51 protein-coding genes and 3 tRNA genes (1 of these 54 running past the window's edge) are annotated in these 57,671 nt (G+C 29.5%); 30 read left to right on the top strand and 24 right to left on the bottom strand.

The window, feature by feature from the left end:
• Positions 1 to 683, top strand: the 3' portion of a protein-coding gene (locus tag ACY2RW_RS04755; RefSeq protein ID WP_490121557.1) for a TerC family protein. The gene continues 109 nt to the left of window position 1, outside the view; only the last 683 of its 792 coding nucleotides appear in the window; its start codon lies beyond the left edge, outside the window; it ends in the stop codon at positions 681 to 683.
• 346 nt (positions 684 to 1,029) lie between these two features.
• Here the strand turns inward: ACY2RW_RS04755 and ACY2RW_RS04750 are convergent, their stop codons facing one another.
• The 8 genes from ACY2RW_RS04750 to ACY2RW_RS04715 form a co-directional block, all read right to left on the bottom strand.
• Positions 1,030 to 1,398 (bottom strand): glyoxalase, encoded by a 369-nt coding sequence (locus tag ACY2RW_RS04750; RefSeq protein ID WP_490121556.1) that lies wholly within the window; start codon positions 1,396 to 1,398, stop codon positions 1,030 to 1,032.
• Positions 1,391 to 1,870: a hypothetical protein gene (locus tag ACY2RW_RS04745; protein WP_490121555.1), complete on the bottom strand. Its 480-nt coding sequence runs from the start codon at positions 1,868 to 1,870 to the stop codon at positions 1,391 to 1,393. The genes ACY2RW_RS04750 and ACY2RW_RS04745 overlap by 8 nt, the downstream gene beginning before the upstream one ends.
• 99 nt (positions 1,871 to 1,969) lie before the next feature.
• Positions 1,970 to 3,160, bottom strand: a complete 1,191-nt coding sequence (gene fabV, locus ACY2RW_RS04740) for an enoyl-ACP reductase FabV (protein WP_490121554.1) — start codon at positions 3,158 to 3,160, stop codon at positions 1,970 to 1,972.
• A gap of 20 nt (positions 3,161 to 3,180) precedes the next feature.
• Positions 3,181 to 3,912, bottom strand: a complete 732-nt coding sequence (locus ACY2RW_RS04735) for a hypothetical protein (RefSeq protein WP_490121553.1) — start codon at positions 3,910 to 3,912, stop codon at positions 3,181 to 3,183.
• The gene (locus tag ACY2RW_RS04730; protein ID WP_490121552.1) at positions 3,884 to 5,752 is read right to left on the bottom strand and encodes a hypothetical protein; all 1,869 of its coding nucleotides are present in this window, start codon (positions 5,750 to 5,752) and stop codon (positions 3,884 to 3,886) included. Before ACY2RW_RS04730 ends, ACY2RW_RS04735 begins: the two co-directional genes overlap by 29 nt.
• Positions 5,746 to 6,693, bottom strand: coding sequence for a phosphoribosylaminoimidazolesuccinocarboxamide synthase (locus ACY2RW_RS04725; RefSeq protein ID WP_490121551.1), 948 nt, complete (start codon positions 6,691 to 6,693; stop codon positions 5,746 to 5,748). The genes ACY2RW_RS04730 and ACY2RW_RS04725 overlap by 7 nt, the downstream gene beginning before the upstream one ends.
• A 43-nt stretch (positions 6,694 to 6,736) precedes the next feature.
• On the bottom strand, positions 6,737 to 7,357 hold the full coding sequence (locus ACY2RW_RS04720; RefSeq protein WP_490121550.1) for a hypothetical protein: 621 nt from the start codon (positions 7,355 to 7,357) through the stop codon (positions 6,737 to 6,739).
• A complete protein-coding gene (locus ACY2RW_RS04715) occupies positions 7,354 to 8,307 on the bottom strand; it encodes a PhoH family protein (protein WP_490121549.1) in 954 nt (317 codons plus the stop codon). The genes ACY2RW_RS04720 and ACY2RW_RS04715 overlap by 4 nt, the downstream gene beginning before the upstream one ends.
• A 129-nt stretch (positions 8,308 to 8,436) precedes the next feature.
• Here ACY2RW_RS04715 and ACY2RW_RS04710 point away from each other — a divergent pair, with 129 nt between their 5' ends.
• The 5 genes from ACY2RW_RS04710 to gldG all read left to right on the top strand — a co-directional run bounded on the left by ACY2RW_RS04710 (position 8,437) and on the right by gldG (position 12,701).
• On the top strand, positions 8,437 to 9,297 hold the full coding sequence (locus ACY2RW_RS04710) for an SAM hydrolase/SAM-dependent halogenase family protein (RefSeq protein WP_490121548.1): 861 nt from the start codon (positions 8,437 to 8,439) through the stop codon (positions 9,295 to 9,297).
• Positions 9,298 to 9,303: 6 nt separating this feature from the next.
• On the top strand, positions 9,304 to 9,600 hold the full coding sequence (locus ACY2RW_RS04705; RefSeq protein ID WP_490121547.1) for a putative quinol monooxygenase: 297 nt from the start codon (positions 9,304 to 9,306) through the stop codon (positions 9,598 to 9,600).
• A 266-nt stretch (positions 9,601 to 9,866) separates the two neighbouring features.
• Positions 9,867 to 10,175: a GIY-YIG nuclease family protein gene (locus tag ACY2RW_RS04700; protein WP_490121546.1), complete on the top strand. Its 309-nt coding sequence runs from the start codon at positions 9,867 to 9,869 to the stop codon at positions 10,173 to 10,175.
• Positions 10,176 to 10,351: 176 nt separating this feature from the next.
• The gene (gene gldF, locus ACY2RW_RS04695; protein WP_490121545.1) at positions 10,352 to 11,068 is read left to right on the top strand and encodes a gliding motility-associated ABC transporter permease subunit GldF; all 717 of its coding nucleotides are present in this window, start codon (positions 10,352 to 10,354) and stop codon (positions 11,066 to 11,068) included.
• Positions 11,061 to 12,701 carry a gliding motility-associated ABC transporter substrate-binding protein GldG gene (gene gldG, locus ACY2RW_RS04690; protein ID WP_490121544.1) on the top strand — a complete coding sequence of 547 codons (1,641 nt, stop codon included), beginning with the start codon at positions 11,061 to 11,063 and terminating at the stop codon, positions 12,699 to 12,701. The genes gldF and gldG overlap by 8 nt, the downstream gene beginning before the upstream one ends.
• 117 nt (positions 12,702 to 12,818) lie before the next feature.
• On the opposite strand, the gene ACY2RW_RS04685 is transcribed toward gldG, so the two are convergent.
• Positions 12,819 to 13,583, bottom strand: a complete 765-nt coding sequence (locus ACY2RW_RS04685; RefSeq protein WP_490121543.1) for an NAD(P)-binding domain-containing protein — start codon at positions 13,581 to 13,583, stop codon at positions 12,819 to 12,821.
• A 3-nt stretch (positions 13,584 to 13,586) separates the two neighbouring features.
• The gene (locus ACY2RW_RS04680; protein WP_490121542.1) at positions 13,587 to 14,252 is read right to left on the bottom strand and encodes an MIP/aquaporin family protein; all 666 of its coding nucleotides are present in this window, start codon (positions 14,250 to 14,252) and stop codon (positions 13,587 to 13,589) included.
• 112 nt (positions 14,253 to 14,364) lie between these two features.
• Here ACY2RW_RS04680 and ACY2RW_RS04675 point away from each other — a divergent pair, with 112 nt between their 5' ends.
• Positions 14,365 to 15,213, top strand: a complete 849-nt coding sequence (locus ACY2RW_RS04675) for a DUF2911 domain-containing protein (RefSeq protein ID WP_490121541.1) — start codon at positions 14,365 to 14,367, stop codon at positions 15,211 to 15,213.
• 160 nt (positions 15,214 to 15,373) lie between these two features.
• On the opposite strand, the gene ACY2RW_RS04670 is transcribed toward ACY2RW_RS04675, so the two are convergent.
• Together ACY2RW_RS04670 and ACY2RW_RS04665 are read right to left on the bottom strand one after the other, a co-directional pair.
• Complete coding sequence (locus ACY2RW_RS04670) at positions 15,374 to 15,685, bottom strand: monooxygenase (RefSeq protein WP_490121540.1); 312 nt, start codon at positions 15,683 to 15,685, stop codon at positions 15,374 to 15,376.
• 16 nt (positions 15,686 to 15,701) lie between these two features.
• Entirely contained in the window at positions 15,702 to 16,079 is a 378-nt protein-coding gene (locus ACY2RW_RS04665) for a hypothetical protein (RefSeq protein WP_490121539.1), read from the bottom strand.
• Positions 16,080 to 16,190: 111 nt separating this feature from the next.
• Between ACY2RW_RS04665 and ACY2RW_RS04660 the strand changes: the two genes are divergently transcribed.
• Positions 16,191 to 16,544 (top strand): winged helix-turn-helix transcriptional regulator, encoded by a 354-nt coding sequence (locus ACY2RW_RS04660; protein WP_490121538.1) that lies wholly within the window; start codon positions 16,191 to 16,193, stop codon positions 16,542 to 16,544.
• Positions 16,545 to 16,678: 134 nt separating this feature from the next.
• Here ACY2RW_RS04660 and ACY2RW_RS04655 read toward each other — a convergent pair whose 3' ends face one another.
• The 4 genes from ACY2RW_RS04655 to ACY2RW_RS04640 form a co-directional block, all read right to left on the bottom strand.
• Positions 16,679 to 17,647 carry a Gfo/Idh/MocA family protein gene (locus ACY2RW_RS04655; RefSeq protein WP_490121537.1) on the bottom strand — a complete coding sequence of 323 codons (969 nt, stop codon included), beginning with the start codon at positions 17,645 to 17,647 and terminating at the stop codon, positions 16,679 to 16,681.
• A 1-nt stretch (position 17,648) separates the two neighbouring features.
• Positions 17,649 to 18,830, bottom strand: a complete 1,182-nt coding sequence (locus tag ACY2RW_RS04650) for a hypothetical protein (protein ID WP_490121536.1) — start codon at positions 18,828 to 18,830, stop codon at positions 17,649 to 17,651.
• Between the two features lie 6 nt (positions 18,831 to 18,836).
• The gene (locus tag ACY2RW_RS04645; protein WP_490121535.1) at positions 18,837 to 20,561 is read right to left on the bottom strand and encodes a sodium:solute symporter family protein; all 1,725 of its coding nucleotides are present in this window, start codon (positions 20,559 to 20,561) and stop codon (positions 18,837 to 18,839) included.
• Positions 20,562 to 20,916: 355 nt separating this feature from the next.
• Positions 20,917 to 23,433: a PIG-L family deacetylase gene (locus ACY2RW_RS04640; RefSeq protein WP_490121534.1), complete on the bottom strand. Its 2,517-nt coding sequence runs from the start codon at positions 23,431 to 23,433 to the stop codon at positions 20,917 to 20,919.
• 275 nt (positions 23,434 to 23,708) lie between these two features.
• On the opposite strand from ACY2RW_RS04640, the gene dnaN reads away from it, so the two are divergent.
• The 5 genes from dnaN (at position 23,709) to ACY2RW_RS04615 (ending at position 29,211) form a co-directional block, all read left to right on the top strand.
• The gene (gene dnaN / locus ACY2RW_RS04635; protein ID WP_490121533.1) at positions 23,709 to 24,827 is read left to right on the top strand and encodes a DNA polymerase III subunit beta; all 1,119 of its coding nucleotides are present in this window, start codon (positions 23,709 to 23,711) and stop codon (positions 24,825 to 24,827) included.
• A gap of 245 nt (positions 24,828 to 25,072) precedes the next feature.
• On the top strand, positions 25,073 to 25,672 hold the full coding sequence (locus tag ACY2RW_RS04630; protein WP_490121532.1) for an acyl carrier protein phosphodiesterase: 600 nt from the start codon (positions 25,073 to 25,075) through the stop codon (positions 25,670 to 25,672).
• Between the two features lie 92 nt (positions 25,673 to 25,764).
• Positions 25,765 to 27,444, top strand: coding sequence for a gamma-glutamyltransferase (gene ggt, locus ACY2RW_RS04625; protein WP_490121531.1), 1,680 nt, complete (start codon positions 25,765 to 25,767; stop codon positions 27,442 to 27,444).
• A gap of 162 nt (positions 27,445 to 27,606) precedes the next feature.
• The gene (locus ACY2RW_RS04620) at positions 27,607 to 28,026 is read left to right on the top strand and encodes a VOC family protein (RefSeq protein WP_490121530.1); all 420 of its coding nucleotides are present in this window, start codon (positions 27,607 to 27,609) and stop codon (positions 28,024 to 28,026) included.
• Positions 28,027 to 28,332: 306 nt separating this feature from the next.
• A complete protein-coding gene (locus tag ACY2RW_RS04615; protein WP_490121529.1) occupies positions 28,333 to 29,211 on the top strand; it encodes an RluA family pseudouridine synthase in 879 nt (292 codons plus the stop codon).
• A gap of 90 nt (positions 29,212 to 29,301) precedes the next feature.
• Here ACY2RW_RS04615 and pdxR read toward each other — a convergent pair whose 3' ends face one another.
• Positions 29,302 to 30,780: a MocR-like pyridoxine biosynthesis transcription factor PdxR gene (gene pdxR, locus ACY2RW_RS04610; RefSeq protein ID WP_490121528.1), complete on the bottom strand. Its 1,479-nt coding sequence runs from the start codon at positions 30,778 to 30,780 to the stop codon at positions 29,302 to 29,304.
• 84 nt (positions 30,781 to 30,864) lie between these two features.
• Here pdxR and ACY2RW_RS04605 point away from each other — a divergent pair, with 84 nt between their 5' ends.
• The 12 genes from ACY2RW_RS04605 (at position 30,865) to ACY2RW_RS04550 (ending at position 42,272) form a co-directional block, all read left to right on the top strand.
• Complete coding sequence (locus ACY2RW_RS04605) at positions 30,865 to 31,368, top strand: GNAT family N-acetyltransferase (protein WP_490121527.1); 504 nt, start codon at positions 30,865 to 30,867, stop codon at positions 31,366 to 31,368.
• A complete protein-coding gene (locus tag ACY2RW_RS04600; RefSeq protein ID WP_490121526.1) occupies positions 31,365 to 31,883 on the top strand; it encodes a DinB family protein in 519 nt (172 codons plus the stop codon). The genes ACY2RW_RS04605 and ACY2RW_RS04600 overlap by 4 nt, the downstream gene beginning before the upstream one ends.
• Positions 31,883 to 32,173, top strand: coding sequence for a DUF1272 domain-containing protein (locus ACY2RW_RS04595; protein ID WP_490121525.1), 291 nt, complete (start codon positions 31,883 to 31,885; stop codon positions 32,171 to 32,173). The genes ACY2RW_RS04600 and ACY2RW_RS04595 overlap by 1 nt, the downstream gene beginning before the upstream one ends.
• A 2-nt stretch (positions 32,174 to 32,175) precedes the next feature.
• Positions 32,176 to 32,694, top strand: a complete 519-nt coding sequence (locus tag ACY2RW_RS04590; protein ID WP_490121524.1) for a GNAT family N-acetyltransferase — start codon at positions 32,176 to 32,178, stop codon at positions 32,692 to 32,694.
• Positions 32,694 to 33,353, top strand: a complete 660-nt coding sequence (locus tag ACY2RW_RS04585; RefSeq protein WP_490121523.1) for a pyridoxamine 5'-phosphate oxidase family protein — start codon at positions 32,694 to 32,696, stop codon at positions 33,351 to 33,353. The genes ACY2RW_RS04590 and ACY2RW_RS04585 overlap by 1 nt, the downstream gene beginning before the upstream one ends.
• Before the next feature lie 51 nt (positions 33,354 to 33,404).
• Entirely contained in the window at positions 33,405 to 34,682 is a 1,278-nt protein-coding gene (locus ACY2RW_RS04580; protein ID WP_490121522.1) for a hypothetical protein, read from the top strand.
• Positions 34,683 to 35,765 carry an AI-2E family transporter gene (locus ACY2RW_RS04575; protein WP_490121521.1) on the top strand — a complete coding sequence of 361 codons (1,083 nt, stop codon included), beginning with the start codon at positions 34,683 to 34,685 and terminating at the stop codon, positions 35,763 to 35,765.
• Positions 35,766 to 35,772: 7 nt separating this feature from the next.
• Positions 35,773 to 36,945 carry a class I SAM-dependent methyltransferase gene (locus ACY2RW_RS04570; protein WP_490121520.1) on the top strand — a complete coding sequence of 391 codons (1,173 nt, stop codon included), beginning with the start codon at positions 35,773 to 35,775 and terminating at the stop codon, positions 36,943 to 36,945.
• A 174-nt stretch (positions 36,946 to 37,119) separates the two neighbouring features.
• Positions 37,120 to 37,917, top strand: a complete 798-nt coding sequence (fdhD, locus tag ACY2RW_RS04565; RefSeq protein ID WP_490121519.1) for a formate dehydrogenase accessory sulfurtransferase FdhD — start codon at positions 37,120 to 37,122, stop codon at positions 37,915 to 37,917.
• Between the two features lies 1 nt (position 37,918).
• On the top strand, positions 37,919 to 40,210 hold the full coding sequence (locus tag ACY2RW_RS04560) for an FdhF/YdeP family oxidoreductase (protein WP_490121518.1): 2,292 nt from the start codon (positions 37,919 to 37,921) through the stop codon (positions 40,208 to 40,210).
• A gap of 2 nt (positions 40,211 to 40,212) precedes the next feature.
• A complete protein-coding gene (locus ACY2RW_RS04555; protein ID WP_490121517.1) occupies positions 40,213 to 41,754 on the top strand; it encodes a hypothetical protein in 1,542 nt (513 codons plus the stop codon).
• 254 nt (positions 41,755 to 42,008) lie between these two features.
• Entirely contained in the window at positions 42,009 to 42,272 is a 264-nt protein-coding gene (locus ACY2RW_RS04550) for a hypothetical protein (RefSeq protein ID WP_490121516.1), read from the top strand.
• A 261-nt stretch (positions 42,273 to 42,533) separates the two neighbouring features.
• On the opposite strand, the gene ACY2RW_RS04545 is transcribed toward ACY2RW_RS04550, so the two are convergent.
• The 4 genes from ACY2RW_RS04545 to ACY2RW_RS04530 form a co-directional block, all read right to left on the bottom strand.
• Positions 42,534 to 42,607, bottom strand: a tRNA-Arg gene (locus tag ACY2RW_RS04545).
• Between the two features lie 29 nt (positions 42,608 to 42,636).
• Positions 42,637 to 42,711, bottom strand: a tRNA-Pro gene (locus ACY2RW_RS04540).
• A gap of 16 nt (positions 42,712 to 42,727) precedes the next feature.
• Positions 42,728 to 42,810: transfer RNA gene (locus ACY2RW_RS04535), tRNA-Ser, on the bottom strand.
• 104 nt (positions 42,811 to 42,914) lie between these two features.
• Positions 42,915 to 44,978, bottom strand: coding sequence for an HD family phosphohydrolase (locus tag ACY2RW_RS04530; RefSeq protein ID WP_490121515.1), 2,064 nt, complete (start codon positions 44,976 to 44,978; stop codon positions 42,915 to 42,917).
• A 133-nt stretch (positions 44,979 to 45,111) separates the two neighbouring features.
• Between ACY2RW_RS04530 and ACY2RW_RS04525 the strand changes: the two genes are divergently transcribed.
• Together ACY2RW_RS04525 and ACY2RW_RS04520 are read left to right on the top strand one after the other, a co-directional pair.
• Positions 45,112 to 46,287, top strand: a complete 1,176-nt coding sequence (locus tag ACY2RW_RS04525; RefSeq protein ID WP_490121514.1) for an acetyl-CoA C-acyltransferase — start codon at positions 45,112 to 45,114, stop codon at positions 46,285 to 46,287.
• Positions 46,288 to 46,320: 33 nt separating this feature from the next.
• Entirely contained in the window at positions 46,321 to 47,091 is a 771-nt protein-coding gene (locus ACY2RW_RS04520) for a C40 family peptidase (RefSeq protein WP_490121513.1), read from the top strand.
• Between the two features lie 62 nt (positions 47,092 to 47,153).
• Here ACY2RW_RS04520 and ACY2RW_RS04515 read toward each other — a convergent pair whose 3' ends face one another.
• Positions 47,154 to 48,401 carry a tetratricopeptide repeat protein gene (locus ACY2RW_RS04515; protein ID WP_490121512.1) on the bottom strand — a complete coding sequence of 416 codons (1,248 nt, stop codon included), beginning with the start codon at positions 48,399 to 48,401 and terminating at the stop codon, positions 47,154 to 47,156.
• A 17-nt stretch (positions 48,402 to 48,418) separates the two neighbouring features.
• A complete protein-coding gene (gyrA, locus tag ACY2RW_RS04510; protein ID WP_490121511.1) occupies positions 48,419 to 50,923 on the bottom strand; it encodes a DNA gyrase subunit A in 2,505 nt (834 codons plus the stop codon).
• Between the two features lie 273 nt (positions 50,924 to 51,196).
• Between gyrA and ACY2RW_RS04505 the strand changes: the two genes are divergently transcribed.
• Both ACY2RW_RS04505 and ACY2RW_RS04500 read left to right on the top strand, forming a co-directional pair.
• Positions 51,197 to 53,770: an ATP-dependent Clp protease ATP-binding subunit gene (locus ACY2RW_RS04505; RefSeq protein ID WP_490121510.1), complete on the top strand. Its 2,574-nt coding sequence runs from the start codon at positions 51,197 to 51,199 to the stop codon at positions 53,768 to 53,770.
• A 181-nt stretch (positions 53,771 to 53,951) separates the two neighbouring features.
• Positions 53,952 to 54,692, top strand: a complete 741-nt coding sequence (locus ACY2RW_RS04500; RefSeq protein WP_490121509.1) for a hypothetical protein — start codon at positions 53,952 to 53,954, stop codon at positions 54,690 to 54,692.
• Between the two features lie 145 nt (positions 54,693 to 54,837).
• Here the strand turns inward: ACY2RW_RS04500 and hutH are convergent, their stop codons facing one another.
• Positions 54,838 to 56,346, bottom strand: a complete 1,509-nt coding sequence (hutH, locus tag ACY2RW_RS04495; protein WP_490121724.1) for a histidine ammonia-lyase — start codon at positions 56,344 to 56,346, stop codon at positions 54,838 to 54,840.
• 115 nt (positions 56,347 to 56,461) lie between these two features.
• Here hutH and ACY2RW_RS04490 point away from each other — a divergent pair, with 115 nt between their 5' ends.
• Positions 56,462 to 57,487 carry a TlpA family protein disulfide reductase gene (locus tag ACY2RW_RS04490; protein WP_490121508.1) on the top strand — a complete coding sequence of 342 codons (1,026 nt, stop codon included), beginning with the start codon at positions 56,462 to 56,464 and terminating at the stop codon, positions 57,485 to 57,487.
• Positions 57,488 to 57,671: the final 184 nt, after the last annotated feature.

Genomic DNA, 57,671 nt, shown 5'->3' with positions numbered 1-57,671 from the left:
AACAAAAAAGAGTTCGAAAAGTTGGTATTTTAGTTGCTATTGCTTTAAGAATTGGATTGCTTTTTCTCTTAGTATCTATTATTGATTACTTTCAAGAGCCTTTTTCGTTTTTAACTGGCGAAATTGATGATGTTGTTAAATTTGCCTTTAATGGTCATAGCATAATTGTACTTTTAGGTGGTGGATTTATTATTTACACAGCCATCAAAGAAATTTGGCACATGATTGCAACACCCAATTTAGAAAATTCTGAAATGGTCGATACCAAAAGAAACAAATCTGCAAACGCTGCAATTGTTAGTATTGTAATTATGAATCTGGTTTTTTCTTTCGATTCTATCTTAGCAGCAATTGGTTTGACTAGTGAGATAGAAAACTCTACAACTGCATTTATTATTATGGCAATTGCCATTGTTGCAAGTGGTTTGTTAATGTTATTTTTAGCAGATAAAGTATCTTCTTTCTTAGCAAAAAATAGAATGTATGAGGTTTTAGGACTCTTTATTTTATTTATTGTGGGAATTATGCTAATCACAGAAGGTGGACATTTAGCACACATTAAACTTTTTGGAGAAGAAATTGTACCAATGAGTAAAACTACATTCTATTTTGTAATTGCTATTTTAGTTATTATTGATATTGTACAAGGTAGGTACCAGAAAAAATTACTTGCTCAAAAATAGTTTTCAAAATTTATAAAAGGAGGCTGTTTAAAAAGCAGTTAAGTATGTCAAACTGAGCTTGTCGAAGTTTTGTAATTCATTGATTATCAATTGTATTTAGACAAATCCTGTCTTGAGCGAAGATGAAATGATCAATATGACAAGTAGTTAATTTTTTGACTTTTCAGACAGCCTCTTTTTTTTTAACACTTTTTGTTTAATTTTTTTAACATTTTATTAAACAATTATATCTTATCTTTGTATTGTTATAAAAGTGAACTTCTAATTTATTAGATAGGCATATTTAATTTCATAAAAAGAAGTTTTGGTTGATTGTTAAAACCGCTACTAAAAAAGTAGCGGTTTTTTATATTTCTAAAATACTGTCTTGCAATCTTTGTTTTAAAATCTGCACAATTCTTCTATTTAATTCTGAAGTATTTTTATGATGATAGTCCAATTCATCCACAGAAAAATGGCCAATAATAATACCTAACAATACACTTTTAAAGTTGATATCTTTAGTTAATGATGCATTAATTACCTTTTTTTGTTTCTCACCAGACAAACCTTTAAAATCTATTTTTCTTTTTTGCACGTAGTTTTTAAACATAGAAATTACCAAAAGATGCTGCATCTTGATTATAGGACGAATTACTTCGTTTTGAAACTGCTCCAATTTAGAGGTACCTTCATTTACTAAATTGGCTAGAATTGGTCTTTCTTTTTTAATCATCTAATAATTCATTTAACTCTAACAAATAGTCGTATTGTAAATCTTCATGCAATTTTTCGATAGCTTTTTTAATCATTCTAACCTGTGTCTCAAATACATTTTGTAGCCTTGTACTTCTCTTAATTGATGGTTTGAACGCTTTTAATTTTTTACAAAAATAAAGAAGCAATTCTGTTTCTGTTTCTTTCTTTTTTGAGTAACGAATGTACTTTTTAGTAAGTGTTAAAATTTTTCTAACACTCTTTCTAATGTAATAAAAACTGTTTGTATTAATATCATTAAAAAGTAAATCTATTTGTTCTTTTATAGATTGAATGTATCCTTCTTCATTATGAGATTCAAATAACAAATACGTTAATAATTCTTTATTTTCTTTCTTAAATTTAGACAAATGCAAACACAACTCTTTTAATTCATTAGCAGATTTATGAGAAAGTTCGTCTTTTAATTGTTTTACGGTTACTGCTTTCATCTATTTATTTTTTTACAAGATAAAAAAGAAAACCTCACAGATTTTTTAATTTGTGAGGTTTTTATTTAGATTCTTGCCTGCGCAAGAATGAGAATTTAATTATTTTTCACTTGGTATTTCTACCATTTCATTAACATCTGCATCATAATCTACACCTTCTACTTTAAAGCCAAAAAGATTGTAAAAATCATTACTATAGCCTTCTAAGTCTCCTATTTCTGCAACATTTTCTGTAGTTGCTTGCTCCCAAAGTTGTGCAACTTCTGCTTGTACATCTTCATACATTTCCCAATCATCAATTCTAATTCTTCCTTTTTCATCCAAAGGAATGTCACCATCAATATACAAACGCTCACTATATAAACGCTGAATTTGCTCTATACAACCTTCGTGAATTTCTTTGGCTTTCATCACTTTAAACAATAAAGAAATGTATAAAGGAATTACAGGAATTGCAGAACTGGCTTGTGTAACCAATGCTTTATTTACAGATACATAAGCTTTACCATCAATCGATTTTAAATCGTCTGTAATTTTAAAAGCAGTCGCTTCTAAATGATCTTTTGCAGCACCAATAGTTCCATTTCTATAAACTGGTTTTGTAACTTCTGGGCCAATATAAGAATAAGCTACTGTTGTTGCTCCTTGTGATAAAACACCTGCTTCTTTTAGGGCATCCATCCACATTTTCCAATCTTCTCCACCCATTACTGTAACTGTATTTTCGATATCATCTCCTTCTGCAGGATTGATAGAAACCTCAGAAACTTTTCCTGTGTGAAAATCTACTGTTTTATCAGAAAACACTTGTCCAATTGGTTTTAAAACAGATTTGTAACGTTTTCCTGTTTCTGGATGTGTTCTTACTGGTGATGCTAAACTATAAATAACCAAGTCTACTTGCCCTAAATCTTCTTTTATTAAGTTGATAGTTTGCTCTTTTATTTCGTTTGAAAAAGCATCTCCATTAATGCTTTTTGCATACAAACCTGCTGCATGAGCGTGCTTTTCAAAAGCGGCTGTATTGTAAAACCCTGGTGATGCTGGTCTGCCTTCTGTTGCAGGTTTGTCAAAGAAAACACCAATTGTTGCTGCATCTGAGCCAAAAGCACTTGTAATTCTAGATGCTAATCCAAACCCAGTTGATGAACCTAACACTAATACTTTTTTTGCGCCATCAATTTTTTCTTTCGATTTTACATATTCTATTTGATTGATTACGTTTTGCTCACAACCTACTGGATGTGCAGTTAAACAAATAAATCCTCTTGTTCTTGGTTCTATTTTCATTGTTGTTTGTTTTATTACTATTAAATTGGAAAAGAGATCCCAATTCCAAATCTTACACCACTCCATTCTGTTTTCACAGACTTTTTATCTTTATTTTCTAAATGAAAATCTTTATTTGTATCTAAAAGTAAATTATTTCCAAAAACTAAATCATACCCTAAATTTAATCTTATTTTCAAAATGGAAACAGGATATTCGTACAAAAGTCTTACTCCAGCTCCAATATCAACTGAAGAAAACCCTATACTTTCTTTATTTACAGTTGTTAATATTTGAGAAAAGCTTTCTAATTTTAATGATGAAAAGGTTAAAAAACCTCTAAAACCTGAATAAAATTCACCTTTTGCATTTTCTTTACTTAACTTTATTTGATATTCTCCACCTAAAGTTATTCCTTGTAAACTTTGTGTAAATCTTATAATTCCTGAATAATCAGAATATGATATTTTTCCTCCTGTGCTATTGTAAGAAACAAAAAATTCTGTATTAATTGAATTTAATTTATAACCTGTTAAAAAACCAATATTACTTGGAAAATTATCATTAACAGTTAGAGCAACTTCTGTTACATCTTTCAATAATTCGTCTTGAAATTGTTTTAAAGGTGAGTGCAAAAAAGTATTATAATTAATCTCAACAAAAATAATTCCTTTATCTTGAGCTTTTAGTGTTAATGCATTTGAACTAAAAAAAACAATTAATAACCAAAAGCGAATGTTAATTTTAAAAAACATAATTTGTATAGTTGCCATTTATTAAATAAAATAATTTATCTCCTTTAAGAAAAAAATAATTCTCGGTATTACGATATATATTTAGATCTAAAAAATCTGTTAAAAATGCTCCTTGATTATTGAAAACTGAAAGACCTGCACTAGAAGCACTTGATTGTTTATTTATTAGTAAAACATTATTTGATTTATTGTCATATTTGACCCAGAAAACATCTTTTTTATTATTCATCAAGGTTTTCTGCCTAGTTAAAATATCATATAGAACAACTTTATCATTTTCTGTATAGTAGACTAGCTTCGTATTATCAGATGAAAAGTCCATATTAATAATCTTTTCACTTTCATTTAAATCCATCAAAAAATCTGGCTTGCCATTTATAATGGAATATAATTTACCTCCATAGCTAATAAATTTACCGTCATCCGAAATTCCATGGATATAATTATTCACTCCAGTTTTATGAATTATATTTTTACTATTAATATCATAAAATTCAATGAAATACCCTGAATCATATTTTAAAACAGCAATGACGTCTGTTCTATTATAGAACTTTTGAAATTTATCAAAACCTGTAAAATCTGTTAAACTATTCTTTTCAATGATAGATAAAGAATTAACATCTAATTCAATGGATGCTTCATAATAATTAACAATTAGGCTTTGAGAAACTTCATCTAAAAACAATTTACCAGAGCCTGTATAATCTGATGGATTCTCATAGCTTATCTCTCTTAAAAGTTCTAACTCTGAAGAAAATTCATGTATATAGATTTTTCGATTATTATGATTATTATCTTGACTTAACGTAAAATATGTATCTGATTTATTTGAATAAACCATATCTTTAAAACCACTATGTGATACAGTATTATTTATATGTTCTTGCCCAAAAACTTTTCCCAACTTTAAATGAAACTGACGACCTCTGCTTGTGTTGTAATCAAAAACTAAAATATAGGTACCAGTAAAAGCTAACCTTTCGTTAATTATAAATTCTCCATCTTTAGTTGGATCCGCGTTTGTTTTAGGAATTAAATTCCTTATGCCATTGGAAGCTCCAAAAAAATTCATTCCCCCAGCATTTTTATAAACTGGGTGTTTTTTCCATGAAAGTTTAGTTTTGTTATCATTAACATAATTTAATTCAACTTCTAAATCTTCAATTTCATATGTGAGCTTTTGTCCCAAATTTTCGTGGTATCTATTCTTTAAATAAATAGAATATTCAACATTCCCGTGGACTGAATAAATATCGTTAAAAACTCCTTTAGAAATTTCTTCTTTGGTAAGTCTAGTTCCACCTCCACCATTATGATCCCTTATATAGGCCTCTTTAAAATTTAAATTGTTTGGAATATCCCAACTAACAAAAATAGTTCCATCTTTAATTTCAATTTTTTTTATGTCTATTGGGTCTGTTAATGTTTTGTCTACAATAAAATCATAAACGTCTTCTCTTACAAAACCCTCGGAATTATTTTTATCAGCTAAACTCCCAGAACCTGTAAAATAGTAATATTTTGTAATAAGTTGATGAGCTCCTTCACTCAATTCGTCTGTATTTATAAGGATTTCTCCTTGGAGATATTTAGTAGATAATACTAATTTACCGTCAATAAAAAATTCTATCAAAAATAATCGTTCATTTTTTTTTGAACTTTCATTATAATAAACTTTAGTAGGTTCTCTTAACACAGTACCATCACTAAAGTTTGAAAGAGATAAATTATATGAATCGTTACTATATGGTTCTATATAACTAAATGAGTCTTCACTAAATTCAAAATTGCAACTAATGAAAACTAAAGTAACTAAAAAAAGGAAATATTTTAAATCTAAATTTTTATTCAACATTTTAAAAATGGTTTTACATTCTCTTCAATTCTTTCTAAAACATTCTCTGTTGATGCTTTTACAAAAGTTTCTCCAGTAATTTGTTCATATAACTCTATGTATCTATTCGAAATTTCTACAATTTTTTTATCAGACATTTCTGGTATTTGTTGCCCATCTTTTCCTTGAAAACCATTTTCTATCAACCATTGGCGCACAAATTCTTTAGATAATTGTTTTTGTGTTTCTCCTTTTTCTTGTCTTTCTGCATACCCATCAGCATAAAAATAACGAGAAGAATCTGGTGTGTGAATTTCATCAATCAATACAATTTTGCCATCTTTTGTTTTACCAAATTCGTATTTGGTATCTACTAAAATCAAGCCTCTTTTTGCAGCAATTTCTGTTCCTCTTTGAAATAATGCTCTTGTATATTTTTCTAAAACAATATAATCTTCTTTAGAAACAATTCCTTTGGATAAAATATCTTCACGAGAAATGTCTTCATCATGTTCGCCATTATCTGCTTTGGTTGATGGTGTAATTAGCGGTTCAGGAAATTTATCGTTTTCTTTTAATCCTTCTGCCATTTTTACTCCACAAAGTAATCTTTTTCCTAATTTGTATTCACGAGCTGCATGTCCTGAAAGATATCCACGAATAACCATTTCTACTTTAAAAGGTTCGCATAAATGACCAATGGCTACATTTTCATCTGGAGTTGACAACAACCAATTAGGAACAATATCAGCTGTATCATTCATCATTTTTGTGGCAATCTGATTTAAAATCTGTCCTTTAAACGGAATTTGACGTGGCAAAATCACATCAAATGCAGAGAGTCTGTCTGTGGCAATCATTACTAAAAGTTCGTCATTAATATTGTAAACTTCTCTTACTTTGCCTTTATAAACAGATTTTTGTTTGGGAAACTGAAAATTAGTTTCGTTAATTGTATTCATTTTTTTAGTTGTTGTTGTGGCTGCAAAAATAAACTATCCAAAGTTATTTCTTTTTCTTTTTTAGCACTTTTATTTGCTTTAAATTATCTACAATTGGTGTAGCTGTAATTACTTTTTCACCTGGTATAAAATAAAAGAAATATGCAGAATTTTGCCCAATCTTTCTAACATCTAATCTGCTGTTATCTTTAAAAATTAGAGTGTGATTTGGAGTAATCTCATTTTCTGTAAGCTTGTGTTTCATGCCAAATCCATAACCAGTTCTCATTGATACAAACAATAAAAAAAATAAGAACATCATACCAGGAATTAGATTTTTTTTCTCTTCTAAATCTGCATAACGTTTGTCCCATTTTTCTATATTATATAGTTTTTGATACCATTTTTTAACTCTCAATTTTTTATAGATTTTTGGGGCTCCTTTTGTCAAATAAAAATAAAGTAACGCAAACATTATACCTAGTGCAACAGCAAGAACCCAATTATTGGTTAATAAACTAATTGGAGAAATTAATGCATCTAAAATTGTGGTATAGTTTAAATAAGAAACTCCAAAAATTCCATAAAATATAGCATCACTTACAATTCCTAAAATAATCAAATATAAATAGCCAATGTAGAAATAATCTTGAAGTCCTAATTTTTCTTTTTCTATTTTTATCATTCAGTTTCTATACTTTTATAAGCAGTTATAATTTTCTTCACCAATCTATGTCTTACCACATCTTTATCATCTAAATAAACTTGTGCTATACCATCAATATCTTTTAATGCTAATAAAGATTCTTTTAAACCAGAAACTTGTTTTCTTGGCAAATCTATTTGACCAGGATCACCAGTAATAATAAATTTAGCATTTTTACCCATTCTTGTTAAAAACATTTTCATTTGGTTATGGGTTGTATTTTGTGCCTCGTCTAAAATTACAAATGCATTGTCTAAAGTTCTACCACGCATAAACGCTAAAGGTGCAATTTGTATAACGCCTTTTTCTAGGTGAGATTCTAGCCTTTCATGCGGAATCATATCTCGCAAAGCATCGTACAAAGGTTGCATATATGGGTCTAGTTTTTCTTTTAAATCTCCAGGAAGAAAGCCTAAATTTTCACCAGATTCTACAGCTGGTCTTGTTAAAATAATTCTTCTAACCTCTTTTTCTTTCAGTGCTTTTACTGCCAAAGCAACTGCTGTATAAGTTTTCCCAGTTCCTGCAGGTCCTACAGCAAAAAGCATGTCATTTTTACTCATTAGTGTGACCATTTTACGCTGATTTTCTGTCTGCGCTTTCACTAATTTCCCACTAACCCCATGTACTAAAACATCTTTTGCATTTTTTGTAGATTTGGTTTGCTCTTCATTTCCTGTTGATGTTAAAATACGCTCAATACTATTCTCATCCAACTTGTTGTAACGATTATAGTATTTTATCAATCTATCTAAACGAGTTTCAAATTCGTCTAAAATATCTGGTTCTCCGTAAATTTTGAGTTTAGATCCACGAGCAACAATTTTAATTTTTGGAAAGTATCTTTTTAATTGCTCAATTGTACTGTTGTGTTCGCCAAAAAAATCTTTAGGACTGATTTCTGTAAGCTCTATAATGCGTTCGTTCAAATGATAATATTTTGTTTATGGTTATCGTTATTTATTCAACTAAAAATAGTAATTTAAAATACTAAAATGATTAGATTTGCGTAAACTAATTAACAACTTTTACACAATTCAATTAACAGCATAAAATTAATGTCTCTAATTACATTAACTACAGATTTTGGAACCAAAGACCACTTTGTTGGTGCTGTTAAAGGAGCAATCTACTCAGAACTTTCTGATGCTAAAATTGTTGATATTACGCATGAAATATCGCCATTTAATATTACAGAAACTGCTTATATTTTAAAAAATTCTTACAAAAGCTTTCCTGATGGAACCATACATATTGTTGGTGTAGACTCTGAGTTAAGTAGAGATAATAAACATATTGCCTTAGAATTAGACAACCATTTTTTTGTTTGTCCTGATAATGGATTAATCTCAATGATTGCTTCAGAAATTAAGCCTACTAAAATTGTAGAAATTAATATTCATGATAGAATTGAAAGTAGTTTTCCTGTGTTGGATGTTTTTGTTCAAGTAGCTTGTTTTATTGCTAGAGGAGGAAATTTAACTGTAATTGGTAAAGAAATACAAGAATATAAAAAGCTTATAGAAATTCAACCACAGGTAAATCAAGCACAAAATCAGATTATTGGAGGTGTTTTATATATTGATAATTATGGAAATGTAATTAGTAATATTAGCAAAAAAATGTTCCAAGACATTGGTAAAGGTCGTCGTTTTAAAGCTAGTGCAAGACGTTATTCCTTTTCTAAAATATTTACAAAATATAATGAAGTTACTGGAGATAGTGCACATGATAGCATACAATATGATGGAAGTAAATTAGCCATTTTTAATTCTGCAGGGTTTCTAGAAATTGCCATTTACAGAAGTAATTTAGGCACTGTTGGTGGTGCTTCTACACTTTTAGGATTAAATTATAGAGATCCTATTATTATTGAGTTTTACAATGATTCTAAACCAGAATTTACTCCATTAACCTAAAAAAATATGTTTGTACGAATTGTAAAAATGAGTTTTCATCAAAAACACATTACAGCATTTTTAACAATGTTTGAAGATAAAAAATCTTTGATAAGAGCTTCTAAAGGATGTGAATTGTTAGAATTGTATCAAGATAAAAATAATTCTGGCATCTTTTTTACCTATTCTTATTGGAATACAGAAGAAGATTTAGAAAATTACAGAAACTCTGAGTTGTTTAAAACCACTTGGAAACAAACTAAAACGTATTTTAACGATAAACCATTAGCTTGGAGTGTGGATAAAAGAGTGAGTTTACAATAAAGTTAGAAATTAGGAGTTTAAAAAATATCCTTTTGAGAAAAAAGAAACAAGAAATAAGAAATAAGAATATTATACTCAAAATCCAAATTCTATAATGTAAATTAGTTTTAATAATAAGTCTTCGACAAGCTCAGACTGACAGTTGTTAATAAATTGGCTTTAGAGAGTAAAACAAGAAATTTAATATTAGAAATATTATTATAAAAACGAATAACAATTAAAAATCAGAATGTCACACTGAGCTTGTCGAAGTGTAAAATTAAATTATGAAGAGATATTACGTTTATATTTTACTTTGTTCAGACAACTCTTTTTATACAGGAATGACAAATGATTTAGAGAGAAGAATGACAGAACATAAATCTGGAAAAAGTAAAGATTCATATACTTTTACAAGATTGCCAGTGGAATTAAAATGGTATTTAGAGTGTTATGACCCAAGAGATGCAATTCAGTATGAAAAGAAAATTAAAGGTTGGTCTAGAAGAAAGAAAAAAGCTTTAATTAATGAAAATTGGGATAATTTAGTTGAATTTTCTAAAAATTATACTCAAAATCCAAATTCTAGAATGTAAATTAGTTTTAATAGTAAGTCTTCGACAAGCTCAGACTGACTGTTATAAGATAAATTGGCTTTAGAGAGTAAAACAAGAAATTTAGTATTAGAAATATTATTATAAAAACGAATAACAATTAAAAATCAGAATGTCACACTGAGCTTGTCGAAGTGTAAATTTAAATAAGAAAAAAAGTGTTCCCAATCCTAAAAAAAGAATTCAACTCATTTTTTGCAAGTCCAATTGCCTATTTGGTTATTGGAGTTTTCTTGTTGATAAATGGTTTATTTCTCTGGATTTTTAAAGACGATTTTAACATCTTAAATGCTGGTTTTGCAGATTTAAATCCGTTTTTCTTTTTAGCTCCTTGGGTATTTTTATTTTTGATTCCTGCAATTACTATGAAATCTTTTTCAGACGAGTTTAACAACGGAACCATAGAACTCTTAAAAACAAAACCCATTTCTGATTGGCAAATTGTCTTAGGTAAATTTTGGGCATCACTCCTATTGGTTGTTGTGGCTTTAATTCCTACTTTAACTTATGTATATACAGTTTACAGCTTAGGAAATCCTGTTGGAAATATCGATTTTGGCAGTACAATTGGCTCTTATATTGGCTTGTTATTTTTAGCAGCAACTTACACTGCTGTGGGTTTGTTTACATCAACATTATCTAAAAATCAGATAGTTGCTTTTATTTTTGCAGTGTTTATCACGTTTTTTTTATATTATGGATTTGACGCCATTTCCAACTCTTTAGGAAATGATTTATTCATCAAAAAAATCGGAATTAACGAGCATTTTAAAAGTATTTCTAGAGGCGTTATAGATACAAGAGATATTATTTATTTTTTGAGTGTTACTGGTTTCTTTTTATTCATTACTAAAATGCGTTTAGACAATGAATAAGAAGATAAAAAATACCGCATTTTTACTAGTTGGATTGATTGTTTTAAACTTTATCAATCAATCTTTTTACAAACGTTTCGATTTAACTTCAGACAAACGCTACACACTTTCTGAAACCACAAAAAACATCATTTCAAAAATAGATAATACACTTTTTATTACTGTGTATTTAGAAGGCGATTTTCCATCAGAATTTAAAAGATTGCAAGCAGAAACTCGTCAATATTTAGAAGAGTTAGCTGCAGAAAATCCGAATATCATAATCAATTTTGAAAATCCAGACAATCAACGTGAAATGTTGATTAAAAGAGGGATGATTCCAAGCCAATTAACAGTAGAAGAAGAAGGTAAACTCTCTGAAGCTATTATTTTTCCTTGGGCAGAACTTACTTACGGAAAGAAATCCACTACTGTTTCTTTATTACCCAACGCAATTGTAGCATCACAAGACGAGCAATTGCAAAAAGCCATTGAAAATTTAGAATATAGTTTTTCGAATGCAATTAATTCCATCACACAGAAAAAACAGCAGAAAGTTGCAGTTATCACTGGAAATGGAGAGTTAGAAGATATTTATCAATATAGTTTTTTAAGTGAAGTTGCCAAAAAATACAGAATGGCTAAATTTACGTTAGATTCTGTAGCTACAAATCCAAAGCAAACCTTAAAAGATTTAACGTCTTTAGATTTGGCTATTATTGCAAAACCAACTGAAAAATTTACAGAAAAAGAAAAATTTGTGTTAGACCAATTTATTACAAATGGTGGTAAAACACTTTGGATGATAGACAATGTGCAAGCAGATCAAGACAGCTTATTTAATGGCGGAAAAATGTTGGCTTATCCAAGAGATTTGAACTTGACAGACTTATTATTTACTTACGGAGTAAGAATTAACACCACTTTAATTAAAGATTTATATGCTGCTAAAATTCCTTTAGCAACAGGAAAAGTTGGCAATCAAACACAGTTTAAAAATCTGGAATGGTTTTATCATCCTTTAGTTGGTGGAAATCCAAATCATCCAATTACAAAAAATGTTGCTCCTGTTCGTTTACAATTTGCAAATCAAATAGATACCTTAAAAAACAACATCAAAAAAACACCATTATTAGTAAGTTCTTTATTAACCCAAAAAGTAGGAACCCCAAATTTTATTGAGCTACAATCTATTGCTGATGAAGTGATGGAAACAGATTACAAAAGTGGGAATCAATTATTTGCAGTTTTGTTAGAGGGCGATTTTAATTCGGCTTATAAAAATCGAGTAAAACCTTTTGAAACATCACTTTTTAAAGAAAATGCAAACAACAATAAAATGGTAATTATTGCTGATGGTGATGTTGGAAAAAACCAACTTTTAAAAGGAAAACCACACGATTTAGCAAGAGACAAATGGACCAATCAAACCTTTGGAAATAAAGACTTTTTATTAAATACTGTAGATTATTTATTAGACGATTCTGGTTTGATTAAACTAAGAAATAAAACTTTACAAATTAGAATGTTAGACAAGCAAAAGGCATTTAAAGAACGTACTTTTTGGCAGTTTTTGAATGTGATTTTGCCACTACTTATTTTGTTTGTTTTTGGGTTTGTTTTTAATTATTTGAGAAAGAGGAAGTATAGTTAGCAGTATGCAGTATGCAGTATGCAGTATGCAAAAATGAGATTTTCTTATGAATGTCATTTCGACTTTATGGAGAAATCTCAACTTTAACTTGGAACTTGGAATTTTGAACTCTAAACCCTAATTCCTCAACAAATCATCGTAAATAAAAGAGTAGCTTAAAACTCTTTGCACTTTATCCGAAGAAATAATTTTCCATTCAAAAACTTTTTCTTGTTTAAAAACAGGAGCTTCAAAACCTTTACTTTCTCTAGCTTTTATATAAAATTGCTCTCTTGTTGGATGATGATTTGCACAAGCATTAAAGGTTTCATTCCAACAATTTTGATTGATAATTTCGTGAATAATCTCGATACAATCTTCTTGATGAATCATATTTACAAACCCTTCTGGTTGTGGAATTTCACGCTCGTTTTTAAACCAATTTGCAGGATATCTTTCGCCTCCAAATAAACCTGCAAAACGAATAATCGTAGTTTCGAAAAAAGTATTTTCTCTAAATAAATTTTCAATTTCAACCAAAGGATGATTTTGCACAACTTCATCTTCTTCTGTCATCACTTTATTAATTCTTGGATACACAGAAGTAGAGCTTATAAAAATCACCTTTTGAATTGATGAATTTTGAATTTGAGCAATCAAATTTTCAAAACCATCAATATCTTTTGAGGTTATTGCAACAATTAAAATATCGGATTCTAAAAAAACATCATATTCTTCAAACTCAGCAATATTTACAATATGAGTGTCTATACCTAAACTTTCTAAAGATGCTATTTTCTCATCAGAAGTTGTAGAGCCTTTTACAGTGTAACCATCCTGTAAAAAAGAAATTGCTAAGGGTTTTCCTAACCATCCACATCCTAAAACACTTATTTTATGCATCTTTTAGCAATTTGGGGTATTACAACAATTATCATCTTTTACCAATTTACAAGACACTACAGCTAACAAAGCACCTAAAATTGGCGCAATTAAATACAACCATAATCCTTGAACATTTCCAGAAACAATATTTGGTGCTAAAGAACGTGCAGGATTCATAGATGCATTTGTAATTGGACCTGCAAACATGGCTTCTAACAACACAACTGCTCCAATTGCAATTCCTGCAACAACCCCAATTTCTTTACTTCCTGTAGATACATTAATGATGACAACCATCAAGAAAAAAGTTAATAATAATTCTATAACAAATGCTCTCCAAACATCTACAGTAGGGATTGTAGCTCCTAAAAACTCACTTGCTGGAAACAAAAACCACAAAATTAAACTGGCAGCAAATGCACCTAAAATTTGAGCAATAATGTATTTTGGCACTTCTTTCCAAGCAAACTTTTTTGCATAGGCAAAGGCAATTGTTACAGCTGGATTAAAATGTGCTCCAGAAGTTTCGCCAAAGGCGTAAATCATAGCCATAACTATCAATCCCCAAGTAATTGCAATACCAACATGTGTTACACTTCCGCCTGTAACTTCGTTTACAGTCATGGCTCCTGTTCCACAGAAAATCATTGAAAATGTTCCGATAAATTCGGAGATATATTTCTTCATATTTATTATAGTTAATGCAAAGATACAATCCCTTATTTTAAGTTTTTGTTAACGTTTCTCGTTTTTTGAAATTGTAATTTTGAAAGTATTAATAAATAAACAACCAGTAATTATGAAAAAAATAATAGTATCGCTATTTGTTGCAGCAATTTCTTTCTCTGCAAATGCACAAATTAAAACCCCTGCACCAAGTCCGTTTCAAAAAATTGAGCAAAAAGTAGGTTTAACTGATGTTACTTTAGAATACTCAAGACCAAGTATGAAAGGAAGAAAAATATTTGGCGGTTTAGAAGATTATGGAAAAGTTTGGAGAACTGGAGCCAATTCAAATACAAAATTAACTTTTTCTACAGATTTTATGGTAGATGGAAAAAAGTTAAAAAAAGGTACTTATGCATTGTATTCTATTCCTGGAGAAAAAACTTGGGATATCATTTTATATAATGATGCAACAAATTGGGGAACTCCAAGGAAGTGGGATGATTCTAAAGTAGCTGCAAAAGTTACTGTTACTCCTTTTAAAATGCCAATGCCAATAGAAACATTTACTATTTCTTTTGATGATTTAACTAACGATTCTGCAGTTATTGGAATTATGTGGGAAAATGTTTATGTAGGATTAAAATTTGAAACACCTACTGATAAAATGGTTTCTAATAATATTGAAAAAGTAATGAATGGGCCTACAGCAAATGATATGTATGGTGCAGCAGTTTACTACTTACAAGCTGGTAAAGACATTAAAAAAGCACAACAATGGATAGACAAAGCAGTTGCTATGACTTCTGATAAGCCCCGTTTTTGGTATTTACGTCAGCAATCTTTAATCCATGCGAAAGCAGGAAATAAAAAAGGAGCAATTGCAGCAGCAAAAGAGTCTTTAAAATATGCAGAAATTGCTAAAAATGCAGGATACATAAAAATGAATAAAGCTTCTTTAAAAGAATGGGGAGCTATGTAAATTGATTTAATTTTCAGTTTAAAATATACTAAAAACTCAAGTTTTCGCTTGAGTTTTTTTATTACAAGAAGAAAAGAATTAAAAAAAAATTTTTGAAAAAGAAAAAAGTTTCGAAGAAACAAAAAATATTCTCCGAAACTTAAAAACTGTTTACAGTTTATTAACCTATTGGGGCTTTATCTATTTTACTTAAATCTTCAAAGATGTCAAAAATATGATCTGTAATATCTGTTATTCCAATAGCATTTAATCTTTTAATATGCATTTCTCTATACTTTTTCAAATATTCAATATTCTTAAACAAATAGGTAGAACCAAAATGGTTGGTTCCTTCTTCATAGGTCCATATTTTCCAAACAACACCTTCTTCTTTAGCAATACTCTCTGCTAATTGTTTGTTTCCCTCCATAAATTCTTCTGTAACTGGACCATCATATTTTAAATGTAAATCCCAAATTTTTTGTGTACTCATTATTTTAAATTTTTAATTATTGATTTCTTTTTAAAGTAATAAAAGATAGAATGGTTAGTAAAGCAAAAAATGCAGGATCAGACCATCCAAAGCCATAAAAAATACCTTGATAAATGGCAAAAAGCGTTATAACAACTCCTAATATGTTTGTCCATAATAAACCTGTTAAAATTTTCTTTGCATAAATACTTTTTTCTTCTACATCTCTAAATAATAAACTAATAATTGCAATACCTCCTAAAAATATAGTAGTATGTTGAGATAGAAAAACCGAATATCTATCATTTAATTCTAATCCATAATTTGGCCATAATAATTCAGGAATAAAAAATAAACCTAACCCAAAAACTGCATAAATTACTCCGTGAATTGTTAAAAATGTTTTAGTACTCATAATATGTTTTTTTTTATTTTACGATACAAATTTAAAAATAATAGTTTACTTTTGATACTTATTAACAAAAAGATACTAGTTTCATTTAAGAAACTATTAAACTTTACAGAAATGGAAATACAAAAGGAAGAACTATCTAAAGAGTGCATTGGACAGTTATTAGCCATAAGAGATACAATGGAGTTGCTATCTGGAAAATGGAAAATACAAATAATTGGCACATTGCTTCGTGGAGGAACCATGAGATTTATGGAATTAAAAAGAAGCTTAAATGGAATTGCTCCAAAAAAATTATCTAATGATTTGCAAGAATTAGAAGTAAATAAACTAATTACACGTACAGTTAAAGACACCAAACCTATTACTGTTGAATATTCTTTAACAAAACACGGAAAAACTCTAGATAATTTAATTGGCGAAATAATATATTGGGGTCAAAATCATAGAACAGAAATTATAAAATAATAAGTTGTAACAATCTGTAATAGATATTTGTTTTAATAACTTATTTTATATTTCTTTTTGAAAACCAAAACAGACTTACTCAAACTTTTTTTTTTATAATTTACATATCTAAATAAAAATAGAAAGCACCAGCTCTAATACTCCAAACCAATAATACCTCTAACCTCATCTAAAGTTTTTATTAGGTTTTTTGAGAAATCAAAAGTCATTATATTGCTTTCTTTTTTATCTTCTCTAAAAAGCTGATTGAAATGTGCTATTTCGAAACTATAACCATTAGTTTCACATTCAAAATAAATAGTTTCTTCTTTTTCTTTAGTAATAATTGTTACATAACTTGGTGCGTGAAATTGCCTATTTACAATCAACATTCCCTTTTCAAATGTAAAAATAGCTTCAGTTTTTGTTTCTTCTAAAAGTGAGCTTTTTAAATATGCTTTTGCAGTGTTGTATTCAAAAATAATTGAACAACTTGAATCTACTCCATTATCGAAAAAAGTTGCGTTTGCATCTATGTTTTTGGGAGTTCCTAAAGTTGATAAAGCTCCAAAAATAGGATAGATTCCAATATCCAATAAAGAACCTCCTCCAAGGTCTTTTTTAAAAACTCTACTTTTGGTATTGTAGGTTGTATAAAAGCCAAAATCTGCTTTAAGTTCTTTTAATTTTCCTAAAGAATTACTTTTTATGACCTCTAATACATATTGGTAATGAGGTAAAAAATACGTCCATAAGGCTTCCATTAAAAGCGTATCATTTTCTTTGGCAACAACAATCATTTCTTCAACTTCTTGTAGATTCATTGCAAAAGGTTTTTCACATAAAACTGCTTTTTTATGTTGCAAACAAAGTATAGTATGTGCTTTATGAAAACTATGTGGAGTTGCAATATAAACAGCATCTATAATTGGGTCATTTGCCAATGCTTCATAAGAATTATAGCCATTTTCTGCACCAAATTCACTCGCAAATTCATTCGCTTTTTTCTGACTTCTGGAAGCTACAGCAACTAATTTTGCATCTTTTACAGTTGCTAAATCCGTGGCAAATTTATTGGCTATTTTTCCAAGACCAATTATTCCCCAATTTATGTATTTTGACATTTTATTCTATTTTATAATAGGGAATATCTAGTTTTCCTTGATTCACAAAGATATCAACTGAATCCCCAATGTTTTTAGAATTATAGATAATTTTAGAAACATTAAACTCTCTTGCTTCATCAGACAATTTTATGTGATTTAACTTAAAATAATAACTCGTTGTTTTTCCTTTGCTAATTCTTTTCTCTAAAATAGCAGCTTTATGTAGCTTGGTTTTAGAAATATCAAAAAACACATTATAAATAACAATAACACTAAAGCAGTACATAGCAGAAAACACAAATAAACTTATAAAAGTACCTATTGATTTAGCGTTTTCAAACTTATACTCTTTAGAACCATAAACACACAAAAAGAAAATTACAAAAGTAGTGGATATTAGTAATTCCCAAATGGCATCATATTTTAAAATATTTATAGTGAACATTACATATAATAATAGACCAAAAACTGGTGAAAGAAAACCCCATAAAACACTTGGGTAGATAGTTTGTTCATCTTCTTTCTTTTCATCATATTTAATAATCCCTTTAAAAGAAAGAACAATAAGTATAATTACTAAAGGTATAAAAACTAGTATATAAACAAATTTTTCATTACTAAAGTACTTTGCTAAAAACAGGGCTAAAACTGTAATAGAAATACTTAAAAATTTAATCCATTTTGCTATTTTATGTGCTTTATTTAGTAATGTATATTTTTCTTGAGTAGATATTCCATACTCACTATTTCTTTGAAAATCCTTAACTTCTTTTATTTGTTCTTGCTCATTTAAATTTATAAAACCTGTATGAAGCCAATATCCAATTTCTCCATCATCAGAAATATAATTCGAAATTTTTATTCTCTTTTTTAAATTATTTTTTGGGTAAATAAAAATATAATTCTCATTGGTTTTATACCCTTTAATCTCTTCTATTCTTAGCTTTCTGTGTGACAAAACATTTTTAGCAGAAATAAAAGTATCTGTAATAATGACATTAGATATAAAAAGGTCTCTTATCCCTAAAAAACAAAATATTATTAAAGAAATAGATATTGGAGCAATTATATAAATTGAACTTTCTTGTGTTTTATCATCAAAAAAGGGCATAAAAAACAAAGCTATAAAAACTCCAATCAAGATTAATAAGAAAAAAGTAATTCCTATTTTAAACCATTTTGAATACGTATACTTTTCCATCAAAAATTAGTTAATCTTGGTAGAATCGACATTGTTAAAATCATCTTTTGAAGGCAAAAAAGTTTGTAACAAAACAGCAATTCCCATCACTAAAACACAACCCAGTAAATTTAACCACAAATAAGGCAACCAATCTAAAAAGTAGACAGCTATAATAATTGTTTGTGTAATTAATGCTGCAATAAAAACAGCATTTCCTCTTACAAATTTTATAAAAAATGCCAATAAGAAAATCCCCAAAACATTACCATAAAAAATAGAACCAATAATATTTACCAATTGAATTAAATTATCGAATAAATTGGCGATACAAGCCACAGAAATAGCTATTAAACCCCAAAGTAAAGTAAACCATTTAGAGGCTTTTACAAAATGTGCTTCGCTCTTTTCTTCTTTTACGTTTCTTTTGTATAAATCTATGGCAGTTGTGCTTGCCAACGCATTTAATTCTGATGCTGTTGATGACATTGCTGCAGATAAAATTACCGCTAATAAAAGTCCTATTAAACCTCTAGGCAAATTGTTTAAAATAAAATGGATAAACACATAATCTTTGTCATTAGACTCTATTTTTTCTAATGGATTTTCTTCATCAACCTTGTCAATAATTACTTTCGATTTTTCTTTTAATGCTAAATCTTTTTTATTTAAATCTAAAACTTGTTGTTGTTCTTCTACTTGAAAACCATCAATAAAAAGTACTTTTTTGCTATTTTCAATAGCAATATGTTCTTGTTCTAATGCTTTATATTCCTGTGCATATTTCGATTTTAAAACCTCTTTATTTGCACCTGGATTAAAATTTAAAGGAGATGGGTTGAATTGATAAAACACAAAAACCATAACTCCAATCAATAAAATAAAGAATTGCATGGGTACTTTTAACAATCCGTTAAAAATTAAACCCAACTGACTTTCACGAACAGATTTCCCTGATAAATAACGTTGTACCTGACTTTGGTCTGTCCCAAAATAAGACAACATTAAAAATGTTCCACCCAAAACACCTGTCCAAACTGTGTAACGATTACTTAAATCAAAAGAAAAGTCTAAGACTTTCATTTTATTACTTGCACCAGCAATTTCTAATGCATTTGTAAAAGTAATATTTGCAGGAAGCTGACTCATAATCATAAAAAATGCAATTAGCATTCCTATAAAAATGATAATCATTTGCTGTTTTTGCGTAACATTTACTGCTTTTGTTCCTCCAGAAACAGTATAAATAATTACCAAAAACCCGATAATAATATTCAACGTTAACAAATCCCAACCTAAAACTGCACTTAAAATTATGGCTGGCGCAAAAATGGTAATTCCTGCTGCCAAACCACGCTGAATTAAAAACAAAATTGCAGCTAAACTTCTTGTTTTTAAATCGAACCTTCCTTCCAAAAATTCATACGCTGTGTAAACCTTTAATTTATGATAAATGGGTATAAAAACCACACAAATAATTACCATTGCAATTGGCAAACCAAAGTAAAATTGGACAAATCCCATACCACTATGAAACGCTTGTCCAGGAGTAGACAAAAACGTAATTGCACTTGCTTGTGTAGCCATTACAGATAGTCCAATCGTCCACCATTTAGAGTCACTCCCTCCTTTTATGTAGTCTGTTACATTTTTATTTTTGCGAGTTACATAAGTTCCGTAAGCAACAATAAATGTTAAAGTTACCGATAAAATAACCCAATCTATTGTGTGTAATTTACTTGCAATTTCCATCGATTAAAGAGTAAAGTAATTTGTAATAAAATAAAACGCAATTAAGTAAATAACATTGGCTACCAAAACCAAGGTGTACTCTTTTTTCCAAACGTATTTTTTATCCATTTTGTCTATTTTTTTTTGAAGCTATTTCCTGCTTTCGCTACTCGCTTTTTTTATGCTGAATTTATTTCAGCATCTCACTTATTTAATAACATGTTTCATTATTACAAAAAATACAGAATTTATTTCAGCATAAAAAAGAGCTCAAACAAACCGCTCAATCAAGGCTAAACTTGTTTGCAAACTTTATTTGTCTGTTCGAGCGCAGTCGAGAACTAATTATACCTCTCAACTGCGCTTTAGGAGACACTTACTCTTTAATTATTTGTTTTACTTCAGTTTTCTCTTTTCCTACTGAAAGCATATTCGCAAACAATTTATACGCTCCAGAAACTCCTGCAGGCAATTCTCTAAAGAAACTTAAACCTGTGTATATGTAATTTCCTTTACCATATTTTGCTATTAGTAAACTTCCGTTTTTTGGTGTTTCTCCTTTGTCATTCATCGATAAAATTGGAGTGTAATTCGAATCCCAAGAATTAGGAAAATACAACCCTCTTTCTTGCACCCAACCTTTAAAATCTTCTTGTGTAATTTTATTTGGATAATTTAAAACAGCATGATTTTTATCTAAAATTCGTACTTCTGCAAATTCATCAGTAACTCTATCTCTAGAGAGTTGCAATTGATAAGGAGCTGCAACATCTACTCTTCTATTAGTATTATATTGCACAATCATATTGCCTCCTTTTTGGACATAATCTAATAAAAATTTTTGTTTAAATTTCAATTCTTTTACTACATTATAAGCTCTAATTCCTAAAACAATAGCATCATAAGAATGCAAAATATTTTCATTTATTTCTGCTGGATTTATTTCTGTTACTTCATAACCAATTTGACGTAAATTTTCTGGAACTGCATCTCCTGCACCTTTAATATAAACAATTCTGTTTCCAACTTTTTTAATATTTAGTCTTACTATTTTTGCTTCAGAATTTAGTAAAACCGATTGTTTTGGAATATGATTGTAATTAATTTCTACCAACTCTTTTGTAAATTTCTTGCCATTAGAAGTTGCTATAACTTCTAATTTTCCTTCAGATTGATTTTTAGGCGGATTCACTAAAAATTCCACCATTTGTTTGTCGTTTTTTTGCTGAATGGTAAAATTGATTTCTTTCGGAGAAACAGACCAATTGGTTGGTACTTTTAAATGTACTTTTCCTGAAACGTTATTTTCTCCTGCTCTAACTTCTACCAATATTTTTTTTGGAGCATTATCAGAAAAAATAATGACTTTATCTTTGAGTTTGGTAGTTACTTTTGGCAGAATTTCAAAAGGTTCATAAATTTCTCCTTTATCTCTTTCTGAGTATCTTCTTACTACATTTTTGGTAATAGTAATCGGAACTTCATCTATAATTAAATTAAAATTAATTTTAGTAGGTCTTGGTGTTTCTGGCTTTCCAATTAATAGTTGATTTTCAACAGTGTACATTCCCAAAGAAGCTTCTTTTCTTAGCCAGTAAGGATCTGAAAATTCATTCGTTTTCAGGTTGATTGTTTCTCTAAAATTAAGTTTTTTATTCGCTAATAAATCAACTTCTTTTTTAATTGTTTTTTTATCGAGTGTAGATGTAATTGACAATAGTTCAATTGGCACATTACTCCTATTTAAAACTTCAAAATTCACATCTATTGTAGCATTTGGTATTCCAGATGAACTCACAGCAGAAGCTTCTAAATACAACCCTGCACAGGCTTCGATAATTTCTTTAATTTGTGTTGACTTAATTTTTCGCCAATGATCATCTTCTATTTTTTGTATTTTTTGATATGCTTTCATCAATTTTGGCAAGTGTTTAGATGGATTTACAAAATCGAAATTTTCTTCAACCTCATATAAAATATCACCTATTGCTCCACCACCTTTTACACGATTCCAAGTGGTATTTATTCCAGAAAAAATATCATTTTTATCTTTTGGTTTATCGCCTTTTAAAAACTCTGCATATTCAGTTTGTGCTCCTCTTATGGTTAATCTTCCAAAACCTTGACATAAATGCTGGCTGCTTGCAATAGACGCTAACTCGTTGTTAGACAAGCCTTTTAATGGGTAATACACACCAATATCAAATGTCGTAAAATCTTTTGCTAATTCCTTAAACTTCTTTTTATCTCTATAAAACCAAGAAGATGTATTGTAAAACAAGCGTTTTGGCTGCCAAGTACCTGTATATTTTAATTGATTTTTAAATTTAGTTTTATCTCCAGCCAAATCAAAAGCTTCTACACTTAAAATAGCAGAAGAAGTATGATGTCCATGCGTAGTTCCTGGAGTTCTATGATTAAATCTATTGATAATTACATCTGGTTTAAACGTTCTAATTGCCCAAACAACATCACTTAAAACAGCTTCTTTGTTCCAAATTTTTAAAGTTTCATCTGGATGTTTAGAATAGCCAAAATCGTTTGCTCTTGTAAACAATTGCTCTCCTCCATCAATGCTTCTTGCTGCTAACAATTCTTGGGTTCTAATAACGCCTAACAACTCTCTAATTTCTGGTCCAATTAAATTCTGACCTCCATCTCCTCTTGTTAAAGACAAATACCCTGTTCTTGCTTTTACGTTGTTTGCTAAATAGGCTATTAATCGTGTGTTTTCATCATCTGGATGTGCTGCAATGTACAAAGCTGTTCCTAAAAAATTTAACTTTTGAATTTTCTCGTAAATTTGATTTGAAGTTAATTTAGCTGGTTTTTGTGCAAATATTGTAGTAGAAATTAGCAATAAAGCTGATAATGAAAATAAAAATTTCTTCATTTTAATATTTTAGTGGTAAATAATAAATATGTCAGGTCGAGCGCAGTCGAGACCTAAATAAAACCTCTCGACTGCGCTCGAGGAGACATTATACTTCTTAAAAAGAGATATGTTATTAAACAAATGTACTTTTTTTATCAACCAAAATAGATGAATTAACATAATTATAACGTTTCTAAAACCATCAACAAAATGCTCATAACCTGTTAATAAATTAATTTTTAGAATCACTTAATAAAGTTATATTTGTAAGACTAATTAAGAAAAGAAAATCAATGAAATTTATTGTATCGAGTTCGCAATTATTAAAACAATTACAAGTTTTAGGCGGCGTTATAAATAGCAACAATACCTTACCAATTTTAGATAACTTTTTATTTGAATTATCTGAAAATGAATTAAAAGTTTCTGCATCAGATTTAGAAACTACAATGAGTTCTGTGGTAGAAGTAGAAAGCGAAAGTTCTGGTGCTATTGCTGTTTCTGCACGTTTATTATTAGATACTTTAAAAACATTTCCTAATCAGCCTTTAACGTTTAAAACAGAAGGTGATAATACTATTGAAATTAGTTCTGATCAAGGAAAATATGATATGGCTTATTTTGGTGGAGATGAGTTTCCAAAAGCGGTTTCTTTACCAAGTCCAAGCAAAACTGTAGTTCCTGCGCATATTTTAGGAACTGCTATTTCTAAAACTATTTTTGCTGCTGGAAATGACGATTTACGTCCAGTAATGAGTGGAGTTTTCTTTCAGTTTAGCTCACAAAGTTTGACTTTTGTAGCAACAGATGCGCATAAATTAGTAAAATATTCTAGAACAGATGTTACTGCAGATCAAACAGCAGAGTTTATTATGCCAAAAAAACCTTTAAACTTATTAAAAGGTATTTTAGGCGGTTCTGATAGCGATGTTACTATCGAATATAATGATGCCAATGCAAAGTTTACGTTTGATAATATTGTTTTAGTATGTCGTTTAATTGATGGAAAATATCCAAATTACGAAGCAGTTATCCCAAAGGAAAACCCAAATAAACTAACAGTTGATAGAGCTTCTTTCTTAAATTCTGTAAGACGTGTTTCTATTTTCTCTAGTAAAACTACACATCAAATTCGTTTAAAAATGGCAGGGACTGAATTAAATATTTCTGCTGAAGATTTAGATTTTTCTAACAAAGCTGACGAACGTTTAAGTTGCGATTATCAAGGTGATGATATGCAAATTGGTTTCAACTCTCGTTTTTTAAGCGAAATGTTAAATAACTTAAGTTCTAGCGAAGTTTTAATTGAAATGTCTTTACCAAACAGAGCTGGGATTTTAACGCCAATTGATGGCACTGACGAAGGTGAAAAAATTACAATGCTTGTGATGCCTGTGATGTTGAATAATTAGCAACACAGTTGCTTTTTGCATTTATACAGTTTATCATTCCTGTGGAAACAGTAATTTATAATATATAAAGAGGCTGTCTGAAAAGTCAAAAAATTAACTACTTGTCATATTGAGCTTGTCGAAATATAATTGACAATCAATGAATTATAAAACTTCGACAAAGCCTGTCTTGAGCGAAGAAGAAAGGCTCAGTTTGACATACTTAACTACTTTTTAGACAGCCTCTTTTTGTTTACTTTTAGCAAATGAATTTTTTAGCTCATTTATACCTTTCACAAAACGACACCAATATTATGATTGGCAATTTTATTGCAGACCATATTAGAGGAAATCATTACGAAGGTTTTTCTAAAGAAATTCAACAAGGTATTTTCTTGCACAGAGAAATAGATACTTTTACAGATGCTCATAAAATTGTAAGAAAAAGTAAACGCAGGTTACATAAACGTTATAGACATTATAATGGTGTGATTATCGATATTTTTTACGATTACTTTTTAGCAAAAAATTGGGATACCTATTCTGCAATTCCTTTAGATATTTATACCAAATCAATTTATAATTTATTTAGAGAAAAATCTGATGAATTACCTATTAAATCTCAGCAATTTATCAAATATATGATTGAATATGATATATTGTTTAATTATCAATTTGGAGAGGGAATTGAAAAGGTTTTAAATGGAATGAACCATAGAACAAAAGGTAAATCTCAAATGAATTTAGCCATTGAAGATTTGACTAATTTGGAAAAAGAATTTGAAGAAGACTTTGCTCTTTTTTTTAAAGATTTAATAGCGTTTTCAAACAAAAAATTAAAAGAACTGACTTTCATTAAAGAATAATAATTGTTCTTCTGAATTTATTTCAGTCGCACTCAAATACAAAACTAATGAGAACCTGAAACAAGTTCAGGTTGACAAAACCAAACTTAAGTATGAAAAAAACACTTTTGCTTCTCTCTTTATTATCAATATTTATTACTTGTAAAAAAGAAAAAATTACAGGTTTAATAACCCAAAAAGCAATGGTAGTTTCTGCAAGAGAGGAAGCATCTAAAATAGGTTCAGACATTCTAAAAAAAGGAGGAAATGCCTATGATGCAATGGTTGCAACACATTTTGCTTTGGCAGTTGTATATCCAGTTGCAGGAAATATTGGTGGTGGTGGTTTTATGGTGTATAGAAATAACGATGGCACTAAAGGGACTTTAGATTTTAGAGAAAAAGCACCAATTACAGCCCATAAAGACATGTATTTAGATTCTTTAGGAAACGTAATTGAAAACAAAAGTACATTAGGTGCTCATGCAGTTGGGGTTCCAGGATCTGTTGCTGGTACTTTTAAAGTTTATGAAAAATTTGGGAGCTTACCTTTTAAAGAATTAATTCAGCCTGCTATAGATTTAGCAAGAAACGGAATTACAATCACCAAAAAACAAGCAAAATCATTAAACAGTGCCACAGAAAGATTTGAAAAAGTAAACACTTATAAAACTGTTTTTAGTAAAGAATGGAAAGCTGGAGATATTTTAAAACAAGAGGAATTAGCACAAACTTTAGAACGCATTCGAGATTTTGGTAAAGATGGTTTTTACAAAGGAAAAACCGCAGATTTATTTGTAAATTATATTGCAGAATTAGGAGGCATTATTACGCACCAAGATTTAGAAAAATACCAAGCAATTTGGAGAAAACCAATAGCGTTTACTTACAAAGACTATACAATAACTTCTATGACTTTACCTGCAAGTGGTGGAATTTGCTTGGCACAAATTTTAAAATCTATAGAACCTTTTGATGTTTCTAAAATAGCACATAACTCTACTAAATATATTCAATTATTAACAGAAGCAGAAAGAAGATCTTATGCAGACAGAGCTCATTACTTGGGTGATATTGACTTTATAAAAGTTCCTATTGATAGTTTAACAGACCAGAAGTACATCAACCAAAGAATGGAAACTTTTTCTTGGGATAAAGCAACACCATCTTCTGCAATTTCTCACGGAAAAATTTTAGGCTATGAAAGTGATGAAACAACTCATTATTCTATTGTAGACCAATTTGGAAATGCAGTTTCTGTAACTACAACCCTAAACACAGGCTATGGTTCTAAAGTTGTAGTAAAAGGTGCAGGTTTTATTTTAAATAATGAAATGGATGATTTTTCTAGCAAACCAGGAGTGCCAAATGTTTATGGTTTGGTTGGCTCTAAAGCAAATGCAATTGCATCAGAAAAAAGAATGTTAAGCTCTATGACACCAACAATTGTTGAGCAAAATGGGAAATTAAAAATGGTTGTGGGTACACCTGGAGGTTCAACAATAATAACTTCTGTACTACAAAACATTTTAAATGTGACCGAATTTAATATGGGGATGCAAGAATCTGTTAACAAACCAAGATTTCATCATCAATGGTTGCCAGACGTTATTCGAATGGAGCCCAATGGATTTGACAAAAAAACAAAAATAAAATTAGAATCTTTGGGATATCAAATTTTAGAAAAAAATTCTTTGATTATTGGTAGAGTTGATGCTATTTTAGTGTTACCAAATGGAGATTTAGAAGGTGGTGCAGATCCTAGAGGTGATGATGCTGCAGCTGGTTTTTAATTAGCCTTAGCTTTTAGCAGTTAGCAGTTAGCAGTTAGCAGTTAGCAGTTAGCAAAAATGAAAATTTCTAACAAATGTCATTTCGAGCGAAGTCGAGAAATCTCAATTTTAAAATTTGAAAAATCCAATACCAATAACCACAAACTAAAAACCAAGAACTAAATGAGCATACAACCATTCCACTTAGCAATTCCAGTACAAGATTTAGAAAAATGTAGAACTTTTTACAGAGATATTTTAAACTGTAAAGAAGGTCGTTCTACTCAAGATTGGGTAGATTTTAATTTTTTTGGACATCAATTGGTAATTCACGTTAAAAAAGGTTTTGCACCTGTAAGAATTTCTAACGATGTAGATGGACATAATGTTCCTGTACCACATTTTGGTGTGGTTTTAACTTGGGAAGATTGGAATGCTTTAGCTGACAGATTAAAAGCAGCAAACACAAAATTCGAAATTGAACCTTGTATTCGTTTCAAAGGAAAAGTAGGCGAACAAGCCACTATGTTTTTTATGGATCCAGAAAATAATGCATTAGAATTTAAAGCCTTTAAAGATATTGGGCAATTGTTTGCTAAATGAGATTAAGAAAGAATTTAAATATCATAATTATTACTTTTTTAGTAATTTCAAATTTAATTCTAGTCAAAATTAATTATGATTTATATATTGAATACACATGTTCAGATGGTAAAAAAAGAGCTGTATATGGATTACAATACATTAAGTACTTTTACGTAATTTACATATTTGTTGTAGAAATTTTTACTCTTCTTTTTATATTTATTTCTAATGATAATAGAAAAGTAAAAAAAGCCTCTTTTTTGTTAGTTCTGATTTCCACCTTTTTAATCTTCATAGAACCTTGGAAGTGGTTTATCTAAATAGATGAGAGCAATAGAAACTCACATAGCTAAAAGTAGAGTAAAACCAATTCGTTTTCAAGAATATGGTGTTGGAATTTTTAAAACAATTCCTACAAAATCTGGTATTAAAAAAGCCATTAAAAAAGAACTCATTCTTATTGATGGGAATATAGCTACAACATCCAAATATATTTCTGGTGGAGAGAAAATTGAACTTTTTGAATCAGAAAATTCTTCAACTTTTGAAAGACTAAAATTAGATTTAGAAGTTTTATTTGAAGATGATTATTTAGCAATTATATACAAACCTGCAGGAATATTAGTCAGCGGAAATAAATTTGTAACTATTGCAAATGCGCTTTCACAAAATCTACAAAAAAGTAGTCAACCTGATGCTGTAAAACCACAACCCATTCACAGATTAGATTACCCAACAAGTGGCCTTTTACTAGTTGGAAAAACAAGTGCTTCAATTCAAAAATTAAATGAACTATTTAAAAATAAAGAAATCAAAAAAACATATTTTGCAATCGCAATTGGCAAAATGTGTTCTGGAGGAATTATTAATTTAAAAGTTGACAATAAAAATGCTGGAACAGAATTTAACGTTTTAGATTCTGTCATTTCAAAACGTTTTGAGTTTTTAAATCTTGTTGAATTAAAACCAAAAACAGGCAGAAAACATCAATTAAGAAAACATTTAGCTGCAATTGGTCATCAAATTTTAGGTGATAGAGAATATGGTAATCCAGATTTTATTTTAAACGGAAAAGGCTTGTATTTGCATGCTTCAACTTTAGCATTCATACATCCCTTTACAAAAGAAAACATTTCTATTACTAAAAAACCACCTAAAAAGTTTACAAAAATTTTTTCCTTAATCATTCCAAATCAAGAATGAAGGGAGAATCTCAAGGAAAAAATAAAATATCAAAGTTTCTCAATCGCTTAAAAAAAACTCATTTCAAAATGACAGTTGTAATAGAAAATATCAATTTTTTATTTCATCTATAGTTTTGGAAAACCGATCAACCAACTCATAAATTTCTTCATCATTATAAGTGGCAAACCCTATTCTTATAGAGTTATGCCCTGAATTTGCATGATCATAACGTTGCCACTCTCCTATTTCTAATTTATTTTTTCGAGCAATTTCTGCAATTAATTTCCAAGAATATTGTTTGTTTAAAGTCAACCAAACAGCCATCCCTCCTTTTGGTATTTTAAAACTAAAAACATCGTAAAACTGTTCCCTTAAAAGTTTGCTAAACAAATCTCTTCTTGCTTTATAAACTTTCATTACTTTTTTAATGTGCCTGTCTAAATCTCCATTTTTAATAAACTCCTCAAAAGCTAGTTCTAATAAAGCATCTCCTTGCCTATCAATAAATCTTCGCAAATTAGCAGCTTCATTTACAAACTCTTTTGGCGCAATTAAATAACCAATTCTAAAAACAGGAGCCACTGTTTTACAAATAGAACCTATGTAAATTACATTTCCATTTGTATCATGACTTGCCAAAGGTAAAATTGGAGAATGGTTGTAATTAAAATCGTAATCATAATCATCTTCTATAATGGCAAAATTGTATTTTTTAGCTAAATTCAATAAGTGAATTCTTCTTTCCGCAGATAAAGTAACTGTTGTTGGGTGATGATGATGAGAAGTTACATAAACCGCTTTTATAGATTTCTTTTTACAAATCTCCTCAATTTCTTTAATATTTAATCCGTTTTCATCTACAGAAACCCTTGCTAAATTTGCATTACTTTGCAAAAATGTAGAATCTGCTGATGCATAATTTGTTTCCCCAATTACAATAAAATCATTGTTTTTTAAAAGGAGTTTAGAAGACAAATAAATGCCCATTTGACTTCCTCTTGTTATCAAAATATTTTCATAAGAAATAGATAACCCTCGAGTTTTATTCAAATAGTTTGCCAACGTTTTTCTCAATTTTTCATTGCCAAATAAAGAACCATAAGACATTTCTTTATAAATATGTTTTCTGCTACAAATTCTTCTATATATTCTTGCAATATCTTCTATTGGCGTTAATCTTGCATCAGAAATTCCATCATTTAAATACATAAAATCATTTTTCTTTTCTGGAGATTTTCTTTTCAATTCTTCATTTTTATAAAAATAGAATCCAGCACTATTTGCTTTTTTAAGTTGATAATTAACAGCAAAGTTTTGTACGTTTAATTCTGGTAGATTGGCATTTACAAAAGTCCCTTTTTTTGGGATACTTTCTACCCAACCTTGCAACAATAACTCTTCATAACAAGCTACAACCGTTTTTCTGTGAACTTTTAGGTTTTCTGCCAAAACTCGACTACTTGGTAACTTTGTCTCTGGCAATAATTTTCTACTTTTAATCAATTCTATAAAAGTATTTGATAATTGCAAGTACAATGCTTGTTTGCTTTTTCTATCTAATTGAAAAGTTGTTTTATTTGGAAACACAATCTGGACTATTATTTATTTTAATTCTGGATGATTACAACAGTCCATAAATATACTAATTTTGAATTAAGAAATTCATCAATAATGATTGAACTAAAACCTTTTACAAATTCAGATTTTGACAGATTAATCAACTGGATTGATTCCGAGCATTTAATGTATTCATTTAGTGCAACCATTTTTAATTTTCCTATAACACACTCTCAATTACACGAATATATAAAAGTACCTAATAGAATTGTTTATAAAGTAGTTGATACAAATTCTAAAGAAATAATTGGACATGCAGAATTAAACAACATCAACAAACCAAATATGAATGCAAGAATTTGTAGGGTTTTAATCGGTGATAAAAAAAACAGAAACAAAGGTTTTGGTAGTTTGATAATTAATGAACTTGTACGAATAGGTTTTGAAGAAATGAATTTACACAGAATAGATTTAGGTGTTTATGATTTTAATAAAAAAGCCATAAATTGCTATAAAAAGTGCGGGTTTAAAATTGAAGGCTTATTAAAAGAAAATACCAAAATGGGTAACACATACTGGTCTACATATAACATGAGTATTATAAACGAAAAACAATGATAAAAAAAGAATTAAAAGCAACAGAATATAACGAATATTACTTAAGATACATAGAAAAAGTTGCAGATGAAACAGCGTTAGTTTCTGGTTTTGAAGATGATAAAGAAATGGTTGTTAATTTCTTTTCATCAATACCAAAAGAGAAATTAGAGTATAGATATCTACCCCAAAAATGGACAATTAAAGAATTGTTACAACATATTATAGATACAGAACGCATTTTTATGTATCGTTTATTACGAATTGCAAGAAAAGATACAACTGCTTTGGCTGGTTACGATCAAGATATTTATATAGAACCCTCAGAAGCAAACAGTAAATCTTTAGAACAATTAATTAAAGAGTTTACAATGACACGTTTATACTCAATTAATTTAATTAATAGTATTTCTAATGATAATTTAAAGAATTTAGGAACCGCAAGTAATGCTACAGTGTCTGCAAGAGCTTGTGCTTTTATCCTTTTAGGACATAGTATTTGGCATATAGAAATTATTAAAGAAAGATATTTATAATGTTAGAAATAAGACCAAATTGCGAGCATTGTAACAAAGATTTACCAAACACCTCTACAGAAGCAATGATTTGTTCTTTTGAATGTACATATTGCAAAACCTGTGCTATAGAAATTTTTGAAAACGTTTGCCCAAGTTGTTCTGGTAATTTTGTAGAGCGTCCAATTCGTCCATCAAAATATATGGAGAAATATCCTGCATCAACAAAAAGAATTTTTAAACCTAAAAATTTAGAAAAAACAAAAATAAACTCAGATTACTATAAAGAAACTCATCCTTCAAAAAGATAAGAATGATTACTATAAAAGAAGCAAATATCTCTGATGCAAAAATCATAGCACTGTTAGGTAGAATTACCTTTAACGAATCTCATAGTCAATATATAAAAAACAAAAATGAAGTATTATCTTTTTGTAATGCCTCTTTCAACATCGCAAAAATCACAAAAGACTTAGAAGATAAAATCAACATTTTTTGGCTTATTTATGATGATGAACTTCCTGTAGGTTTTGCTAAAGTGATACTCAATAAAACCGTAGATTTCATCAAAGAAAAGAGTGTTTGTCAATTAGATAAAATTTACATTCTCAATGATTTTTTAGGAAAGAAATTAGGTAGCCAATTGCATCAAAAAATCATTGAAAAAGTTACCAAATTAAAGTTTGATGTTATTTGGCTGGTTACCTACATTCTTAATTATAAGGCAATTCAGTTTTACGAATTGAACAATTATAAAAAAGTAGGTTTTATAGATTTTGTTGTCGAAAACAAAGGATATAAAAATCACGTTTTAGTTAAAAGTTTGAAATAATGAAAACATACAAAAAATCAAAATTAAATAGGGTAAAAAGAGGTGCAATTAGAGCAACTTACGATGTTGAAAAAATAAATTCCATTTTAGACGCTGGTTTTATTGGCTATGTTGGTTACATTTTTGAAGGTAAAGCCATTACAATTCCAATGGCTTATGGAAGAATGGGTAACAAAATTATTTTACATGGCTCTAATGCCAATAGAATGCTTACTTCTCTACTAAAAGCCAGAGAAATGAGCATGACTGTAATGCATTTAGACGCCTTAGTTTTGGCACGTTCTGGCTTTCATCATTCTGTAAATTACAGATCTGCAACTTTATTTGGCTCAGTTAAAAAAATTGAAGAAAAAGAAGCAAAAAACAATGCACTATTTGCTTTTATGGAACACATGATGAAAGGCAGATGGGATGAAATTCGAGAAATGAATCAAGCAGAATTTGATAGAACTTTAACTATAGAAATGACTATAGAAACTGCATCTGCAAAAATTAGAGATGTTGGTGTAGCAGATGAACCAGAAGATTTCGATTTAGATGTTTGGGCAGGTTTAGTACCCATAAAACAAGTGGCAGAATATCCTATTGCAGATAAAGGAAAACCGCAAGAAATGGAAATTCCGAAACACGTTTTAAATTATTATAAGGCAAACAAATAGTTTCTTCTTTTAAAATTTGATATTTTAGCTTCTGAATTTTTAATTATAAAAATGAAGAAGTTTTTTAAATTTATTGGAATCTTTTTATTGCTTTTAATTATTGCTGGCGGAATTTATTATTTCGTAAATAACCAACCCTTACCAAATGGAAAAAAAGGCAAAGAAGCAGATGCTTTGGCTATAAAAATGTTTAATGCTTTAAATCATGAAGCATTTGAAAATACAGAAATAATAGAATGGAGTTTTAGAGATGCACACCACTATAAATGGTTAAAACAAGAAAACATTGTACACGTTTCTTGGGATGATTATAAAGTTATTTTAAATACAAAAGACACTTCAAAATCTGAAGTTTTTCAAGCCAATAAAAAAGTAGAAAATGCAGAAATTATAAAAAAAGCAACTGACTTTTTTAATAACGATTCTTTCTGGTTAGTTGCTCCTTACAAAATTTTTGATCCAGGTACAGAAAGAAGCATTGTAAAACAAAATGGCAAAGATGCTTTACTAATTACTTATAATTCTGGTGGTTCTACTCCTGGAGATTCTTATTTATGGACTCTAAATGATAAATACTTTCCTACTTCTTTTAAAATGTGGACTTCTATAATTCCAATTGGCGGCGTTTCTTCAACTTGGTCAGATTGGAAAAAAACTGAAGCTGGCATTCAACTACCAACAAAACATACCCTTTCTTTATTTGGTTTAGAAATTCCGACATCTAATGTAAAAGCCTATAATTTAAAAGCTAATAAGCTGGCTCATAAAATTTTAAACGCAATAAACCACGAAGCTTACAAAAATACACGCTATTTAAAATGGAGTTTTGGAGGTAGAAGAAGTTTTATTTGGGATAAAAAAAATCATGTTGTAGATGTTTTTTGGGAAGATTTTCGTGTGAACTTATTTCCTGCTGACATCGAAAAAAGTACGGTTTATTTTAAAGGTGAAAAGCAAGAAATTCAAGATGATAAAATTGTAAAAAGAGCTTGGAATATTTTTAATAACGATTCATTTTGGTTAGTTGCACCCCATAAATTATTTGATGATGGAGTAGTAAGAAATATTGAAACTGTTAATAATAAAGAGGCTTTACGCGTAACATATACAAGTGGAGGCACAACTCCTGGAGATTCTTATGTTTGGATTTTAGATGCTACTTATGTACCAAAAAGCTACAAAATGTATCTAAAAAATGGTAGAATGAATGGAACTCTTGCAACTTGGGAAGATTGGATTACTACAGAAAGTGGTACATTGTTACCTACAAACCATACTTTTGAAAATGGTGGTAAATTAAGTATGGGCGAAGTAAAAGGATATAATTAAATGACAGCAAAAACAATTTCAAATGGAATATTAAGAGCTTTAGGAATCCTTTTAGGAGTTTTTCTTTTAGTATATTTTTTATATAAAATTCAATCTGTAATTGTGTACATCATGATTGCAGGAATAATTTCTTTAATTGCAAGACCAATTATTCTTTTTTTAAGAAGAAAACTAAAATTTCCTAACACAATTGCTGTTGTTACAACAATGTTTTTTTTATTAGGAATTATCATAGGAATAATAATACTCTTTATTCCTTTAATAACAGAACAAGGCAAAAGTTTATCACTTTTACAAATTGATGAATTACAGGCAGATATTCAGCATATTTTTGAACAAATAACAGCATATTTTTCTACAAAAGGAATTGATATTTTAAATGAACTAAAAAATATCGATTTTGCTTCTCAATTTAAAGCAATTCCTAACTTATTAAATTATGTTTTAGGTACAGTTGGTTCTTTAAGTGTAGGCTTATTTTCGGTATTATTTATCTCTTTTTTCTTTATGAAAGATAGCAGATTGTTAAAAAACGGAATCCTTACTATTATACCCAATAAGACAGAAGATAGATTCTCCAAATCTTTAGAAACCATTAACAGCCTGCTATCAAGGTATTTTATTGGGTTGATATTACAGATTACTATTTTGTTTGTTTTATACACTATTATTTTATTAATTTTCGGAATTAACAACGCAGTTGTTATTGCTTTTTTATGTGCGTTGTTAAACCTTATTCCTTATGTTGGACCATTAATTGGTGCAATAATTATGTTTGTTTTATCTATGACAAGTAATATTGGTTTGGACTTTCAAACAGAAATTTTACCAACTGCCATCTATGTAATGATTGGTTATCTAATTGCGCAATTGGTAGATAACTTTGTAAGTCAGCCAGTTATATTTTCAAAAACAACAAAATCACATCCTTTAGAAATTTTCTTAGTTATAATTATTGGTGGCTTACTTTTTGGAATTGTAGGTATGATTACTGCAGTGCCACTTTACACAGTTTTAAAAGTTATTTTAAAAGAGTTTTTATCAGAAAATAAGATTGTAAAATCACTCACAAAAAATTTATAATTTTATTTTGAATCTTGCCATTTTAAACCCAAATGTTCAAAAGTTTATAGCTGAGAATTTAAAATCAGATATTACAAAAGTAGTTTTAAAAGGGAGTCCTTTTGATGATGTTTCTATACAAGAATTGGCAAATCAAATTATAGCAAAACAAAAATCTAAACACAAACTTTCTAGCTGGTTTAATGAGGATAAAATTTATTATCCAGCTAAAATTAGTATTGAGCAAACCTCATCAGAAATTACTGCAGACTACAAATCTAAAATTATTAGTGGCGAATCTATTATTGATATTACAGGAGGTTTTGGAGTAGATTGTTTTTATTTTGCCAAACAATTTAAAGAGGTTATTTATTGTGAAATTAACACAGAATTATCAGCAATTGTAAAACACAACTTTAAACAACTAAAAGTTAATAATGTAAAAATATTTACTGGAAATGGAACAAATTTTCTAAAAGAAAACCCTACAAAATTTGATTGTATTTACATAGACCCTTCAAGAAGAGATGATGTAAAAGGCAAAGTTTTTTTATTGAAAGACTGCCAACCTTATATCTCTCCAAAAATTGATTACTTTTTTACGAAAGCAGCTAAAATATTGGTAAAAGTATCTCCAGTTTTAGATATTACACAAACTATTAGTGAGTTAAAAAATGTAAAAGAAATTCATATTGTTGCAGTACAAAACGAAGTAAAAGAATTGCTTTTTTTACTGGAAAGAGACTATAAAAACACTATAACAATCAAAACTATCAACATAAAAAAAGAAGAAAGAGAAACATTCAACTTCATATATAAAGAAGTGGTTTTTTCAGAATACTCAGAACCTCTCTCCTATTTATTCGAACCAAATTCAGCTATTTTAAAATCTGGCGGATTTCATCAAATTTCCAAGCAACTTCCTGTTTTTAAATTACATGAACACTCGCACTTATATACATCTTCAGAAAAAATAGATTTTCCTGGTAGAATTTTTACAATTGAGCATATTTTACCTTATGATAAAAAGAAAATCCTAAAATTACTACCAAATAAAAAAGCAAATATTACCACTCGAAACTTCCCAAAAACGGTAGCTCAAATAAGAAAAGAAACCAAAATTAAAGACGGAGGAGATTATTATTTATTTTTTACAACACTTAAAAATAACTCATTAGCTGTTATTTTTTGTAAAAAATAAAACTCAGTTTTAAATAATTAATCCTATATTTTTATTAAATTTAACACACTTATTAGGTGTTTTATTTTTTAGGGGTATAAAACATCTAAAGTGATGGTCTCGGATTTATTTCCGAGACTTTTTTTATGAAATAGTTTTTCTGTAAATTTGTTTGTAAGGCTAATCTACTTTTTAATGCAAACATTAATTTATCAGAGTTTAAAAATCGACCAAAATGAACAAATCCCTAAAAAAGATATTTTGGTTGTAGAAGCTCCTTTGCAAATAAACATCAATAATATAGCCTACACAGTTGTAATGAGGACTCCAGATAATGATTTTGAGTTGGTAAGAGGTTTGTTATTTGCAGAAGATATTTATAAAAGCAATGAAAACTTTAAGTATGAAATAATTAAGGAAGAAAACAAAGTACCCTCTATTATAAATATTACTTTACCTAAACATAAAATAGGAAAAGGATACTTAAATAAAAGAACTTTATTATCTGTTTCTTCTTGCGGAATTTGTGGTAAAACAGAATTGAAAGACATTAAAGTTGATGGAAAAAAATTACATCTAAACCATCATTTTTCAAACAACGAAGTTTCTAAAATGTATACACAACTAGAAACGTTTCAAAATACTTTTAAAATTTCTGGTGGTAGTCATGCTGCTGGAATTTTTAATAAAAAACAAGAACTATTAAGCATAAAAGAAGATATTGGAAGACACAATGCAGTAGACAAAACAATTGGAGATTTGTTGATAAAAAAACAACTTAAAGAAGCAAATTATTTATTGGTTAGCGGACGTGTTTCCTACGAAATAGTATCTAAAGCTTTCATTGCAAAAATACCCATAATTATAGCAGTTTCTGCATGCTCTTCTTTAGCTGTAGATTTTGCAAAAGAATTTGGAATTTGTTTAATTGGTTTTACCAGAAAACAAAAAATGACCATTTATGCAAACCCTAATTTTATAAAATTAAATTAAAATGTCAGAAAAAGCAAGTGCACAACCACCAGAAAAACTCACTGGAATTCGTTTAACAGAGGTTCCTAAAACATCTGTAGGATCAAAAGCAATAGCATCTGCTTTAACTCACATAAATACAGAAGTTGGTATAACTAAAGGAATTCAACTTTTATCAAAATTAAATCAAAAAAATGGTTTCGATTGCCCAGGTTGTGCATGGCCAGATCCTGATGCAAAACGTGCTTTTTTGGCAGAATATTGTGAAAATGGTGCAAAAGCTGTTGCAGAAGAAGCTACTAGAAACAAAGTTTCTCCTTTGTTTTTTGCCACGCATTCTGTACAAGAATTATCTAAATTATCTGATTATGAAATTGGAAAAAGTGGTAGAATTATACAGCCAATGTATTTACCAGAAGGAAAAGATAATTACGAAGAAATTTCTTGGGAAAATGCTTTTAAAATAATTGGTGATGAGTTAAACTCTTTAAATTCTCCAGATGAAGCTATTTTTTACACATCTGGAAGAACTAGCAATGAAGCTGCATTTTTGTATCAATTATTTGTTAGACAGTTTGGCACAAATAATTTACCAGATTGTTCTAACATGTGTCATGAATCTAGTGGAGCTGCGCTTTCTGAAACACTAGGAATTGGAAAAGGCTCTGTAACTTTAAATGATTTTAATCATGCAGATTTGGTTATTGTAATTGGACAAAATCCTGGTACAAACCACCCAAGAATGTTAACTGCTCTTGGAGAAACTAAAAATAATGGAGGAAAAATCATTACTATAAACCCACTTCCAGAAGTAGGGTTAATGAATTTTAAAGACCCTCAAAATCCTTTAAAATGGATAGGTTCTGGACAAGATTTAACCGATTTATTTTTACAAGTAAAAATAAATGGAGACGTTGCTCTACTAAAAATTATTTTAAAATTAATGAAAGAAAAGGAATCTGAAAACCCAGGTTCAGTTTTTAATCATCAATTTATAAAAGAAAAAACAGCAGGAATTGATGAAATGTTGGATGATTTAGACAAATATTCAATAGAAGAATTACTTCCGCAAACAGGGGTTTCAATAGAAAAAATAAAAGAAGCTACTCAGCTTATAATCAACAACGAAAAGATTATTATTTGTTGGGCTATGGGACTAACCCAACACAAAAATTCTGTAGATAATATTAGAGAAATTGTAAATATTTTATTGTTAAAAGGAAGTATTGGAAAAAAAGGAGCTGGAACTTGCCCAGTTCGTGGACATTCTAATGTTCAAGGAGATAGGACTATGGGTATTTGGGAAAAAATGAGTGATTCGTTTTTAGACAAATTAGACAAAGAATTTAATTTTAAATCGCCCAGAAAACATGGTTTTGATGTTGTAAATTCTATTGAAGCAATGCATCAAAAAAAAGCGAAAATATTTGTTGGAATGGGTGGCAATTTTGTTTCTGCAACTCCAGATACAGAATTTACTGCTACAGCTTTAAGAAACTGTAATTTAACAGTACATATATCAACAAAATTAAACAGAAGTCATTTAGTAACAGGTAAAAAAGCATTAATTCTTCCTTGCTTAGGACGTTCTGAAAAAGATTATCAAAAGTCTGGAGAACAGTTTATTTCTGTAGAAAATTCTATGGGAGTTGTACATCAATCTCATGGACACCTAGAGCCACATTCTAACAAATTATTAAGCGAACCCAAAATTATTGCAGGTATTGCCAATGCTACTTTAAAAAATTCTACAATAAATTGGACAAAAATCACAGATAATTACGATTTAATCCGTGATAAAATTGAAGCCACAATTACAGGTTTTAAAGACTATAATAAACGTATAAGAATTAAAGGTGGCTTTTACTTACCAAATAATGCTAGAGAAAATAACTTTTCTCCTACTTCTACAGGAAAAGCTAATTTTACGCTAAATAAACCATCTGAAATTAAGTTGGAAAGCAATCAATTTATAATGATGACTATTAGAACTCACGATCAATACAATACAACAATTTATGGTTTGGATGATAGATACAGAGGTGTTTTAAATGAAAGAAGAGTTATTTTTATGAATAAAGATGACATGAAACTATTAGGATTAAAAAAATTAGATTTAGTAGATTTAACCAGTCATTTTAAAAATGAAAAAAGAGAAGCAAAGGGTTTTTTAGCTCTGCCTTACAACATACCTAAACAATGCACAGCTACTTATTTTCCAGAAGCAAATGTTTTAGTTCCAATTAAAAGTACAGCAGACATTAGTAATACACCCGCTTCAAAAACAGTTATCATTACCGTCAATAAAAGATAAAAATGAAAAAATACATCACTATATTATCAATTATTTTATTAAATCAATTTATATTTTCTCAAACAGGAGATATACCTGAAAAAGTAACTCAGAAAGGATTTGCAAAAATTGATTTTTTATCAATTGATTTACCAGCCAATCCTTTAGGGTCAGATGATCCTAATATGGGATTTACAGGAATTCATTATAATTTATTTTTAAATGATTGGGCTTATACAGGCTTGGGTGTTTATGGTGCAGTTGCAGGAAATAAAGGTGGTTTTTTTACTTTAGGAGTAAATGCTGGAATTAAAAAATATTTTTCAGATAAATTTTATTTAGATATAGGATTTCACTTTGGTGGTGGTGGTGGTGCTAGTGCACCAGATGGTGGTGGAGCATTTATTTTACCTCACTTAAATTTGGGGTATCAATTCGAAAATTTTTCTATAAATTCTGGCTGGAGTTATGTTAATTTTTTTGATGATGGAAATATTAAAAATCATCAATTAAATATTGGATTAGAAATTCCATTAGACTTTGAGTATGCAAGTTACAATTCATCAGAAAAAGAATATAATATTAATGATTTAAAAAAGACTGATTGGAATCAAAACTCAAGCAGAAATTCTTTAATGCTCCATTTAAATAACCTATCCATTAAAGGAGACACAAAAGATACAAACGGAAATAAATACAATGGTGAAACAATAAAATTAGCTGGGTTTGAGTTGGCTTCTTATTTAAATAAGAATTGGTTTGCATTCTTAAAAGTAGATGGTGCTTACGATGGAATTAAGGCAGGTTATATGGATGTTTTTTTAGGTGGTGGTTATCATTTATCTATGAATAAAAACCGTACTAACATTTTAGCCAAATTTGGTATTGGTGCTGGTGGTGGTGGTGGTGTAGATACTAGAGGTGGTTTTTTAATTTATCCAGACATATCTTTAGAACAAAAACTTTTTAAAGATATTTATGTATCGATTAATAAAGGATTTGTAATGTCTCCTGATTCTTATTTTTACACCTCATCTTTTGGGTTTGGTCTTAAATATTATATTGAAAGAAATGGTGCTATTTCTGAAGAAAAAAATTACAGTTTAGGAAAGTTTAAAGGATTAGACGTTATTATAAAACAAGATTTATATTTTAATGCAAAAAGAGATTTTAATCCAACAGAAAACTTGCATCAAATTTCCTTACAGGTTAACCTAAATTTAAATAAAAACATTTTTCTTGCAGGTCAAACATCATTTGCAAATTTTGGAAATGCAGGAGCTTATGCAGAAGGTATTGTAGGTTTAGGAGTTAAATCTAATTCTTTTTTTAACAATTCTACTTCTATATTTACTCAAGTTTTAGCTGGTGCAGCTGGTGGTGGAGACATTAGCACAGGACAAGGATTGATTATAAAACCAAGCTTAGGTTTAAATTACAAACTATCTAATACTTTAAACTTAAGAAGCTCATTAGGATATGTAAAAGCCAAAGGAGGAAATTTAAGTAGTACTTTTTTAAATTTTGGAATAAAATACAATATCTCTTTTCTAAAGTTAAAATAATTTTATATATTTGCACCATCAACATCCCCTTGTTGATGTACCCTCTTTTTAAAATTTATTGAAATATTTTTAACAAAATAGACTAACATCTATTATGTTATCAATTTATTAAAGCTCCCTAACTTTATATGTATTATTTAGTTTGCTATTATTTTATAGCTTACAGGATACCTAAAAGCTAAACTCCTCTACAAAGTTAGTTCCTGTTTGATTTAAATTTAATAGTTGTTTTATTAATTGTAAATTTTATCATTATGAGAAAAGTGTTATTAAGTTTAACATTTGTAGGGGTCTTAGCAAGTTGCCAACCCGTAAAAACAGAATTAGAGCATTACGAATCTAACAAAACTACTGTAGAAAAAGAGTATCCAAATTACCACATTACTTCTTTTAGGCAATACAGTTATGTATTTCAAGTATCAAACCCAGAACGCGTGATTAAAGTAACTTTAGATAGTGATGCAAAAATTATTAAGAGAGATACTTTAAAAGTATTTACTTCTGTTGTAAAAAGATAATAATATAACTACTCCCACAAGTATGTTTATAACGATATAACACCCCATCTATGTGTTATATATAAAGAGCAATCATATTGATTGCTCTTTTTTATTTTCTTTAATGAAGAAATGTATGCCGAAAAGTGTTCCTTCCTATAATAAGATTGGGTATAAATCCCACAACTTTTGGAATTGATCCATAAAAAACACAAAACCTTTCTAAACCCTTACAAAACCTATAAATAACAAAAAACCACCACATTTCTGTGATGGTTTATGTGAGCCCTGAAGGATTCGAACCTTCGACCGCCTCCTTAGAAGGGAGGTGCTCTATCCAGCTGAGCTAAGAGCCCGTAGTTTTTATGTTTCTACGAAAACAATGTCGGGGTGGCAGGATTCGAACCTGCGACCTCCTCGTCCCAAACGAGGCGCGATGACCGGGCTACGCTACACCCCGAGTGCAATTTTCTTAGCGGAGAGACAGGGACTCGAACCCTGGCGACCAAAAAGGTCGACAGATTAGCAATCTGCTGCATTACCACTCTGCCACCTCTCCTTTCGACTCCAAACCGAAGCTTGAAACAAAAATTGCGAGTGCAAATGTAAGATTAGAAAAACAATTTAGCAAGATGTTTTTTAACTTTTTTTCAGTTATTTTTATTACTCAGGATATTCTACTCTTAAGTGATAAATATTCATCAATTTTTTCTTGATAACTTTTTTAATAATTTCTATTTCTCTAAATGTAATATCTGAATTTAAAAACTGATTTTCAGCTATTTGCTTATCAACTATTTTATCTATTAAATTATTAATAGATAGTGCAGTTGGTTTTTTTAAACTTTTTGATGCTGCTTCAGAAGCATCACACATCATTAGTATTGCTGTTTCTTTAGAAAAAGGTATTGGCCCTTTGTATTTAAAATCTTTTAAATCTACAATTGTGTCTGGATTTAAATCTTGTTCTTTTTTATAAAAATAATAAGTTGTACTAGTTCCATGATGCGTTCTAATAAAATCTATTATTCTATCTGGTAATTTATTCTTTTTTGCTAACTCTACTCCTTTTATCACATGGTTTAAGATAATGCTAGAGCTATCTCTTGGAGATAAATCATTATGAGGATTAACTCCTGTAGATTGGTTTTCTATAAAATATTGTGGATTTATCATTTTACCTATATCATGATACAGTGCTCCTGTTCTAACCAACATAGAATTTGCACCGATTTCATTTGCTGCTGCTTCAGCTAAATTTGCTACTTGCATTGAATGCTGAAATGTACCTGGAGCTTTTTCATTTAATTCTCTTAATAACTTAGTGTTTGTATTTGATAATTCTAAAAGTGTAACATCAGAAACTAAACCAAATAATTTTTCATAAATATAAATGAGAATTAAAGACAGAAATGATAACAGTCCGTTTGCTGCGAAAAGCATAAAATAATTCCAATTAATTTGTGAAGCGTTTCCTTCTTTAATAATTGAAAACGCAAAATAAGTAAGCATATAAATTAAAGTAATTTGAGCAACGGATATAAATAAATTTGCTCTTTTATACAATTCAGAAACTGTAAGTATGGTTACTATACCTGCAATGATATGAAGGTAAATAAATTCAAAACTATTAGGCACAATATATCCTAAAAGTAAAACTGTTAATACATGTGTGAACAATCCTAAACGTGCATCAAAAAAAGCTTTTAGTATAATTGGTAGTATACTTAATGGAACAACATATAAATAATCAGAATTATATTTTATAACTAATGTTTGAATGAAAATCATTGAAAAAACATTAAAAAATATGAAGGTTACCTTATTGTTATTATTATAGATTTCTATTCTATTAATTTGAAGAAATAGCAATAACATTAACAATGCTAAAGACACTAAAATGGTATATCCAAAAATAATCCAATTGTAGTTAGAGTCTGTCCAAACTTGAGATTCTGATTCACTTTTAAGAGAATTTAATATGGCTAGTTTTTTACCTTCAACAATTTCTCCTTTTAAAATAATTAATTCTCCTTTAGATACTTTTCCTTTTGTATAAGAAATATTTTTAATCTGATTGTCAATTACTTTTTCAGTAAAAGTTTTATCAAAAGAAACATTGGGAGTAATAATTTCTGTTAATATATTTAACATTATTTTTTGCCCATAACTATAGGGTTCTTCTCCCAAACTATTTTTTATAAGGCTTAGAACTTCTTTAGAAAAATAAAGGTTTTTAAACAGTACATCTTTTACTTCATTACCATCTCTTATTGCAATAATTTCGTTTTTATTGTTAACTCTATCTTGGCTAATGACTTCTAAAAATCCTGTTTTATATACTTCATCTATAACTTTTTGCCCTTTTCTTTTTAAAGAGTTTAGTTCTTTTACTGTAAGAGAATCTGAAATGTTTAAATTAGAAGTTCTTCTTTTAAAATTAGCATTTACTTGAGAAACAACATCATCATTTAAAAGAAAGTATTGTTTAGAATTAACCTCTATTTGTTTCTTCTCTACACCTATTTCTTCTTCAGATTTTTGAATCGCAAAATCAAAAGGTGCATTTAAATTATCATATTTCCATAATTGTCCATTGCTAAAATCATATTTAAATTGACCTCCTTTGGGAAATAAGTAGACGATTGCTACAGTTGCAACAAGAAAAAGAATAACCTTATATATAATGGTATTCTTTTGATATAGTTTGTTTACAATATTACTCATATAACGAATCTTCTTTCAACAAACTTACAGCAAAAAAGTTAAGTCTAAAAATGAACCTTAATAATAAATTAAAATTGATTAAAAAAGATTAATTTAGCCATACATTTATCAATACATAAATTTTAAATCTCTTATGAAAGAAGTTGTAATTGTTTCTGTTGCTAGAACACCAATTGGAAGCTTTTTAGGAAGCTTATCTTCTATACCCGCTACAAAATTAGGCGCAATTGCCATAAAAGGAGCCTTAGATAAAATTAATTTATCTCCAGAAAATGTAGAAGAAGTGTTTATGGGCAATGTAGTTTCTGCTGGCTTAGGGCAGGCTCCTGCAAGACAGGCTGCTATTGGTGCAAATATTCCAAACTCAGTACCTTGTACTACTGTAAATAAAGTGTGTGCATCTGGAATGAAATCTATTATGTTAGCGGCTCAAACCATTGCTTTGGGTGATGCAGATATTGTTGTTGCTGGAGGAATGGAAAATATGAGCTCAATACCACACTACCAACATGCAAGAAATGGTTCTAAATTTGGACCAATTACTATGGAAGATGGTATGCAAAAAGATGGTTTAGTAGATGCTTATGACAAAGTTGCTATGGGTGTTTGTGCTGATGCTTGTGCTACTGAATATAAATTTTCAAGAGAAGATCAAGATGCTTTTGCTATACAATCTTACAATCGTTCTGCAAAGGCTTGGAATGAAGGAAAATATGATGATGAAATTGTACCTGTATCTATACCTCAAAGAAGAGGTGAACCTATTATTTTCTCTGAAGATGAAGAGTATAAAAATGTAAAAATGGAGAAAATCCCTACATTAAGAGCAGCTTTTACTAAAGATGGTACAGTTACTGCAGCAAATGCATCTACCATTAATGATGGTGCTGCTGCTTTAATTTTAATGTCTGTTGATAAAGCAAAAGAACTAAACTTAACCCCTTTAGCAAAAATAAAAAGTTATGCAGATGCAGCTCACGAGCCAAAATGGTTTACAACTGCACCAGCAAAAGCCCTACCAAAAGCTTTAGCTAAAGCAAATATTTCTATAGACGAAGTAGATTATTTTGAATTAAATGAAGCCTTTTCTATTGTTGGTTTGGCAAACATGAAAATTTTAGGCATTTCTGATAAACAAACAAATGTAAATGGTGGTGCAGTTTCTTTAGGACATCCTTTAGGTGTTTCTGGAGCAAGAATTGTAATTGCTTTAACCTCTATTTTAAAACAAAATAATGCTAAAATAGGAGCTGCTGCAATTTGTAATGGTGGTGGAGGTGCTAGTGCTATGGTGTTAGAAAGAATATAATAAAAACTTTATTAGAAACTCAAAACTCATAAATTGTTATTCGGTATTTGCGATTTAAGTATAGTTCCTTTAAGGGCTGAGACTTCTGACACATCAGATATGATTAGTCAGGTTTTGTTTGGCGAAACTTTTGAAATTCTAGAACAGCAAAAAGAATGGAGTAAAATACGTTTGAGTTTTGATAATTACGAAGGTTTTATCAATAATAAACAATACAAAATAGTTCCTCAAGATTTTTTCTCTAAAATAATTACCGAAGAAAAACATTATTCTGGAGAAATAGTTGATTTTATTACCAACCATAAAAGCGAACTTACAACAATTCCTTTAGGTGCATATTTACCTTCTTATCATAATAATAAATTACAAATAAATCTTAATTCTTTTTTATATGATGGTGCAGTTATATCTGGCAAAAAAGACAAAAGTGAAATTTTAAAAATAGCTTTTATCTATTTAAACTCTCCTTATTTATGGGGAGGAAAAACCCCTTTTGGCATAGACTGTTCTGGTTTTACGCAAATGGTTTACAAACTTTGTGGCTATCAATTATTTAGAGATGCCAAACAACAAGCAACTCAAGGTGAAGTTTTAAGTTTTATAGAAGAGAGCGAATCTGGTGATTTGGCTTTTTTTGATAATGAAGAAGGAGAAATCGTTCATGTTGGGATTATTTTAAATAATTATCACATTATTCACTCGTATGGAAAAGTAAGAATAGATACTTTAGATCATAGTGGTATTTTTAATGAAGATCTACAAAAACATACACATAAATTAAGGATGATTAAAAAAATAATTTAAAAATGATACAAAAAAACCAAGATTTTAATCTTGGTTTTTTTATTATTTATAACTTAAACAGCCTATTGTTTACTTCTCATTTCTTTATAAACAGGTCTTAATTTATCTGCTTTTTCAGTTAACTCTAAAGTATCATAAATGTTTAAAAGAGTTCTAACAGTATCTATACTTCTACCAATACTATCTGCTTTTTCTAAATATGGTAAAGCGTCTTGATACAATTTCTTTTGTTTTTTTTGCAATTCATTGTATTTTTTTTCATTCGATAAATTTTCATTCATCTCATCTACAATTGCTTTTTCTCCATCTAAAATTGCAATCGCCAAATTTAAATAAGCATCTCCATAATCTGGTTTTAATTCAGTTGCTTTTTTATAATAATCAATGGCCTCTTTGGTTTTACCTTGATTTTGATTGATAACTCCTAAATTAAAAAATAATAAATGATTTGTAGGATCTATCTTTACTGCCTCTTGCATTAACTCTCCAAACTTATCCATTTTGTCTAGTTTGATATACATCTGAGCTTCATTCAAAATTAAGTTAATATCTTTAGGATTTGCTTTTCTTGCCTCCTGTAAGGCTTCTATTGCTAATTCTGGTTTACCTTGATTTACATAGATATATCCAATATTTTTGATGATTTCTGATTGTTTAGATTCAGACATTTCATCCCTTGGACTTGTATGAGATTTACTTTTTACAGAAAGATCTCTTAAATCTTTATTTGGAAAAGACTCTTCTTTATCAGTTGCAACATTTTTTGCAAAATATTGAGTAGTGATACCTGTATAACCAATTTCCTTTAGTTTTTTATAATATTTTAAAGAAGTATCATAATCTTTATCTATAGTAGAACTTAAAGCTGCATTGTATAAAAATGTAGTATCTTTTGGACTTAAAACATAGGTTAAATAAAAATTCTTAGTAGCATTTTTGTAATCTTTAGCATTGTATTGTTTTATAGCTTTCTCAGAAACAGTAGTAATTAATCCATTTAGTTTTGCGCCTGCTTCTTTACTGTACTTTGCTTTACCTGAAGCTTTTTCTAGTTCAAAAAGTTTATTATAAGCTTCTGCAGCCTTTTCTATGTTAGATGCACCATAACTAGCTCCTTTTAAATAATAGTATTTTGCTTTATATTTATCTTCTATAGCTGCTTCGTTAGATTCTAAATTAGAAATTAATTTTCTTGCTTCAGAAAGTTGCTCTTTTTTTACAGCCTTTTCAATTGCTCTAATTTCTTTTTTTTGTGCAAAAGTGGCTAACGAAAGAAAAGCTACAGCACAGGCTAATATTTGTTTTTTCATTTTATTGATATTAATTGTTATTCTTGATTTTCATTTGAGTCATTTTCAATTTCCGTGCCATTTTCTAAATTTTCTTCTGATTCTTCTTCATGAACAACTTTAGCAACAGCTGCAATACTATCATCATCCTTAATATTTATTAAACGAACACCTTGTGTTGCACGTCCCATAACTCTTAAGTCTTCTACAGCCATTCTAATAGTTAAACCAGATTTATTGATAATCATTAAATCATTAGAATCATCTACATTTTTAATAGCAACTAAATTACCTGTTTTTTCTGAAATATTTAACGTTTTAACACCTTTACCACCTCTGTTGGTAATTCTGTAATCCTCTAAACTAGAGCGTTTTCCATATCCTTTTTCAGATACTACAAGAATATTGCTTTCCATATCATTTACAGCAACCATACCAACAACCTCATCATTTTCATTTTGAAGCGTAATACCTCTTACTCCAGAAGCTGTTCTACCCATTGGTCTTGTTTTTGCTTCTTCAAAACGAATAGATTTTCCAGATTTTAACGCTAACATTACTTGGCTATCTCCTGTTGTTAATTTTGCTTCTAATAATTCATCACCTTCTTTAATGGTAATTGCATTGATACCATTTGTTCTTGGACGAGAGTACTGCTCTAAAGATGTCTTCTTAACTTGACCTTTTTTAGTAGCCATAATTACATAATGACTATTAATGTACTCTTCGTCTTTTAAATCTTGAGTTACTAAGAATGCTTTTACTTTATCATCTTGTTCAATGTTGATTAAGTTCTGCATTGCTCTTCCTTTGGTGTTTTTACCTCCTTCAGGAATTTCATAAACGCGCATCCAAAATACTTTTCCTTTTTGAGTAAAGAACATCATATATTGATGGTTTGTACCAACAAATAAATGCTCTAAGAAATCTTCATTTCTTGTAGTAGCTCCTTTTTGTCCTCTACCTCCTCTATTCTGAACTTTATATTCTTCAAGATTGGTACGTTTTAAATATCCTGCATTAGAAATTGTTACCACAACTTTCGTATCTGGTATCATGTCTTCTATACGCATATCTCCACCTGCATATTCTATTACAGACCTACGTTCATCACCATATTTATCTTTGATATGTAAAAGCTCATCTGTAATAATTTGATAACGTCTAGGTTCGTTTGCTAAAATATCTTTTAAATCAGCAATCGTTAACATAATCTCATCATACTCTGCACGTAACTTATCTTGCTCTAATCCTGTTAATTGACGCAAACGCATTTCTACAATTGCTTTTGCTTGAATTTCTGTCAATTCAAAACGTTCAATTAATTTCTCTCTAGCTTCATCTGCATTAGAAGATGCTCTAATAATTTTTATTACTTCATCTATATGATCAGAAGCAATAATTAATCCTTCTAGAATATGTGCTCTTGCTTCTGCTTTCTTCAATTCAAATTCTGTTCTACGAACTACAACTTCATGTCTGTGTTCTACAAAATAATGAATTAGTTGTTTTAAATTTAATTGTTCTGGTCTTCCATTAACCAAAGCGATATTATTTACACTGAAAGAAGTTTGTAACTGTGTGTATTTATATAACTTATTTAAAACAATATTTGGAATTGCATCACGCTTTAAAATATACACAATACGCATTCCGTTTCTATCAGACTCGTCTCTAATATTGGCAATCCCTTCTAATTTCTTTTCGTTTACCAGATCAGCAGTTTTTTTAATCATATCTGCTTTATTCACTTGGTAAGGGATTTCTGTAACAATAATGCACTCACGCCCTTTTACTTCTTCAATAACAGCTTTAGCACGCATTACAATACGTCCACGACCCGTATGAAAAGCATCTCTAACACCATCATAACCATAAATTGTTCCTCCAGTTGGAAAATCTGGAGCAGTTACGTGTTGCATTAACTCATCAATCTCTATGTCTCTATTTTGAATGTATGCAACAGTACCATTAATAACTTCTGTTAAGTTATGTGGAGCCATATTTGTAGCCATACCAACAGCAATACCAGAAGCTCCATTAATTAACAACCCAGGAATTCTAGTTGGTAAAACTGTAGGCTCATGTAATGTATCATCAAAATTTAAGGTATGGTCTACTGTATCTTTCTCAATATCAGCTAACATTTCTTCTGATATTTTCTGCATTCTAACCTCTGTATAACGCATTGCTGCAGGGCTATCTCCATCTACAGAACCAAAGTTTCCTTGGCCATCTACCATCATATATCTCACACTCCAATCCTGAGCCATACGTACCATAGAATCATATACAGAAGTATCTCCATGTGGGTGATATTTACCTAAAACTTCTCCAACAATTCTTGCTGATTTTTTATAAGACCCAGTTGCTTTAATTCCTAATTCATGCATTCCATACAAAACCCTTCTATGAACAGGTTTTAAACCATCTCTTACATCTGGTAATGCTCTTGAAACTATCACTGACATCGAGTAATCGATGTATGCAGATTTCATCTGCTCTTCAATGTTAATCGGAATTAACTTTTCTCCGTCTGCCATATATATTTTTAATTAAAATTTAGTCTTTTTTTTAAAACAAGGCAAGATACTATTTCTTTCAGTATTTACAAAGGTTTTGACTTTCTGAATTGAGTAGAGTTATCAACATTTTTTGATAATTTTTAACACTTTTTTATTTGCTTGATTTACAAGAGTTTTCTACCTTGGTTGGAGAGTCAAACTGTCAGTTTTTTACCATTGGCATCTTTTTTGTAATTATCTACAAAAAAAAGGACTAAATTTACAACACATCAATTATAGATAGAAAGAAATATGGACGATAATTTTTCACCAAAAGTTAGAGATGTTATTACCTTCAGTAAAGAAGAAGCTTTAAGATTAGGGCATGAATTTATTGGAACAGAGCATCTTTTATTGGGTTTGATAAGAAAAGGAGAAGGAAAAGCAATAGAGATATTAACAGCATTTGATGTTGATTTAAGTTTATTGCGTAAAAAATTAGAGCAACTAAACCCTACAAATCCTACATTTACAGAAAGCGCAGACAAACCTAGTTTACGATTAACAAGACAAGCAGAAAAAGCTCTAAAAACTACTTTTTTAGAAGCCAAATTATATCAAAGTGAAGCCATTGATACTGCACATTTATTGTTATGCGTTTTACGTAATGAAAATGACCCAACTACCAAGTTGATTCATAAATATCATGTAAATTATGACGAAGCAAAAGCAATTTACAAACAGTTACACGTAGATCCAGATACAGATACTGATTTACCTATAAACCCAATTGCAGAAACTCCTTCTGATGACGAATTTGCATCAGAAAAACCAAACCCATTTGAGCAACCTCAAAAAGGAAAAACTGCTAAAAAATCAAAAACGCCAGTTTTAGACAATTTTGGTAGAGATTTGACAGATTTAGCAGAACAAGGAAGATTAGATCCTGTTGTAGGTAGGCAAAAAGAAATTGAGCGTGTTTCTCAAATTTTAAGTCGTAGAAAGAAAAACAACCCCATGTTAATTGGTGAGCCTGGTGTTGGTAAATCTGCCATTGCAGAAGGTTTGGCTTTGCGTATTGTAGACAGAAAAGTATCGCGTATTTTATTTGACAAACGCATTGTTTCTTTAGATTTAGCAAGTTTAGTAGCTGGCACAAAATATAGAGGTCAGTTTGAAGAACGTATGAAAGCTTTAATGAATGAATTGGAAAAGAATGATGATATTATTCTTTTTATTGATGAAATTCACACTATTGTTGGTGCTGGTGGTGCTACTGGGTCTTTAGACGCTTCTAATATGCTAAAACCTGCTTTGGCAAGAGGTGAAATACAATGTATTGGTGCAACTACTTTAGATGAATTTAGAACAAACATCGAAAAAGATGGTGCTTTAGAACGACGTTTTCAAAAGGTAATTGTAGATCCTACTTCTGTAGAAGAAACAATTCAGATTTTAAACAATATTAAGCGTAAATATGAAGAACATCATAATGTAGATTATACAGATGATGCTATTGAAGCCTGTGTAAAATTAACCAACAGGTATATGACTGATAGATATCTTCCAGACAAAGCAATTGATGCTTTAGATGAAGCTGGCTCTAGAATTCATATCACTAATATTGTAGTTCCAAAGCAAGTTTTAGAATTAGAAGCGCAATTAGAAATCATTAGAGACCGAAAAACAAAAGCTGTAAACGGACAGAAGTACGAAGAAGCTGCAAAATTGCGTGATGATGAAAAAAATATGGAAGCTGCTTTAAATTCAGCTCAAAATCAATGGGAAGAAGATTCTAAATTGAATAGAGAAATTGTAACAGAAGATAATGTTGCAGAAGTGGTTTCTATGATGACAGGAATACCTGTAAATAGAGTTGCAGAAGCAGAAAGTCATCGTTTACACGAATTACCTCAACTAATTAAAGGTAAAGTAATTGGACAAGATGAAGCTGTTACTAAAGTAGTAAAAGCCATTCAACGAAACAGAGTAGGATTAAAAGACCCTAACAAACCTATTGGTTCTTTTATTTTCTTAGGGCAAACTGGAGTTGGAAAAACACAATTGGCAAAAGTTTTAGCTCGTGAATTATTCGATTCTGATGATTCTTTAATTAGAATTGATATGAGTGAATACATGGAAAAATTCGCCATCTCTCGATTAATTGGAGCACCTCCAGGATATGTAGGTTATGAAGAAGGAGGACAATTAACAGAAAAAGTAAGAAGAAAACCTTACTCTGTAATTTTGTTAGATGAGATAGAAAAAGCGCATCCAGATGTGTTTAATATGTTATTACAGATTTTAGATGATGGACATATTACTGATAGTTTAGGACGTAAAATAGATTTTAGAAATACCATAATAATTATGACTTCTAACATTGGTGCTCGTCAGTTAAAAGATTTTGGTGGTGGAGTTGGTTTTGGTACTTCTTCTAAAAAAGAACAAGCAGATGCACATGCAAAATCGGTTATAGAAAGTGCTTTAAAGAAATCTTTTGCACCTGAATTTTTAAATAGAATTGATGACGTTATTGTATTTAACGCTTTAGAAAGAGAAGACATCCATTCTATAATAGATATTGAATTAGACAAGTTATTAAACAGAATCTCAGATTTAGGCTATACTTTAAATTTAAGCGAAACTGCAAAAGATTATATAGCAGACAAAGGTTTTGACAAAAAATATGGAGCAAGACCACTTAAAAGAGCCATACAGAAATATATTGAAGATGCTTTGGCAGAAGAAATTGTAAACTCTAAACTTACAGAAGGAGATACAATTACTATGGATTTGGATGAGAAAGAAAACAAACTCACCATAAAAATTAAAAAAGGTAAGAAAAAAGAAGAAACTCGAACAGAAACCGAGACAAATGATTAAATACAAAATCCCAAATGAAAGTTTGGGATTTTTTATGCCTTAAAAACATGTGGTTTTACTGTTGACTTTTTACCAAAAAATACCGAACTTAGCTAACTACGTTTATAAAACATTAAAACGTTGAATAAACGTGATAACGTTGGGCATAATTTAACAGAATCGTCATAATTAAAAATCCTGAATGAAAGTAAAAGCAGAAATAAAAAAAGAGATTACTAATTTAATAAATGATTCTGAAAAAATAATTGAGTTTTTACAAGGTAAAAGTAAAAACAAAAAATACTCTTTCCATTTGGAATATCAACAATGGTATTCAAAAGCTTTGAAAGTTGTACAAATTTTAGCAACTGATAGATACACAGAATTTAAAAGTTTTTACGAGATTGACCCTAAGCGAAAAATTTTGGGTTATGGCAATTATGTGATTCAAGACTATATCAAAGGAATTGTACCTTCGTCATATTCTTATCCAGATTTTGACTCAAAAGATGAAACACTAACGAATTTTTACAATCAATATACAATCTTAATTTCTTTAATTCCAAGAATCGACAGTATAATAGATGACATCGAAGGGTCTTTACTTACGAATTTGCAAATAAGTGAATTAGATTCAGCAAAAGAATTAATTAAAATTAGTCCAAGAGCATCTGGGGCATTATGTGGAGTAATCATAGAAGGACATCTGAAAATGATTTGTGCAAACCATAAAATTACAATCCGAAAAAAGAATCCTGGAATTTCCAACTTAAATGAACTATTAAAAAGTGGAGAAATTTACGAAACAACAACTTGGAGGAAAATTAGTTATTTAGCTGACATAAGAAACCTATGTTCTCATAAAAAAGATATTGAACCAACTAAAGAACAAGTAATGGAATTAATTGATGGAACCAATTGGTTAATGAAAAATGTTAATTAAAAAAAACTATGCCCAACACCGTGTATAATTAATTGCTAGCTTATTGCCTACTTACGAAAATCCTAGCGGATTTTCTATTCGGGATATATTTGCTATCTTTAGTGCTTAATCACGCAACTAACCATACACAAACACGTTAGCTAACTTACCCAAACAACTCCTCAGAATCAATCTCTAAAGAAGCGATAAAGTCAGCACTTTTTACAATATCATTATGTAAAACCCTGTCTTCTTCTACAATAGTAACTTCTTGTCGAAACAAACCAACAATACTTTCTAAAAACGGAGAGCTTTTTCCATTACCAAAACTCAAAGCTTGAGATGCTGTAAACAATTCTATCGCTAAAATAGTTTGTAAATTATCTACTACTTTTTTACATTTTGTGGCAGCATTTGCGCCCATAGAAACATGGTCTTCTTGCCCATTACTAGACTCAATAGAATCTACACTTGCTGGTGTTGCATATTGTTTGTTCTGACTTACAATACTTGCTGCTGTGTATTGTGGAATCATAAAACCAGAATTTAAACCAGGATTTGCTACTAAAAAAGGAGGCAAATGTCTGTGACCTGAAACTAATTGATAAGTTCTGCGTTCTGAAATATTACCCAATTCTGAAATTGCAATCGCTAAAAAATCTAATCCTAAAGCTAAAGGTTGTCCATGAAAATTACCTCCAGATATAATTTCATCTTCATCTACAAAAATATTAGGATTGTCTGTCACAGAATTTATTTCCGTTAAAAAAGTTTTGGTTACAAAACGAATGGCATCTTTACTTGCTCCATGCACTTGTGGCATACATCTAAAAGAATATGGGTCTTGTACATGCTGCTTTTCTTGAACAATTAGCTCGCTATCTTGTAATAAATCTTTAATTCTTTTTGCTGTTTTTATTTGTCCATTATGTGGTCTTGCAAAGTGAATCAACTCATTAAAGGGCTCAATTCTGCCATCAAAACCTTCTAAAGAAATCGTACCAATTACATCTCCTAAATAAGATAATTTATGAGATTTTAGCAAACAATAAATTCCATAAGCAGACATAAACTGTGTACCATTTAACAATGCCAAACCTTCTTTAGATTGTAGGTTTATCTTATCCCAAGAAAAGATTTTTAAGAGTTTTTCTGTAGGCATTTTTTCACCTTTATAATATACCTCTCCCAAACCAATTAAAGGTAAAGATAGGTGTGCTAAAGGAGACAAATCACCAGAAGCTCCTAAAGAACCTTGCTCATAAACCACAGGAATAATATCGTTATTGTAGAAATCTATTAGCCTATTTACAGTTGCTAATTGCACTCCAGAATGTCCATAACTTAAAGATTTTACTTTGAATAAAATCATGAGTTTTACAATTTCTTTAGCAACTTCATCTCCTGTACCACAAGCATGGCTCATTACCAAATTTTCTTGTAGCTTTTGTAGGTTTTCACCTTTTATTTTTACATTATACAGTGCTCCAAAACCAGTATTTATTCCATAAATTGGTTTCGAAATCGATTTCGTTTTTTCATGTAAATAAGCCCTACATTTTTCTATTCTTTGAATAGCAGCTTCAGATAAAGTTAATTTTTTATCCAAAGAAATAATGGCTTGAATTTTAGTTAAATTTAGAGGTTGATTATCTATAATATGTGTATTATTCATCTTTTGGTTGATTCTTGCCCAAAAGTGCGAATTCATCACTTTATATCCAAATCATTTTTAACAAATTTTAAATTCTATATGAACTATATTTGCATAAAAATTTTAAAAACATAAAATGAAAAAATTACCTTTAGCTATTTTATTCTTGTTAATAATAGCCTCTTGTAAAAAAGAACCTAAAGCCTATGTTACACTTTCTGGAAAATTAGAAAACAACAAAGACTCTATCGTTAATATTTTAGGAAGAAATGGTCTAATAAAATCGATTTCAATTAATGAAGATGGTTCTTTTAAAGACACTCTAAAAGTACCAAAAGCAGATATTTACACATTTCAAACAAGCAGTGCTAAAAGGGCTCCTATTTATTTAAAAAATGGTTTTGAAATAACCATTAAAGGAAATGCAGACGCATTTATGAATAGCTTTAAATATTCTGGAAATGGCGCTGCTAATAGTGAGTTTATTATTGCGCAATTAAATAAGAGTCAAAATATTGGAAATCCAACTACCATACTTAATTTAGAGGAAGCAGAATTTACCTCTAAAATGGATGCTTTGAAAAAAGATTATGATAGTATTTTAAATTCTTACAACAATTTAGATAGTGCTTTAGTAAGTTTGGTTACCAAACAAAATGAGCAGATGTTTTCTTATTTTGATAAAACATACGCAAGCAACAAAACAATAAGAAAAGGAAAACCTTCTCCTAAATTTGAAGGCTATGTAGATATTAAAGGAGGAAAGAAATCTTTAGATTCTTTTAAAGGAAAATTTGTTTATATAGATGTTTGGGCAACTTGGTGTGGGCCTTGTATACAACAAATTCCATATTTAAAAGCATTGGAAAAAGAGTATCACAATAAAAACATTGAGTTTGTAAGTATTTCTACTGATGAATCTCGAAGAAGTGGTGGTTCTTGGGAAGCTGCCGAAAAAAAATGGAGAAATTTTGTAAAGAAAAAAGATTTAGGTGGTGTGCAGCTTTGGTCTGGTCAAGATTTTAGTTTTCAGCAAGCGTACCAAATTACTGGCATTCCAAGATTTATATTGATAGATCCTGATGGAAAAATTGTTGATGCAAATGCACCAAGACCTTCTGAACCAAGACTAAAAGAGATGTTTACTTCTTTAGGAATATAAGTTTTAGATACTGGTTGACAATCCTTAAAAAGAGGCTGTCTGAAAAGTTAATTTATCTGTCATTTTGATTCTTTCGTCTTCGCTCAAGACAAGCTTTGTCGAAAAATGGCTTAATGGCAAAAAATGGTTGGTAAAAACCTCTGAATCCCTTTGTAATACTGATTAAATTAAAAGTTTATTGAAA

The organism is Polaribacter sp. 2305UL8-11 (assembly GCF_058147165.1).
This window is presented reverse-complemented; position numbering and strand designations above follow the sequence as displayed.

Excerpts from the sequence above, each read along its gene's own strand:
- fdhD (WP_490121519.1), top strand. The coding sequence starts at position 37,120 with ATGCAAACATTAATTTATCAGAGTTTAAAAATCGACCAAAATGAACAA.
- ACY2RW_RS04655 (WP_490121537.1), bottom strand. The coding sequence starts at position 17,647 with ATGTCAAAATACATAAATTGGGGAATAATTGGTCTTGGAAAAATAGCC.
- ACY2RW_RS04680 (WP_490121542.1), bottom strand. The coding sequence starts at position 14,252 with ATGAAGAAATATATCTCCGAATTTATCGGAACATTTTCAATGATTTTC.
- ACY2RW_RS04605 (WP_490121527.1), top strand. The coding sequence starts at position 30,865 with ATGATTGAACTAAAACCTTTTACAAATTCAGATTTTGACAGATTAATC.
- ACY2RW_RS04505 (WP_490121510.1), top strand. The coding sequence starts at position 51,197 with ATGGACGATAATTTTTCACCAAAAGTTAGAGATGTTATTACCTTCAGT.
- ACY2RW_RS04720 (WP_490121550.1), bottom strand. The coding sequence starts at position 7,357 with ATGATAAAAATAGAAAAAGAAAAATTAGGACTTCAAGATTATTTCTAC.
- ACY2RW_RS04515 (WP_490121512.1), bottom strand. The coding sequence starts at position 48,401 with ATGAAAAAACAAATATTAGCCTGTGCTGTAGCTTTTCTTTCGTTAGCC.
- ACY2RW_RS04670 (WP_490121540.1), bottom strand. The coding sequence starts at position 15,685 with ATGAGTACACAAAAAATTTGGGATTTACATTTAAAATATGATGGTCCA.
- ACY2RW_RS04620 (WP_490121530.1), top strand. The coding sequence starts at position 27,607 with ATGAGCATACAACCATTCCACTTAGCAATTCCAGTACAAGATTTAGAA.
- ACY2RW_RS04660 (WP_490121538.1), top strand. The coding sequence starts at position 16,191 with ATGGAAATACAAAAGGAAGAACTATCTAAAGAGTGCATTGGACAGTTA.
- ACY2RW_RS04560 (WP_490121518.1), top strand. The coding sequence starts at position 37,919 with ATGTCAGAAAAAGCAAGTGCACAACCACCAGAAAAACTCACTGGAATT.
- ACY2RW_RS04640 (WP_490121534.1), bottom strand. The coding sequence starts at position 23,433 with ATGAAGAAATTTTTATTTTCATTATCAGCTTTATTGCTAATTTCTACT.
- ACY2RW_RS04750 (WP_490121556.1), bottom strand. The coding sequence starts at position 1,398 with ATGATTAAAAAAGAAAGACCAATTCTAGCCAATTTAGTAAATGAAGGT.
- ACY2RW_RS04600 (WP_490121526.1), top strand. The coding sequence starts at position 31,365 with ATGATAAAAAAAGAATTAAAAGCAACAGAATATAACGAATATTACTTA.
- gyrA (WP_490121511.1), bottom strand. The coding sequence starts at position 50,923 with ATGGCAGACGGAGAAAAGTTAATTCCGATTAACATTGAAGAGCAGATG.
- ACY2RW_RS04735 (WP_490121553.1), bottom strand. The coding sequence starts at position 3,912 with ATGGCAACTATACAAATTATGTTTTTTAAAATTAACATTCGCTTTTGG.
- ACY2RW_RS04580 (WP_490121522.1), top strand. The coding sequence starts at position 33,405 with ATGAAGAAGTTTTTTAAATTTATTGGAATCTTTTTATTGCTTTTAATT.
- ACY2RW_RS04645 (WP_490121535.1), bottom strand. The coding sequence starts at position 20,561 with ATGGAAATTGCAAGTAAATTACACACAATAGATTGGGTTATTTTATCG.
- dnaN (WP_490121533.1), top strand. The coding sequence starts at position 23,709 with ATGAAATTTATTGTATCGAGTTCGCAATTATTAAAACAATTACAAGTT.
- ACY2RW_RS04490 (WP_490121508.1), top strand. The coding sequence starts at position 56,462 with ATGAAAAAATTACCTTTAGCTATTTTATTCTTGTTAATAATAGCCTCT.
- ACY2RW_RS04530 (WP_490121515.1), bottom strand. The coding sequence starts at position 44,978 with ATGAGTAATATTGTAAACAAACTATATCAAAAGAATACCATTATATAT.
- ACY2RW_RS04595 (WP_490121525.1), top strand. The coding sequence starts at position 31,883 with ATGTTAGAAATAAGACCAAATTGCGAGCATTGTAACAAAGATTTACCA.
- gldG (WP_490121544.1), top strand. The coding sequence starts at position 11,061 with ATGAATAAGAAGATAAAAAATACCGCATTTTTACTAGTTGGATTGATT.
- ACY2RW_RS04590 (WP_490121524.1), top strand. The coding sequence starts at position 32,176 with ATGATTACTATAAAAGAAGCAAATATCTCTGATGCAAAAATCATAGCA.
- ACY2RW_RS04500 (WP_490121509.1), top strand. The coding sequence starts at position 53,952 with ATGAAAGTAAAAGCAGAAATAAAAAAAGAGATTACTAATTTAATAAAT.
- hutH (WP_490121724.1), bottom strand. The coding sequence starts at position 56,346 with ATGAATAATACACATATTATAGATAATCAACCTCTAAATTTAACTAAA.
- ACY2RW_RS04710 (WP_490121548.1), top strand. The coding sequence starts at position 8,437 with ATGTCTCTAATTACATTAACTACAGATTTTGGAACCAAAGACCACTTT.
- ACY2RW_RS04525 (WP_490121514.1), top strand. The coding sequence starts at position 45,112 with ATGAAAGAAGTTGTAATTGTTTCTGTTGCTAGAACACCAATTGGAAGC.
- ACY2RW_RS04685 (WP_490121543.1), bottom strand. The coding sequence starts at position 13,583 with ATGCATAAAATAAGTGTTTTAGGATGTGGATGGTTAGGAAAACCCTTA.
- ACY2RW_RS04575 (WP_490121521.1), top strand. The coding sequence starts at position 34,683 with ATGACAGCAAAAACAATTTCAAATGGAATATTAAGAGCTTTAGGAATC.
- ACY2RW_RS04630 (WP_490121532.1), top strand. The coding sequence starts at position 25,073 with ATGAATTTTTTAGCTCATTTATACCTTTCACAAAACGACACCAATATT.
- ACY2RW_RS04725 (WP_490121551.1), bottom strand. The coding sequence starts at position 6,693 with ATGAATACAATTAACGAAACTAATTTTCAGTTTCCCAAACAAAAATCT.
- ACY2RW_RS04650 (WP_490121536.1), bottom strand. The coding sequence starts at position 18,830 with ATGGAAAAGTATACGTATTCAAAATGGTTTAAAATAGGAATTACTTTT.
- ACY2RW_RS04555 (WP_490121517.1), top strand. The coding sequence starts at position 40,213 with ATGAAAAAATACATCACTATATTATCAATTATTTTATTAAATCAATTT.
- ggt (WP_490121531.1), top strand. The coding sequence starts at position 25,765 with ATGAAAAAAACACTTTTGCTTCTCTCTTTATTATCAATATTTATTACT.
- ACY2RW_RS04745 (WP_490121555.1), bottom strand. The coding sequence starts at position 1,870 with ATGAAAGCAGTAACCGTAAAACAATTAAAAGACGAACTTTCTCATAAA.
- ACY2RW_RS04615 (WP_490121529.1), top strand. The coding sequence starts at position 28,333 with ATGAGAGCAATAGAAACTCACATAGCTAAAAGTAGAGTAAAACCAATT.
- ACY2RW_RS04675 (WP_490121541.1), top strand. The coding sequence starts at position 14,365 with ATGAAAAAAATAATAGTATCGCTATTTGTTGCAGCAATTTCTTTCTCT.
- ACY2RW_RS04550 (WP_490121516.1), top strand. The coding sequence starts at position 42,009 with ATGAGAAAAGTGTTATTAAGTTTAACATTTGTAGGGGTCTTAGCAAGT.
- ACY2RW_RS04705 (WP_490121547.1), top strand. The coding sequence starts at position 9,304 with ATGTTTGTACGAATTGTAAAAATGAGTTTTCATCAAAAACACATTACA.
- ACY2RW_RS04730 (WP_490121552.1), bottom strand. The coding sequence starts at position 5,752 with ATGTTGAATAAAAATTTAGATTTAAAATATTTCCTTTTTTTAGTTACT.
- ACY2RW_RS04665 (WP_490121539.1), bottom strand. The coding sequence starts at position 16,079 with ATGAGTACTAAAACATTTTTAACAATTCACGGAGTAATTTATGCAGTT.
- ACY2RW_RS04700 (WP_490121546.1), top strand. The coding sequence starts at position 9,867 with ATGAAGAGATATTACGTTTATATTTTACTTTGTTCAGACAACTCTTTT.
- ACY2RW_RS04585 (WP_490121523.1), top strand. The coding sequence starts at position 32,694 with ATGAAAACATACAAAAAATCAAAATTAAATAGGGTAAAAAGAGGTGCA.
- fabV (WP_490121554.1), bottom strand. The coding sequence starts at position 3,160 with ATGAAAATAGAACCAAGAACAAGAGGATTTATTTGTTTAACTGCACAT.